Origin of the sequence: Kribbella sp. (assembly GCF_035687465.1) — a bacterium.
GTDB lineage: Bacteria > Actinomycetota > Actinomycetes > Propionibacteriales > Kribbellaceae > Kribbella.
In genome coordinates this window covers 1-48,694 of sequence record NZ_DASRXP010000506.1, presented here as the reverse complement: position 1 = coordinate 48,694, position 48,694 = coordinate 1, and the positions used below count along the sequence as shown (strand labels likewise).

Sequence of the window (48,694 nt, the reverse complement as noted above, 5' to 3'; positions counted from 1 at the left end):
GATCCCCTTGACCGTCGTCGCCGGCTGGTTCCTCACCCTCTGGTCCATCGGCCCGAACCACCACCGCACCGTCACCACCGTCCGCACGACTCTCCTGTACGCCGGAATCACCACCCTGGTGGCAATCCCGCTCCTGCTCCGCCGGGGCAAAGAAGTCAACCCCACCGTCCTCCCCCGCAACTACCTTCTCGACTGGCTCCTCCTGGAAGCCACAATCCTGCTGACCGGCGCGCTCATCGTCCTGCTCCGCATCCATCTCCCCCTCCGCGGACGAGCTGAGTCCCCCGTAGCGGAGTACGGGTCGCCGGGTTCAGTGGTTGAGGTTGAGGAGGGTGCGGGCCTCGTCGGGGGTCATCGGGGGGCGTTGGGCGAGAGTGGCGAGAGTGGCGGCTCTTTCGACCAGCTCGGCGTTGTGAGTGACGGGCCGGCCCTTGGCGAGGGTGAGAGTGTCCTCCATACCGACCCGGAGGTGGCCGCCCCGGGAGAGGGCGGCGAGTGCCACGGGGAGAGTGGTCCGGCCGACACCGGTGGCTGACCACGAGGTCACTGCGTCGGGGAGACCGTTGACTGCGGCAACCAGTGCGTCCGTAGTACCGGGCATGCCGCCGGGGACGCCCATCACCAGGTCGCAGTGGACCTTGCCGCCGTACGGCAGGCCGAACTTGTCGAGCAGCCGGTGCAGTGCGGCGACGTGGCCGAGATCGAACAGCTCGAACTCGGGGACGATCTCGCGTTCCTGGGTCAGTCGGTAGAGCTCGGTCACGAACGGCCAGGGGTTCATGAAGACGTCATCGCCGAAGTTGACCGTGCCCAGCGTGAGCGAGCAGGAGTCCGGCGCTGCGTCCAGGACCCGGAGCCGGTGCTCGACCCGGTCGGTCACGGCGCCGCCGGTAGACAGCTGCACTATCAGGGCTGTGTTCTCGCGGATCGCGGTCACGGTCTCGGTCAGCCGGCCGAGGTCCAGCGTCGGCCGGTGCTCGGCGTCGCGGATGTGGATGTGGATCATCGCGGCCCCGGCGGACTCGCAGCGCTTGGCGGTCTCCACCAGCTCCTCGAGCGTGGTGGGCAGCGCCGGACAGTCCGCCTTCGCGGTCTCGGCGCCGGTGGGTGCAACGGTGATCAACGTCGACATCATGGAACGAATCGTGCCAGATCCCCACCCGAAACGGGAGATTCCCCCGTCATCACACCTGACAGCCGGATAATTTCCGGCCCCAGCCAGGCGTGGCCGGGTGGTTGGCAGGATGGAGGCATGAGAGCTGTAGTGCAGCGGGTCAGTCGGGCGTCGGTGACGGTCGAGGAGGAGGTCGTCGGGGCGATCGAGGAGCCGGGACTGGTAGTGCTGCTCGGGGTCACGCATGACGACACCGAGGAGAAGGCCGCGGCGCTGGCAGCGAAGATCTGGACGCTGCGGATCCTCCGTGACGAGCGATCGTGTGCCGACGAGCAGGCACCGATCCTCGCGATCAGCCAGTTCACCCTGTACGCCGACACTCGCAAGGGCCGGCGTCCCTCCTGGAACGCCGCCGCCCCCGGTCCCGTTTCGGAACCCTTGTACGACGCGTTCTGCGCCGCCCTGGAAGCGCTCGGAGCCAAGGTGGAACGTGGTCGCTTCGGCGCCACGATGGAAGTTGCCCTGGTCAACGACGGCCCGGTCACGCTGATCCTCGACACCTGACAGGGATCGACCAAAAGACCGAACCCCCGGCCCGGATCTTGGGGATCCGGATCGGGGGTCCGATCGAGTGACCTGCCTGAATCGGTGAGGTTCGACTCAGTTAGGGAGGGTGTGGGCTGGATCAGCCGATCACACCGGCGGCCGAGTGGCCAACGACGACCTTGGTGTTCAGGCTGTAGACATCGATCACCAGGGCGTTCACGGAGATGTAGCGGCTCTGACGCATGACCTGGTTGAAGGTCAGCTTGGCGATACCGGGGATCTCCAGGGTGGTGTTCGGCTTGTTCGGAACGTCGTAGACCTTGTTCCCGACCTTGACCGAGACCACGTTCGAGGACGACGTCACGCCGACCTTGCCGTCCTTGGTCTTCCATGCCGACGCCGAGGACTCGATGGCGCCGATGGACAGGTTGCCGACCTTCACGCCGGCGACGTGCGAGGTGAACTCGACCGCGGCCTTGTCCTTGCTCACGTCACCGTACTTGGTGGTGTAGACCGCACCGACGTACGCGACCTTCGGGATGCTCAGCTCGCCGACGGCGACACGCTCGGTCTTGCCCTGCGTGCCCTGGCAGGTGGCCTGGTACGAGGTCGGACCAGACTTGGCCAGGTTGTTCACGTTCGCCTGGGTGCCGTACGCGTCACCGACGACCATCGCGATGGCCGGGTTGGTGATCTCCGCGCGGACCTTCAGCACGACGACGTCGACGCCCTCGGGGATGTACTGGTTCTTCACGTTCGCGTGCAGCACGATCGCCTGCGCGTAGGAGTAGATGCCCGACGCGGTCTTGTGGGCGCCGACGCGGTTCAGCACGAGGTAGCCGATGCCCGGGACCGCAAGCTTGGTGCCCGGCTTGATGTCCAGCAGACCCGGGACCGCGACGCCACCGACCTTCACGGCCGCGTAGGTGTTGCTGGCGGAGTAGCCCAGCTTGCCGTTCTTGTACCACGACGTGGTCGTGGCCTTCACGCCCGTGATCGACAGCAGCGAGCCGAGCTTGACGTCGGCGGCCGTCGCGGTGCTGGTGACGCCGTTGCCGCGCTTGTCGTTGAACGCGTGCGTGTCGGTCGTCACGCTCTTCGCGAGCGCGACCTTGTTCACGTTCGCGGTGGCCAGGTCGTTCTTCGACTTCCGGCTCGGGTCCGTGGTGCAGCCGATGTGGCTGATGACCTGGGGACCGCTGCCCGCGATGCCGGCCTGGACGTCGGTGCCGAACGAGTAGCCGCTATAGCCAAAAACCGGCGCGGCGGACGCCGAACCCGAGGTCAGCGCGATCGTCGAAGCTACGCCGACAACCGCCGCAACTCCGACGGCAGCGAGCTTCTTGTATCCGATGCGGGGTCTCATGACCCCTCCTCCCTGAGTGATGACGTGACCCGATGTTGCGGGCCAGGACACAGACACAACTCAGGCGGTCGCAGTAGGTAACGAGAAAGGTGCGCTCCGAGATCAAACCGTTACACAAGTCGTCCGGTCGAGAAAATCGAGATCTTGCACTGATGTCCTGGTTGTGCGATTGAGAACACCGACTATCTGACCGGACAACGAAAACCCCTTGTCCTGAAGGCCCGAGGCATCCGCTTGACTGGTCCCATGGGTGACACCTGCGAGATCTGCGGGCGACCGGCCGTCGACAGCTTCAGCCTGCTCTGGCGCTTCGGCGAAAGGCCCGATGACATCGGGGAGGCGCTCCAGTACGTCGGCGAGCGGACGGCCGGGTTCTGCGCGGAGCACGAAGTCGCGGTCAGGGCGCGCCTGAGGGATGACGGCTGGCTGGCCCTTCGGTCCCAGCCTCTGCAGAACCAGAACTTCCTGACCCCGCAGGAGGAACGGGAGCGAGCGGCCCGGGAGAAGCAGGCCGAGTTGGACCGGCAGGAACGCCAGGCCGCCGTGGAGGCAGCGCGGCAGGCCTGGGAGGCGGGCCGGCCGGAACGGGAACGGGAGGACGAGGTCCGGTACCAACGCGCCCTGACGGAGTACAAGCGCCGCTTTGAGCGTGGCCTGACCAAGCGCACCCGGATCGCGGCGGCGCGCCGACTGAGCGAGCACACTGATCAGCGCGATCCGGCTGAGGCGGCTCGGGCGTACGAGTACATCCTGGCCAACCGTCCACCCGAGCAGCGCGACCAGCTCTTCGAACTCGGGACCCGGCTCCGTGTCGTCGGCAGCCTCGAGGCAGCCGAGCAGGTCTTCAGAAAGCTGCGGGACGAGGACCACGGGGACGAGGAGAGTCTGTTCGGGCTGATTCACGTGCTGCGCAAGCTGGATCGTGGTGATGAGGCTGACGCGTTGGTGCGGTGGCACGAGCGTCTGCTGGCGTTGCGGGACCTGCTGGGGCAGGCCGTGATCCGGGCGAAGCAGTACCACGTCGGTGGCCGGGTGGAGAGGATCGCGCCCGCAGTACTGGATCTGCTCGAGCCGGACGAGGAGGCGAGCCGGGCGAGTTGGTCGATGTCGTTGCCGATTGCTCGCGGAATCGGTTATGCCGTGCTCACCGATCGCCGGCTGCTGGTCGTGCAGGACTACGAGTACCTCGACTCCGGCGTACAGCGTGGCCGGGCTGCTGAGCACGCGAGCTTCGCACTGGACAGCGAGCTTGCCCAGCAACAGTTTCCGACGAGATAGGCCGAAGGGCCCGGACGCGCAAGGTCCGAGCCCTTCGGTGTTTCAACGAGCGTCCGACGCAGAAGGCTACGACTGGACGGAGACGGCCACCTCGGCCACCTCGCCGTACTGCGCTACGACCTGGCGGTCGACCGGCTCGGCCTTCGGGGCCAGCGTGCGCAGCGTCCAGGTGCCCGGCGCCGCGAAGAACCGGAAGTGCCCGGTCGCCGAGGTCGGCACCTCGGCCGTGAACTCACCAGTCGAGTCGAGCAGCCGCACGTAGGCGCCGCTGACCGGCTCCTCGCCGCGGAGTACCTGGCCCTGGATCACGGCTTCCTTGTCGATGTCGACGCCCTTGAGGTCCAGGCCGCCCTTCTTCGCTCCGCACATGTCAGGCCTTCCCGGGCTCGTCGCCGAGGGCAACGGGTACGCCGACCAGCGAGCCCCACTCGGTCCACGAACCGTCGTAGTTCTTGACGTTCTCCTGGCCGAGGATCTCGTGCAGCACGAACCAGGTGTGCGCCGAACGCTCACCGATCCGGCAGTACGCGATGGTGTCCTTGCCGAAGTCGACGCCCGCGTCGGCGTACAGGGTCTTCAGCTCGTCGTCGGCACGGAAGGTGCCGTCGTCGTTGGCCGCCTTGCTCCACGGGATGTTCGACGCGGTCGGGATGTGACCCGCGCGCTGCGCCTGCTCCTGCGGCAGGTGGGCCGGGGCCAGCAGCCGGCCGGCGTACTCGTCGGGGCTGCGGACGTCGACCAGGTTCTTCACGCCGATGGCCTCGCCGACCTCGTCGCGGAAGGCGCGGATGGTCAGGTCCGGCGCCTTGGCCTTGTACTCCGTGGCCTCGCGCTTGACCACCTCGTCGGTCAGCTCGCGGCTGTCCAGCTCCCAGCGCTTGCGGCCGCCGTCGAGCAGGCGGACGTCACCGTGCCCGTAGAGCTTGAAGTACCAGTACGCGTAGGCGGCGAACCAGTTGTTGTTGCCGCCGTAGAGGACGACGGTGTCGTCGTTCTTCACGCCGCGCTCGGACAGCAGCGCGGAGAACTGCTCCTGGTTGACGAAGTCGCGCCGTACCTGGTCCTGGAGGTCGTCCTTCCAGTCCAGCTTGATCGCACCGGCGATGTGGCCGGCGTCGTACGCCGAGACGTCTTCGTCGACCTCGATCAGGACGACGTCGGCGTCGTTCTTGTGCTCCTCGACCCAGTCGGCCGAGACGAGAGCGGATTCCCTGCTCATGGTTGCTGCTCCTCAGTTGGTAGTAGCGGTGGTTGGCGTACGAATGCGTTGGATCAGCAAATAGGCCTCGCAACCGAGGCACAGCCCGACGGCCGCGTTCACGAACGCGGCGACCAGGGCGAAACCGGTGGCCACCACGCCGAGCACCTCGGCGCCGGTCAGGTAGCCGATCAGGCCGACGACGGCGAAGACCAGGCCGACCAGCTGGGCGAACCGCGGCGGCGCCGCGTCCTCAAGCTCCTTCGGCGGACCTAGCCTGGGCCGGATCACCCGCTTGAAGAACTGCCCGTACGGCGAGGCCTGGACGCCGAACGCCACCGAGATCGCGAAGACGACGGCCTGGATCGCGAGCGGCCACGGGCTGTTCAGGACCAGGGTCAACGCGAGCACGACCGTGGTCACCACCGCGGCGAACCGGAGTCCGCGCGGGTCGACCTGGGGCTGTGTTGCCGTCGGATTGGACATGACGACTCTCCCGGAAGGAGTTGGAGATCGAGCAGAACCGCCCTCATCAGCGGGAGGCGACGTACTGGGAACCGTGCTCAGCGACCGGTTCCGGAGCGCTCTGGACGCCGCCTGGTCAGTGGGTACGACACAGGGACGAGCGCATGCGGCAGTTGTCCACTGCCCTGCGCTTGGTCAGCCATGTCGTGTACTCCACGCCACCGAGAGTACGGAAGCCACCCACACCCCGCGAGCCTGTGTCCCATTGACCGAGACAACTGATCAGGATGTGGACATTCAGGGGCGGTGCTGCTGGGGTCCGAGGACGACGTTGGTGGCGGCGACCTTGTCGTGCAGGGCCTGCTTCTTGTCGTCCCAGAGGGGCCAGAGGTAGTCCAGCAGGCCGATCAGACTGATGAGGCTGCCGACCAGCGGCACCGCGCCTAACAACGAGAGCCCGGTGACCAGGCCGTAGCGCTTGGCGACCGCGAGCGGAGGCGGCGGTCCGGCGACGTCGCGCAGCCGGACGCTGATGCCGACGATCTTCTTACCTGGGGTCGAACCACTCCTGGTGAGGAAGAAGTACTCGTAGGCGAAGCCGACCACCAAGGCGATCAGGGTCGCGGGAATCATCCACTTGTAGAGCTCCGCCGGCAGCGTGGTGTCGAAGCCGGTCGTCTCCCCCGCGGAGGCGCGGTCGAAGATCTCCCGCTCGTAGTCGATGAACGCGCCGAGGTACTGGTACCAGAAGTAGCCGGTGAGCGGCAGGCTCGCGATCAGCACGATCAACCCGTCCAGGAACCGCGCGCCGACCCGCTTCCACCACCCGGCCAACGGCACACCGTCCGGTGTGGACGGCACCGTCGGCCCGTACCCGAAACCCTGCCCCTGGTACGGCGGAGGGCCCTCTCGCGGGCGCCGGTAGTCCGTCCAGAACCCACCATCCCAGTACCGCTGCTGCATCGGGTCCTGCGGATCGTCGTACCAGCCGGCCGGGAAGCTCATCGCCAAAGCATCACGTACGCGAGGCGCAACCGCCCACCCAGGTCCTGATCCGGCCAGCTCAGTGCACCTGGTGATCGACCGCCGCGCCGATCGCGGCGATGACGTCAGCCTTCCGGGGCTGACCGCTCGCCCGCGTCACGATCTCACCGGTGGCATCCAGCACCAGCACAGTCGGCGTCCGCATGATCCCCAGCCGCCGGACCAACTCGAGGTGGGCCTCGGCATCCAGCTCGAGATGCCGCACCCCTTCGACCATGCCCTCGACCTCGACCAAGATCCGCCGCGTCGCCCGGCACGGTGCACAGAAGGCCGATGAGAACTGCAGCAGCGTCGCCCGCTCCCCGAGCTGCCCGCCGATGTCTTCCGCGGTCAGCCGCTCCGCGTTCGCCCCAGCCGCAGCTGAAGTGGTCTCCTCCTGCACAGCTCCACTCCTGATCGCGCGAGTCCCGCGGAATCGTCCGTCGACCCGGACCTTGAGCACGCTGAGCAGCACGCCCACAGCGACTGCGCAGGCGAGCACGACGATCCCCAGAGTCATGACATCCAGCGTACGTCCGCCCCGCCGGCACTCAAACGCTCGTTCACCCTTCGGACGGAAGGCACAAAGGTGAAATCCGGCTGACCGCTTCCCCTCAATGCGAAGAATTCGGCACCCAGTAGTCGCGTAATTCAACCCACTGAAAGACAAACTTTCTGCTTATCGAGTCGCTACTGTCAGTACAACCCGGCGATTCTTCTGCCGGTTGGCCGCGGACGTATTGGGGACGGCCGGCGCGGTCTCGCCGAAGCCCTTGGTGGTGATCAGGGCGGCCTTGAAACCCTCGGTCCGGATCAGCCAACTGGCGACCGCCTGGGCCCGGCGCTCGGAGAGGCGGAGACCGTACGTCGCGTCGCCGCGATCGTCGGTATGACCCTCGACCCGGATGCGCGCGTTCGGCGAAGCGGCCTTGATCTTCAGTGCGATCGCATGCAGCGCCTTGGCCGCGTCCGGGCGGATCACGGCCTGGTCGGTGTCGAACAACACGTCTCCGGGTGCGACGTACGAGACCTTGCCCTCGCCGGTGAACACGTCGACCTTGTCCTGACCCGGCAGCTTGCGCGACTCCAGCCGGGCCGGGTCCACGTCCACGTCGGGCAGCCGGACCGGCGCGACTTTGACGGTCTCCACCTTGACCCCTTGCTCGCTGCTGCCGGGACGTGCCGCGCCGTTGCGAGCAACGCCACGCCGTACAACGCCCTTGCGGGTAACGGTCGGCAGGACACCGTTGGTCTCGGCCTGACAGATCTGTGGGGAGGTCACTGCGGGCGCGTCCACCCCGGGCACGGTGACAGCGGCGTAGACCTTGTCGGATCCATCCAGGCGGCTCTCGGGAATCGTGACGTCGGGGATCGCGGCCGCCGTGATCCGGATCGCTCCGAGGCAGCCGCCCGGGGCGTCGTACTGGACCACGCAGCCCGCGTCGATCGTCTGGGCGGGGATGGTGAATCCCTCGACGAGAGTCTTCTGGTCGCCGTCCACTACCGGCGCGACCACGACCTCGGGAACGGCGACATCCGGCAGTTCGCGAACAGTACGGCCGGCCGCGGGGACGCACTCCGGATCGGCACTGGGCGTAGCGGTGGGAGTCGGCACCGTGCTCGGAGTTGCCGTCGGCACCGGACTGCTCGAGGTCGCCGAGGATGGAGCGGTAGTCGCCTTTTCACTGTCGGAACAGGAAATCAATGCACCGGCGAGGAGCGTCGCCAGTAAACACCGGCTCACCGCGCGTGACCTTTGCCTCATGCGCTCAGTGTCGCACACGCGGAACATTAGAAAGGCCGCAGGGAAATGTATTCGCAACCTGCGTTGCACGGCGATTAATGTTGTATGAACGATCCCGCAATAGGCAGCGCAGGACTGACTCCGGCCGCTACTTTCATGCTGGCCGTACCGCCGTCGACAAAGACCGCGAACGGTTGTGGGGATACCGGTCGGCAGGAGGCCCGACCGGTTGGCGTCACCCGGTCCTGGGGTGGTCCGGGTGAATTCGACCGCGTTTCGCGGTGGGGGGATCAATGAGTGTGTTTGGTATTCCCATGAGCCGGTTCAGTCTCGGCGACATCTGGGGGTGGCTTTCGAACATCAGCTTTTCCACGGATGACCTGTCGCAGTGGCGATCGCTCGTGCCGCTGGCGCTGGCGGGGATCGTGGTGTGGGCGTTGTGGGTCTACCGCTTCGTGCTGTCCCGGCTGGCCCGGCCGATCGTGAACGACTACACCGCCACCACGTCGGTGGTGGTGCCGTCGTACCACGAGGACCCGGACATCCTGATGCGCTGCCTGGAGAGCTGGCGCGAGCAGGATCCGGACGAGATCCTGATCGTGCTCGACCTCGCGGACACCGAGGCGTACGAGCGGCTGGTCGCGCTGGACGACCCACGGATCCAGGCGATCCTGTTCAAGCACGCGGGCAAGCGGTCCGCGCTCGGGGTCGGGATCCGCGCCGCGACCTCCGACATCCTGGTGATGACCGACTCGGACACCAGCTGGGAACCCGGCCTGCTGAAGGCGGTGCAGCATCCGTTCAAGGACCCGACGGTAGGGGCGGTCAGCACCCAGCAGAACGTGCACGAGCGGACCAGCAGCGTCTGGCGCCGGATCGCGGACTGGCTGGTGAATCTGCGGTACTACGACTACGTCCCCGCGATGGGCCGGGCCGGCGCGGTCGCCTGCGTCTCCGGCCGGACCGGCGCCTACCGCCGCAGCGTGGTGCTGCCGGTACTGGACAACCTCGAGAACGAGTTCTTTCTCGGCCGGCGCTGTGTCTCCGGTGACGACGGCCGGCTGACCTGGCTGGTCCTTGCCTCCGGCTACAAGACCGTGCACCAGTCCTCGGCGAAGGCGCTGTCGATGTTCCCGGCAACGTTCCGGGCCTTCGCCAAGCAGCGGATCCGGTGGAGCCGCAACTCCTACCGCTGCTACCTGACCGCGGTCTGGAAGGGCTGGTTGTGGCGGGTCCCGCTGGTCACCAAGGTCACCGTGCTGCAGATCCTGCTCACGCCGGTGACGATGGGCATCACCATCGGCTACATGATCTTCAGCCGGCTCGACCTGACCTGGCAGAGCATCAGCCTGGCCGCCGCCTGGCTGATGATCGCCCGCGGTATCCGGGGCATCTCGCACCTGCGCAGGCATCCGGCCGAGATCCTGCTGCTGCCGCTCGTCACGCTGACGGTGATCCTGATCGCCTTGCCGATCAAGCTGTACGCGTTCGTGACGATGAACAAGCAGGGCTGGCTGACCCGTTCGGCCGACACCATCGGCGGCGAGGGTCAGGACGCCGCGTCGCTGCGCCGGCCACACACCCAGCCTCAGGTCCAGGCCCACGTCCAGCCCCAGCTCCAGCCGCAACCGCGGGCGCAGCACCTTCGGACGCCGGACCGGCAGTCGGAGACAGTCTCGTGAGCACTCGCAGGATCGCTCGCAAAGTCGTCGCCGTGGCCGTGCTCGGTGTGTCCGGCCTCGCGTTGATGCAGTCCGCCGCCTCGGGGACCCCAGCCGCCTCTCCTTCACCGACGCCCAAACCGAGCGCCGCGAAGCCCGGCGCGACCACGCCGAAACCAGCCACGCCGACGCCAGAGCCGCCGGACGCGACGCAACCGGCGGTGCCAGGATCCACACCTGCTCCCGAGGACAAGGCGATCGACCGGCTGCCGTATCCCGGTGACCCGGAGGCCGAGGCCGCCTATGTCGCGGACGAGGACCGCCGCCTGGTCGAGGTCCGGACGGTCGACTCGCTGGCGCGGTGGAGCAAGACCTCGCTGAACTCGCCGTACCGGATCGCCACCGGGTCGGCGTACACGCTGGTGCTGACGCCGCGGCGGGAGGTGTACACGGTCAAGGACCTGCTCGGGCTGGCGCCGCAGACGTTCATCCGGCAGCCGGACGGCGGGTACCTGCTGTCCGAGCACATCGTGGTCCAGTCCGGCGCGACGCTGAACCTGTCGTCCTCGGGTGGCCTCCGGCTTCGGCTGGCCAGCGATCCCGACGGCTTCATCTCGATCGTGAACTACGGCGGCACGCTGAACGTGCAGGGCGCCCAGGGCAAGCCGGTCAAGATCACCAGCTGGAACCGCGACACCAACAGTCCGGACACGCTGACCAACGACGGCCGCGCGTACGTCCGCTCACTCGGTGGCACAGTGCGTTTCCGGTACACCGAACTCTCGGACCTGGGGTTCTGGAGCGGCCGCACCGGCGGGTTGTCCCTGACCGGCACGGACCGGCCGAACAGCGGTGAGCTCGACGAACTCGGTGAGACGATGCGCGTCGGTAAGCGGGCCACGCAGGAACGGAAGGCCGAAGAGGCAGCGGAGGCGAAGAAGCCGACCGGGGTGTCGCTGGGCGGCGCCGGCAAGTCCACCCTCAGCCAGATCCTGCCGGCCGGAGCCCTGCCGTTGCCCGAGGTGAGCATCGCCGATCCGGAGTACAGCTACGTCTCCGCGCTGATTCAGAACACGGTGATCAAGCGGGACGCCTTCGGCCTGTTCGCGGCGAGCGCCAACGGTCTCGACATCCGCGACAGCAGCTTCGACGACAACCTCGTCGACGGGCTGGTGATGCACCGCTACGTCACCAACGCGGTGGTGGACTCCAGTACCGCGAACGGCAACGCGGGCGACGGCATCGTGTTGTCCAGGGCAACGACAGGCATCGTCCTGTCGGAGATCGAGGCCAAGGACAACCACCGCAACGGACTCACCATGTCCGGCCTGCCCCTGGCGGACGGCCCGAGCGCGACCGGCTCGAGCCTGACCAGCTACGGCAACAACACCGTGTCGAACAGCAAGCTCGTGAACAACGCCCGGTACGGCGTCGAGGTGATCGGCGGCACCAACGTCGGTGTCAACGCGAACGACTTCCAGGGCAACGACATGGGCATCGTGGTACGAGGTGGCGCCGCCGATGTCTCCGTGGTCGGCAACCGGGTCACCGAACCCGGACGGCAGGGCATCGCGGTTCGTGACGGCGTGCACACGTCCACGGTCTCGGGGAACATCGTCACCGGTGGCACCACCAGCGTCTACGTCCGGGACTCGGCCGCCAATGTGGAGCGCAACACGCTCTCCGACGCCGACTCGCACGCGGTTTCGCTGGTCGGCAGTGTGAGCGAGGCCAAGGTCAGCGAGAACACCATCAGCGGCCGCGGTCCGAGTGCCATCGACACCAAGCGGGCCGCGGACGTGAACATGCGGCGGTGGGACAACGACGACGGTCACTGGCACGACACCACTCCGTTCGTGGTCACGTTGAAGCGGTTCCTGCAGCCGTTGACCGCGATGTGGCTGCTGCTGGCCGCGCTGCTGGTCTTCACCGCGGCACGCGGTAGCCGGAGGATCCGGCGGATCGTCCACCCTTACGCTGACAAAGCACCGGTCAGCGATGGTGCGCCGGTGCCTGCGACAGCCGTTCCTGTGTCAGCCGATCCCCAGGGAGCCCGATGACAAGGCGTGAGTTGATCATCGCCGGGGCGTCCGCTGTCGCGGTGCTGCTGGTCGGGGGCGGAGTGGTCGCGCTGGCGTGGCCGGATTCGTCTCCTTCGACCAACACCTCCGCGGATCCCTCGATCCCGACGGTGCCGCCGGCGCCCACCATTCCCACCATCACGGACAGTTCCCCGGAGCCGTCCAGCTCGGACTCCCCAACGGACTCACCTTCTGAGGACGAAGAGGGCGATTCCAAGAAGAAGCCTGAAGACGCGCCGCTCCTAGCGAACGCGCCGGCACCGGGCCAGGGTCAGCTGCCGAACTCGTCAGCCGTCAACTGCCCGGGTGCCAGTGCTGAGGTGTCCGATGCCAACGGTTTGAGCGAGGCGCTCAAGGACGCGAAGCCTGGTAGCAGCATCGCCCTGGCCGACGGCCGGTACGCCGGGAAGTTCGTGGCCGAGGTCTCCGGTACCGCGGAGCAGCCGATCTACCTTTGCGGCGGCGCGGGCGCAGTACTGGATGGAGAGAACGTGCGGGGTGGCTACGTCCTGCACCTGAAGAAAGCGAAGTACTGGCGACTCGTCGGGTTCACCGTGACGAACGGCCAGAAGGGCGTGATGGCGGACACCACCGTCGGCTCGGTGATCCAGGGGCTGACCGTGCACGACGTCGGCGACGAGGCGATCCACCTGCGCTCCAACAGCACGGACAACGTCGTCCTGCAGAACACCATCAGCAAGACGGGCCTGCGCCGGGACAAGTTCGGCGAGGGCGTCTACATCGGTACTGCGGTCAGCAACTGGTGCACCACGAACGACTGCAAGCCGGACCGCAGCGACCGCAACGTGGTCAAGGGCAACAAGATCTCGCAGACCACGTCCGAGGCGGTCGACATCAAGGAAGGCACCACCGGGGGTGTGCTGGAGGGAAACACCTTCGACGGTTCGGCGCTGAAAGGCGCGGACTCCTGGGTGGATGTCAAGGGCAACAACTGGTTGATCAAGGGCAACACCGGCACGAAATCGACCTTGGACGGCTTCCAGACCCATCAGATCCTGAAGGGCTGGGGCGACCACAACCTGTTCACCGGCAACGTCGCGGACGTCGACGGACCCGGACTCGGCTTCGCACTGCGCCCGGCCGAGGCGAACACAGTTGCCTGCGACAACAAGGCCGAGCGCGCCGCCCAAGGTCTGAGCAACGTCCCCTGTCACTGAAAGTTTCCAGCTTTTCCTTCACCTGAACTCATTTGGGGGGTTCTCCATGTCCGAAAAACCACGTCTCACCGTTCTCGGCACCGGGTATCTCGGTGCCACCCACGCGATCTGCATGGCCGTTCTCGGCTACGAAGTCCTGGGGATCGACACCGACGAGGCCAAGGTTGCCGCGCTCGCTGACGGCCGCGTTCCCTTCTACGAACCCGGCTTGCCCGAGATGCTGCGGAAGGCGCTCGACTCGGGGCGGCTCCGCTTCAGCACCGACATCGCGGAGGCCGCCGCCTTCGGTGACATCCACTTCGTCTGCGTCGGAACGCCCCAGGCCAAGGGATCACCCGCCGCCGATCTCACGTACGTCGACCAGGTGGTCTCGACGCTCGCGGTTCACTTGACCCGGCGTTGCCTGGTGGTCGGCAAGTCCACAGTCCCTGTCGGTACTGCGGATCGCCTGACCGAGATGCTCCACACGCTGTCGCCGGCCGGCACCGAGGTCGAGCTGGCGTGGAATCCCGAGTTCCTGCGCGAAGGATTCGCCGTCGAGGACACCATGCGTCCGGACCGGCTGGTCTTCGGGGTCTCGTCACCGTGGGCGCTCTCGCAGCTGGAGTCGGCCTTCGCTCCGTTGCTGGAGGCATCCGTTCCGGTGGTGGTGACGGATCTGCCGACGGCCGAGCTGGTCAAGGTAGCCGCGAACTCCTTCCTGGCAACGAAGATCTCCTTCATCAACGCGATGGCCGAGGTTTGCGAGAGCACCGGGGCCGACGTACAGCAACTGGCCGAGTCGCTGTCCTACGACCCGCGGATCGGCGGGCGGTTCCTGCGGCCGGGGCTCGGATTCGGTGGCGGGTGTCTGCCAAAGGACATCCGGGCATTCATCCACCGGGCGGAGGAGCTCGGGGTCGGGCAGGCGGTGTCGTTCCTGCGTGAGGTGGACGCGATCAACCAGCGGCGCCGGCAGCGGACGGTCGACCTGATCCGTTCGCAGGCGGGTGGGTCGCTGGCCGGCGTGACTGTTTGCGCACTGGGCGCCGCCTTCAAGCCGGACTCGGACGACATCCGGGACGCTCCGGCGCTGGATGTCGCCCGGCTCCTCGTGGCGGAAGGCGCGATCGTGCGCGTCTACGACCCGCAGGCGATGGAGAACGCCCGGCGCGCCTACCCCGACCTGCACTACGCGCCCAGCGTCGCCGAGGCGGCCGAGGGAGCCCACGTCGTCGCTCTCCTGACCGAGTGGGACCAGTTCCGCGAGCTCGACCCGAACTGGCTGGGCGAGATCGTCGCGGTCCGGGCGATCGTCGACGGCCGCCATGCCCTCGACCCGACCACCTGGCGCACCGCTGCCTGGGACTACCGGGCACTGGGCCGCGCCGCCTGAGACCCCCACTTTGTGCACGGCCTGGCCGGCCCCCCACCACACCCGGCCACCCGTGCACAAAGTGGGCCTAGGCCGTAGGTCAGTCGGCCGGGCGGTTACGGAGGCGTTTCGTCTCGCCGCGGCGCTTCTTCTCGTCGAGGCGGCGCCGTACGGCGTTCTTGCTGGGCCGGGTAGGGCGTCTTTGCCGGGGTGGTGCCGCGATCCCCTCCCGGATCAACGCCGCCAGCCGGGTCCGTGCCGCCTCGCGGTTGCGCCACTGTGAACGGTGCTCGGAGGCCGTCACGGTCAGTACCCCGTCCACCAGACGCGAGCTCAGCCGCTCGAGGGCACGGGCTTTCAGTACTTCGTTCAGCGCGGTGGTCGCCGCCAGATCGAAGCTGAGCTCGACCCGGCTGTCGGTGGTGTTCACGGACTGCCCGCCGGGCCCGCTGGACCGCGAAAACCGCCAGCCAAGCTCTGCTTCCGGAATCACCACTCCGGCCCGCACCATCAGCCCACTGTCCATGACCCCATTCAATCCGATCCCGCGGCCACCCGCGCTGCCCCTTCCCGGTGGTTACGCTGCTGGCGTGCAGGAACCAACGGGGAAAGTTGATCGGGAGGAATTGCCCGAGCTGCAGGACATCAAGGTGCGCGGGCGGTCGCTACGGACCTGGGTCATCAGCGCGGGTGTCGTGCTGCTCGTGATCTCGGCCGCGTTCGGCGGGCTGGAGAAGGCGGCCGACGAGACTCCACAGGTCGGGGCGGGTACGGCGATCGACGCCGGGCAGTTCGAGGTGACGATCGAGCGGGTGGTGGTCGTGACGGATCTGAAGCCACTGTTCACTCCGGACGACGGTGGCGTCCTGCTCGCCGTGGTGACCACGATGAAGCTGACCGATGACACCGGCGTCACCCCGCCGAGAGACCTGATCCGGCTGATCGACGTACCGGGGGTGAAGGCGACCGAGGCAGCGCTCGGGACGACCAACCAGCGTGACCAGACCCCGAATCCGGTACTGACGCCCGATCGGGGCGAGATCGTCGCCTACGTCTGGAAGCTGCCCAAGGCCACGGATCTCCCCAAGGAGGTCAAGCTGACCGTGCAGGGCTACAAGCACGTGGACGAGTCGGTGCTGGACCACTACGAGAAGTGGAACACGGACAAGATCGCCGCGGAGAGCACTGTCACGGTCAAGGACAACACGAAATGACCGCCCGCAAACTGGTGAACGTCGTCCTGGTCGCCGTGGTGCTCGTCGCGATCGTCGGCCTCTACCGGCTGACGCCGACGCGGAAGGACATCCAGCAGCCGGTCGCGGTCAAGGGCGTCATCGGCAAGCCCGTGAAGACTCCGCGGTTCGAGCTGACCGTCGAGGGAGTACAGCTCAGCAAGAAGTTGCGGGTGCCGCGGACCACGCCCGATCGCGACACCCTGAGCGATTTCGTCGTGGTCAGCGCGGTCGTCAAGGCGACCCGCGAACCGATCCACCTGCAGAAGGTGGAGATCCGGACCTCCGACGGCATCACCTATCTCGGGGCCAACCGCAGCGGCCTGAAGCAGGTGGATCTGACCGGGTTCGAGTTCGCGCCGGACATCCCTGCCCGTGGGTCCTTCGTGGTCGAGATGCCGGCCGATCAGTTGCCCGGGGCAATTTTGCTGGTGACGGAGAGGTCGATCTTCACCGCCTTGGAGCCGCAGGCAACGGTCCCGCTCGGGGTCGAGAAGGACCAGTTGGATGCCCTGCGCAAGGACGTGGCGATCTTCACGACCGCGAGTGACCTGTGATCGGCGCGCGCCGGGCCAAGCGCGGCTGGTTCCGGAGGAACTCCATTGCCCTGGCCACCCTGGTGATCACCATCCCGCTGGCGGGCTGGTGGACCACTCGGAGCGACTACAAGTCCTGGTACGACGGCGAACCCCGTGACCCCGTGATCGTCGCCGCAGCCGGTACGGCGTACGCGGACGCCACCTGGTACGCCGCGAGCGTCGAGGTGGATCCCGATCCCAAGCCGAAGTCCCAGCCCGAAACCCTGCCGCCGGGGACGACCCGTGTCCGCGTGTACCTCCGGCTCCAGGTGGACGACCTGGCCAAGGTGGAATCGCTGGGAGGCTGCCTCGTCCACGTCCGGGCGCCGGACGGGCGGATCTGGGACGAGTCGATCCTCGAGGACGATTTCCAGGACCGGCCGACCGGTTGCACCGGCGGCTACGACGACAAGCTCCAGACCTGGCGGGATCCCCGGATCGCGCCGTACTACCTCAAGCCGCAGGCGAAGAAGCCCTTCGAGACGGTCGCGGTCTTCGTCGTACCGACCGGCGTCGCGGCCACCGTCCAGCCGACCATCACCTGGGCTACGAGACTGCCTCAGTATCTGGCATTCCCGAGGTAGCCGCGGTCAGGTCGGTGACGCCCTTGTCCTCCCCTTCGTCCGGTGGCGCCTGTACTGCGCGCGTCCGGGTCCGCAGGTAGCCCGCGAGACCACCGATCATCCGGTCGTACGCCGCCGCCAGCAGGCTCACCTGGAGCATGATCTTCAGGCCGTTCGTGACCAGGTCCAGCGGCTCGTCGATCACCTGCCAGAACTGCAGCGAATGCGGCCCGAGCACGTAGTCGCGCAGTACGATCCACACTTCGCTGGCCAGGTAGGTCACCACCGCCCAGGCCAGGAAGTAGCCGAGCAGCGGGCGGAGGCCGGACCGCACGACGAGGCGGAAGGCGTCCATCACCGGCCGCCAGCGGTCCCGCCAGTCGGACACCATCGAGTTGCCGGCCACCCGGACGAGCCGCGGCGTCCGCTCCCAGCGACGGGTGATCCGGTCGAACCGCCAGCGCGGCTGGACCTTGTCCGCCTTGTGCACGGCCCGCCCGTAGATCACCGCGGTCATCGTGATCCACATCAGCGGCAGCACGGCCGCGGTCCACAGATCACCGATGCCGGCGGCAAGGAACCCGGTGACGTCGTCCCAGATCTCGCGGACCTGCGCCACACCGAGCACGTGGTCCAGCAGCCAGATGTAGCCGTCGTGGACCCAGACCCACGCCTGGCGCTCCTGCAGCCAGCCCTTCGGCGAGGGCAGGTAGGAGGTCGCCTGGTAGGCGACCACGAAGAGCCACAGGGCTTCCAGGTAGGTCACGAAGAGCCGCCGCACCGGCCCGCCTGCGGAACCCTTCCGCTTCTTGAAGATCAACCGCAGCAGGTACGCCGTGACGCCGAGGCCGATGAACAACCACGTCGAGAGCGACTGGAGTCCCGCCGAGGCCGCAGCGACTGTGCCTCCGGTGAGCACGGTGGCGCCGATCTCGTTGACCCTGTGGACGGCCAGGTCGTACTCGTAGGAGTACGCCTCCGCCTGGAGGAACTTGTAGGCCGCGTAGAACGCCAGGAACGGCAGTAGGGCGGTGGCGACTGCGTCGATCGGGCGGTGTTCTTTGCCCGGCTCCACCCCGTCGGGGGCCAGTACGCCCTCGGCGACTGCCCGGCGGTGGAACGGCAGCTCGCTCCGCAGCACGAGGAACATCGTGACGTACATGGCCAGGGAGATGACTACCAGCAGCGCGAGGACCGCGATGCCGGCCGCCGCCACCTTCGCGCCCGCCTGGACTGCGATCCACTGGGCCCCGCGGTGGGCCAGCTCGGCGATCAGGAAAACGGCGAGCAGGCGCGGCCAGGCCCGGCCGAACAACGCCCCCGCACGACCCACCGTAGTGAGCAAGGTCCCCGAATCCTGTGCCACAAGCGCTGAATCTACCCCCGGACAGGCGCACTACCGCTGGTCCAGCGCGCGGTGTTCCGGGGGCGTGCCGCGGCGGTCAGCCGCTGCTGTCAACCGCTGGTGTCAGCCGCCGGCGAAGGGAGGGAGGGCGTCTACCTGGGCGCCGTCGCTGAGCGGGGCGGTGAGGTCGACGCGCTCGCCGTCCAGCAGGAACGAGCAGATGCCGAGGACCCGGCCCAGCTCAGGGCGACCGACGGAGACGGTGTCGACCAACTCCTTGACCGAGTCGGCCTGCGCGGTCGCGGTGGACTCACCCGCCGCGGCGCGCGCGGCGGCGAAGTACCGGATGGTTACTTCCGCCATATGGGAGATGCCTCACCTTTCGATTAAGTCTTGGAGTATTATGTCAGCTTGCTGTTGCAAACCAGTGTCTCGGGCCCCCGGCAATGACGCCGCTGGGGCCTGACGTGCTTCAGGACCGGATCACTCCTGGGAGATCCGACTAGCCGCACAAGGAGACAGCGTGAGTACGTTGCTGCTGCTGACGAACGCGCTGCAGGCCTCTACAGAGGTCCTGCCGTCGCTTGCCCTGCTGCCCCACCAGATCCGGATCCTGCCCGCCGAGGTTGCCGCGCTTGTCGACGCGCCCGATGCCGACGCGGTGCTGCTGGACGCCCGACGGGACCTGGTCTCGGTCCGCGGGGTGTCCCGGCTGATCCGCACCACCGGCGTCGACGTCCCGCTGATCCTGGTGGTCACCGAGGGCGGACTGACCGCGGTGAACGCGGACTGGGGCGCGGACGATGTACTGCTCGACACGGCCGGCCCGGCTGAGATCGAGGCCCGGCTCCGGCTGGTGATCGGCCGTCTCGCGGCCGCCCGGAACGAGGACCCCGACACCACGCTGATCCGCAGCGGTGACGTGGTGATCGACGAAGCCTCGTACACGGCGAAGCTGAACGGACGGGCGCTCGACCTCACCTATAAGGAGTTCGAGCTGTTCAAGTTCCTCGCACAGCACCCCGGCCGCGTGTTCACGCGCGAGCAGTTGCTGCAGGAGGTCTGGGGCTACGACTACTTCGGCGGCACCCGGACGGTGGACGTCCATGTCAGGCGCCTGCGGGCCAAGCTCGGCCCGGAGCACGAGTCCCTGATCGGCACCGTCCGCAACGTCGGCTACCGCTTCGTCATCCCGCCCAGCACCCAACGCGAAACCGCCGACGTCACCGTCTGACCGCCCCCGAGACCAGCAGACCTGCCACCCTGGCGGGGCGGTGGATCACGTGACTCAGCCGGAGGTGCGAGGACCGGCCTAGGCCGGAATCCGGCCTTGGACCAGACCGCGTTCTTCCTGCTACCTTGCGTATTCGGTCTTTTCACGGAAGGTGACCGATGGCGCACGCTCCGACTTCGCACCGTCGCGGTGCCCGTGCTTCGCACCGCAGCGATCGCTCCGACGGACCGATCCAAATAACCACCTGGCTCGGCCTGACCTTCGCCCTACTCCTTGGCCTGGTCCTGGTCAGCCGCGACCACGTCGGCGTCCACGCCGCCGGGGTCACCCTGCTGATCATGCTCGTGCCGCTCACGGTCGCCGTGTACGGCAGCGCCCTCCGCCGGGGGCTCGGCTCAGGCCGGGCAGCCATCTCGACAGCGATCGCGCTGACCGTCGTCGTCCTCAAGTTCCTGATCTGAACCCCGCCGGCACGCGGGTTGTCCGCGAGGGAACAACCCGGGCGCGCGGCGTACCGCAGTACGGGTCAGGAACCGGTGCTGATCCGGTCCGTCGGACCAGGGGTGTACGGGTCGTGCGCTGCCAGGTACTTGGCGAAGGCATCGATGTCGAGACCGCCGAAGAACTTGTCCGTCCCGGTGGTGAAGGCCGGGAAGCCGTCACCGCCGTCGGCGAGGAAGTTGTTCGTGACGACCCGGTACGACGTACCGTCCACCAGCGGCTGACCCGCGATCTTGATGGAGCCTGCCACCACCTTCGACCCCGCGGCGGCCGCCGGGTTCCAGGTGTAGGTGATCCCCGCGACCTGGAGCACCTTGAACTTCGGTGCCTCCGGCCCGTTCAGCCCGGAGAACTGCTGCTCCAGCAGGGCCTTGATCTGGGTACCGGTCAGGTCCAGCGACACCATGAAGTTGTTGAACGGCTGCACGGTGAACGCCTGGCCGAAGGTGACCGCCCCGCCGGTCGAGGCCAGATCAGCCCGGATCCCGCCCGGATTCATGAACGCCGCCACCGGGGTCTTCCCGTTGGTCACCGTGGTCGTGTCCGCGAGCTGGGCGTCGGCGATCAGGTTGCCCAGCGGCGACTCCAGTGAGTCGTCCGTCGTCCGCGGCACCGTCGGCGTGGTGATGTGACCGATCACCTTGCTCTCGATCGGGGCCACCAGGGTCTGGTACTTGCCGATCAGCTTGGTCAGCTGCTCGTCCTTCGGCACGTCCTGGGTGACGATCCGGTTGTTCGCGAGCGTGTTCAACCGGTCCACGTCGTGGGTGGTGTTGTTGATGCTCAACCGCACCTCGGTGACGAGCTTGCCGAAGGAGGCCGCGCTGGTGACGAGCCGCGGCTTGCCGGCCGGGTCGTTGATCGAGCAGTTGTACGCCGTGTGGGTGTGGCCCGAGATGATCGCGTCGATCGCGGGGTCGAGGTTCTTGGCGATGTCGGTGACCGGTCCGGAGATGCCCGGGCAGCTGTTGTACGCCTTCGGGTCGACCGGGAAACCGCCCTCGTGCAGCAGCACCACGATCGACTCGATGCCCTGCTTCTTCAGCTTCGGCACCAGCTTGTTCGCCGTCTCCACCTCGTCGGTGAAGCTCAGCCCGGCGACCCCGGCCTTGGTCACGATGTTCGGGGTGTCCTCGAGCGTCATACCGATGAAGGCGACCTTCTGACCGTTCTTGAACTTCTTCACCGTGTACGGGTCGAACAGCGTCTTCTGGGTGTTCTCGTAGAAGACGTTCGCCGACAGGTAGTCGAAGTCGGCGCCCTTGAACTTGTTCTTCTTGTCCGGGCAGGAGTTCTGGTTGTTCTGCCCGTCGCCGTCGTTCAGGCAGCCGCCGTTCTGCATCCGGAGCAGCTCGTGCCAGCCCTCGTCGAACTCGTGGTTGCCGACCGACGCGGCATCCAGGCCCATCTCGTTCATCGCCTCGATGGTGGGCTCGTCGTGGAACGCGGCGGACAGCAGCGGCGAGGCCCCGATCAGGTCGCCCGCCGCCACAGTGGCGGTCTCCTGGCCCTGTGCCTTGGCGGACGCTCGCAGTTGCTCGAGATGAGTCGCGAGGTACTCCGCGCCGCCGGCAGGCGTGCCGTTCACGTTGCCGCTCGAGCTGGTCGCGCTGTTCGGCAGCAGGTTGCCGTGGAAGTCGTTGATCGCGAGCAGCTGGATCTGGGTGTGCGTCGGCTTCGGTTTCGGCGACGCCGCCTGGGTCACGGTTCCCCCCGTGGCCAAGCCGAGCACCACAGCGGCCCCGGCGGCCAGCAGGCCAACGGCCCGCGGTCCCCTGAACCACGCTTTGTCTCGTCCTGTGAAGGCCATTTCTTTCTCCGTCTTCGATGGTCCGCCGCGCTCCTCGTTGGACGCGACCCGCGAAAATTACCCCGACATTGCCTGCCTCTCCAAGGACCTGAGCATGAACTTCTCCTGCACCCACCTACCGTTAGGGCGTGACCCTCGAAGCAGTGCCCTCACCGTTGCCCTCGGCCACGGCCGCCGCCGTCACCGAACTCGCTCGCTCGGCCGCTCAGAGCGACGGCGTGAACCCGCTGTCGGAGCACACCCTGCTCCACCTCGACGGCGAACACCCCGGCGACGTCCACGTCCTCGCGTACGCCGGTGAGCCCGGCACGCTAGAGGTCTCCGGCATCCAGAGCGCCGGCAATCTGATCGGCTACGCCGCCCTGGGACCGGATGGCTCGGCTGAGCTGGTCGTATCCCCCGCAGCCCGCCGCCACGGAACCGGTACTGCGCTACTCCGGATGCTGATGGACCACGGCGGCTCGCGGCTCCGGGTGTGGGCGCATGGACGGCTACCGGGCACTGACGAACTCGCGGCACGACTCGGGCTCGAGGTAGCACGCGAGCTGTACTTCCTCCGCCGGGAATCCGCCCCCCTCCCGTCGGAACCAGCCTGGCCGGACGGAATCGAAGTACGGACATTTGTGCCAGGCCAGGACGAGGCCGCTTGGCTCGAGGTGAACGCGCGCGCCTTCGCCCATCACCCGGAGCAGGGCAGTTGGGATGCCGCGGACCTGGCAGACAGACTCGAGCAGCCTTGGTTCGATCCGGCCGGCTTCTTCCTGGCAGTGGACAGCTCAGGCAAGCTCGCCGGCTTCCACTGGACCAAGGTTGAGGACGGCGTAGGCGAGGTCTACGTGGTCGGCGTCGACCCATCCCACCAAGGGTCCGGCCTGGGCAAGGCCCTGACCCTCCACGGCATCCGCCACCTCCAGGACGACCGAGGAGTCCCAGCAGTCGTCCTGTACGTCGACGGCACCAACACCGCAGCCAGATCCCTCTACACCAAGCTCGGCTTCACCACAGCCGCCCTAGACGTCCAATTCGCCCCCACAGGCACCGTCTGACCCGCCCTGATTTCGGCCAGCCGGCCCATGTAACGCCGCCTCCCAGAACCCTGCGACCGGTGTCACACAGAAATCATCCGCTCACATCGCGTCATAAATCCCCCACTCCCACGTCCCACCAATAACCAGGAGCCGTCCGAGCCTCTCACCCCCCAGCCGGGCGGCTCCTGGCCCCCAACCGACTTATCCACAGGCACCCCGTCACACCCCGCAGCGAGCCCCTTCACCCAGTTACGATCGAGGCCAACTACGGAGGGCTGACACTCGTGACGTACCGCAACAGGCTGACGATCCTTACCCTTGCCTGCCTGACCACCACCCTCCTCGCCGCATGCAGCTCAACCAGCCCCGAGGCCGGCCGCCCCAACACCGCCCCGCCCACGACGGCCCCCACCGCGGTCCCTACATCCACCACTCCCCCCAATTCATCGACCCCGCCGTCCGTGGCGCCAGATCGTCCGTCTACGGCCAATGGACTGACCCTCGCAGCGGCGGAGGTCTTCGTGAGGTACTACAGCGACCTCATGAACTACGCATCCAGCAGCGGCGACGGAGCTGCGATGCTCAGGGCGAGCGACGCTGGCTGCGAGAACTGCAAGGCCTACGCAGACTTCGTCAAAATATCCAACGCAGCGAATGGCCTCCTGACAGGCGACTATCGCGAGCACATTACGGATGTCTCCGAACTTGTCCGGGGCCAGAGCGGCAAGGTCGGTGGCTCCGCGAGCGTCAAAGTCGGGGCTTACATCAGCCGCGAGACGCCCTCGGCCACGCCGATCGTGAGCGAGGCGACGAACTACAAACGCGAGTTCGCTTTGTCACCGCAGGGTGGTAACTGGGTGATGTATGAAATGAAACTTGTAGAACAATGACTAGCGCCAAGCGTCTCATTGGAATGCTTTCATTGATTGGTACGGCACCCTGCCTGGCAACCGGTCCAGTAGCCGCGAGCGCGCAGGCACCAACCGTCTGGCACACCTCAGCAGCAGGCACTAATAGCCAAGAGGTAGGTCCAACCGCTCCGCCGCCGACTAAGGCGAAGAAAACAAAGGATGGAACGCAAGTGCAGTCGGAGCGCAAGATCACCGGCCGCGTCGACGAAGGCAGGCCCGCGAAGTCCCCTAAAAAGGCGGCGGCAAGTGACAGCAAGCCGAAGAAGCAACCCAGGTCTCTAGCCCGGCCGCCGGCGCGTGGCGATATCAGACTCAACGTCGGGCTCTGTGGGCAGATGGGACCTGAGGGGAATATGCCAGGTCCCCTCAGATGCGAGATGGAGTTGGTTGATACGCCGGATCCGACGGTGCCGCCTGAGGTGGTGCAGCCGCCGCGGCCGCAGGATGTGACGTGGGAAGAGGTTTTGACTGAGTCCAAGAATGTGGCGTTTCCGCCGCGGCGCGTGATGGTGCAGCCTGCAGAGCGGACGCTGGTCAATCTCGACACGATTGTGTACACAACCGAGAGCGGGATATCGACGGATGTCGTTACGCTGTTGGGGTTTCCGGTCGAGGTTGAGGCGACACCGATCAGTTACACCTGGAACTTCGGCGACGGTGGTCCGAAACTCATCACGACCACGCCGGGGAAGCCGCATCCTGCCAAAGAGATCACGCATAAGTACCTGAAGCGCGCCTCAGTCAATCTCACGCTGACGACCAACTACGCAGCCCGCTTCAACGTCGCCGGCACCGGCTGGCAGTACGTCGCCGGGACCGTCCCGATCACTGGCCCCGCCACCGCGCTGCTCGTGCGGGAGGCCGTACCAGTGTTGGTGGATCCGCCTAACTGAGTTAGCGGAGGGGTAGGTGGGTGGTTATTGTCGCGCCGCCTAGTGGGAGGCCGTTTTGGGCTGTGGTGGTGCCGTTGTGGGCTGTTGTTATTGCTCGGACTATTGCCAGACCCAGGCCGGCTCCGGAGGTGCCGGGGGTTCGGGCGGCGTCGCCTCGGACGAAGCGTTCGAAGGCTGAGTCGAGTACTTGGGGTGGGATGCCGGGGCCGTCGTCGGCGATCTCGAGGGTGGCTGTTGTCGTGGTGTGGGTGACTTCTATGCGGGCCGTTCTCGCGCCGGCTGTGGCGCTGTTGTTCAGAAGGTTCGCGAGGACCTGACGGAGTCGGTCGGCGTCTCCTTGGACGGTGGTGGGCTCGCCGGTGACCTCGATCTGCAGGCCTAGGACGGGTCCCAGGCGGCGGGACTCGGCGATTGCGAGGTCCAGGAGGTCGACGGGTTCGCGGCGGACGATCAGGGAGCCGGCTCGTTCGCGGGCGAGGAGCAGTAGGTCGTCCGCGAGTCGGGACAGGCGCTCGGCCTCGCTGAGGGCGGCGACCAGTGAGCGTTCTACCTCGGCCGGTTCTGCGAGTGCTGACAGGGCGAGTTCGATCTCGCCCCGGAGTACTGCGACGGGGGTGCGGAGTTCGTGGCTGGCGTCGTCGACGAAGGCGCGTTCGCGGGCGAAGGCGACTCGGAGCCGGCCGAGCATGTCGTCGAGTGTGCGAGCCAGTCGCGCGACCTCGTCGTCACCTGGGATGGCGGGAAGTCGGCGATCCGTCTCGACGGAGGAGATCGCAGCCGCCTCGCGCGTGAGGATGTCGACCGGCCGGAGCGCCGCCCGGACCACCAGCCGGCCTGCCAGGGCGAGGAGGCCGACAAGCACGGGAGCGGCGAGGAGCAGGATGACCAGTAGGCGTTCACGTGCGGCTTCCAGCGGTTTCGCGGATACACCGACCGCCAGAATCTGCCCCGACTCCAGTTGCACCGACATGCGCCGTACCGACGTCGAGTGGGCGTCGATCGACACCGACCGGGTGATGGGAGCGTCGCGCTGGAGCTCTGTGACTTCGGCGGTCGTGAGCAGTCGGCCGCCGCCGAGGGATGGTGAACTTGCGACCACTGCGCCGTCGGCCGTGTAGAGCTGCGCGAGTGGGTCGCGGGCGACTGCGCCGGTGTCGCCGGCGCGCAGGGCAGCCGAGATGTCGCCGCCGCGGATGGAGAGGTCCTGGTCGAGTGCTGAGGTGAGCTGGCTGGCCAGGGCGAGGTAGAGCAGCACTAGGCAGAGGCCCAGTCCGAGGGCCGAGCCGACGACGAACACGAAGGTCACGCGGGCGCGGAGCGAGCGCGGTAGCAGTCGCATCGTGCGCACCTCCGTCGTCGCAGCCCCTGAGGGCGATTGTCCGTGCGTGGATGCTCGATCACATTGCAGCTCGCTGTAATACCTCAGATCGCAGGCCGGACGGCTTTCAGCGTGTTCTCATGTGGTTGGGGTGAGGCTGGGAGGCGTGAGTAAGCACCAGTCGCAGCCTCCTTCTTCGGCCCAGCATCGGCTCGGGCTGGTGGGTCTTCGACGGGCCGAAGGCTGGGAGTTGCACCCTGGTGTGCGGTCGGCCGACGGCCGGGACCGGGCGGCTGACCTGGCCCGCGACGTACTGGGATCGTGGACTTTCGCGGTGGTAGCGGCCGCCCTGGTTGTGGCGAGCGTCGTGATGTCGGTACGCCGGGACCACGCGGCCGGTGCGGCTTCCTTGCTGAATGTGGTGGTGTCCGGCCTGGTCCTGCTGGAACTGTCCGTCGTACTGATGACTGCTCGCCGGTCCGACGAGATGGCGGGCGAAGTGGCTCTCTTCGAGCTCGAGTCGGACCGGCGTTCCGCCGCTGCGGTCGAGGATCTCCGGGATGAGGTCGAACGGCTGCGAGGCGATCTGGCACGACTCACCGCCCGCCTGCAGACCTCTGCCCGCCCGATCGACGAGACGCGCCAGACCGACGAGACGCGCGGGTGAGAAGAGTGGCGGCAGCAGGAAGTACAGGTTCCCGGTAGCACCGAGGACGGGTGCTGAACTCGAACCTACGCTCGCAGATATGCGGTTGCTCGTAGTGGAAGACGATCCCGGGATGGCCGATCTGCTGGCCCGTAGCCTGCAGCGCGAGGGCTATGCGGTGGACAGCGCGACCACCGGCGAGGACGCGCTGTGGAGCGCCAGCGAGAACGAGTACGACGGGGTAGTGCTCGACGCGATGATCCCTCCGCCGGACGGATTCGAGGTCTGCCGACGGCTGCGGGCGGAAGGACGGTGGGTGCCGGTGCTCATGCTCACCGCGCGGGACGCCGTACAGGATCGGGTGCGGGGCCTGGACGCCGGCGCTGACGACTACCTGGTGAAACCGTTCGCTCTGGCGGAGTTGCTCGCCCGGGTTCGTTCGCTCACCCGGCGGGGCCCACTCGAACGTCCCACCGTCCTGCAGGTCGGCGATCTGACGCTGGATCCCGCGTCACGCGCCGTCCAGCGCGGAAGGGTCGAGGTCGACCTCTCGCCGAAGGAGTTCGCCCTGCTCCACGAACTCATGCGCAGGCCGGGCGAGGCGCTCAGCCGCACCCATCTGATCGACCACGTCTGGGACTTCGCGTACGACGGTGGGTCGAACGTGGTCGAGGTCTACATCCGCTACCTCCGGCAGAAGGTCGATCGCCCCTTCGGCCGCGAGACCATCCGCACGGTCCGCGGCGCCGGCTACCGGCTCGACCCCGAGCACTGAACACCGACCCCGGCGGGTCAAATGCCGGGAGAAGAACGCTGCCGAAGGAGCGACGATGCGGGCGCTGACCGTCCGACCTGGCGTGAAGGACTCGTTGAGCATCAGGGAGGTGCCGGAGCCACCGCCCGCGGAAGGCACGGTGCTGGTCAGAGCGCTGGCGCTTGGCCTGTGCGGCACCGACTCCGAGATCATCAACGGCGAGTACGGCGAGGCGCCGCCGGGCGAGGACTTCCTCGTACTCGGCCACGAGAACCTGGGCACCGTCGAGGAGGCTCCGCCGGGCAGCGGACTGTCTGTCGGTGATCTGGTGGTCGGGATCGTGCGCCGGCCCGACCCCGAGCCCTGCGCCGCCTGCGCGGTCGGCGAATGGGACATGTGCCGCAACGGCCGCTACACCGAGCACGGGATCAAGGGTTTGCACGGATTCGCCCGCGAACGGTGGCGAGCTGAGCCGGACGCCGTCGTACGGGTGGATGCCTCGCTCGGACGGCTGGGAGTCCTGCTCGAACCGGCCACCATCCTCGCGAAGGCCTGGGAGCAGATCGAGCGGATCGGGCACCGAGCGTTCTGGCAACCACAGGTGGTCGCCGTCACTGGCGCCGGCCCGGTGGGTCTGCTCGCGGCCCTGCTGGGTGTCCAGCGCGGCCTGACCGTGCACGTGTTCGATCGCGTCACGGACGGACCGAAGCCAGACCTTGTCCGCTCGTTGGGTGCGACCTATCACCACGACTCGGTACCGGACTCCGGGCTCAAGGCCGATGTAGTGATCGAATGCACCGGGGTGCCGGACGTCGTGGTCGACGTGGCGAGGAACCACGCGTCCGACGCGATCGTGTGCCTGACCGGTGTATCGGGCGTCGGTACGCCGCTGCCGGTTGACGTCGGCGCGCTCAACCGGGACGCGGTACTCGGCAACGAGGTCATCTTCGGGACCGTCAACGCGAACCGGCGACACTACGAGCAAGGCACCCAGGCACTCGCCACCGCCGACGGTCAGTGGTTGAGCCGGTTGATCACCCGCACCGTTCCGCTCGACCGCTACCGCGAGGCGTTCACCCGGCAGCCGGACGACGTCAAGGTCACGCTCGACCTCGAGCCGACCCACCAATGACCCAAGCGAGAACTCAGCCGGGGAGCCAGCCGACCCGGCCGATCAGGTACGTCGCGCCGACGAGCGCCACGATGTCGATCAGCGCATGCGCAACGACGAGTGGCATCACCCGGCCCCAGCGCCGGTAGAGGAAGACGAACAGCACCCCCATCACCACGTTGCCGGCGAAACCGCCTAGCCCCTGATAGAGGTGATACGAGCCGCGGAGGAGTGCGCTGGCCGCAGTACTGCGGCGGTTGGACCACCCCAGTTGCCCAAGGCGACGGGTGAAATAGCCGAGCACGATGACTTCTTCCAGTACTGCGTTCTGCACCGCGACCGCGACCAGGATCGGGATGCGCCACCAGGTATCCGGGAGCTGCGCGGGATCGACCGTGAGATTGATGCCGACGGCAACCGCCGCGAGGTAGAAGGCCAGACCTGCTCCGCCGACGCACGCGGCCACCGCCGTACCGCGCAGCAGGTCGCGTTGGCGGTCGCTGAGGTCGAACCCCAAGGTCCGCAGGGATTCGCCGCCTCGCGCCAAGAAGTGCGCGACCAGGACCACCGGTACCAAAGCCGTCGCGATCCCGAAGACCTGCCAGGCGAGGTCCAGCCAGGGACGGCCCGGAGCAGCCGAGCCGACGATCACCGTCGTCTGATCGCTGAGCCCCTTGTGCGAGGTCAGCGAACCGGTGAAGGAGATCAATGCCGAGACCCCGGAAGCGCCGAGCGACAGCGCTAGAACCAGCCACACCTCCCCCACCCAGACGCGGCGCCCGGTTGCCGCGGACGATGCGGCTGGCCGGGCACCAGAGTCGGGGGCGGGCACTGGCACTAGGCGGCCTTGGGCGGGATGACCACGACGGGGCACGGCACCCGGAACACCAGTTGCGGCGCGAGCAGGCTGGCCTTCGCCCGGCTCAGGTCGCTGGGACGCGGCGGGTCGAGGACGAGCAGATCAGCATGCTCGACAGCAGCCAGTACGACCTGCAGCGTCGACCCGTGCACCGCGGCGCGAGTGGCGTCGTTCCCGGCCCCGAGGGCGTCATCAACCATCCGGGCAAGTCTGGCATCGGCATCGGCCTGGGGGTCGGCCGGGCTCAGGCTCGGAGCCAGCGGCGGTCGCGCGCCGGGAGCGGCGGGCGGCCGCGCCGGGCGCCAAGCCATCACCGCGTGCACCCGCGCCTTGCGGAGTCGCGCCTCGGCGGCGGCCCATCTCAGCGCCTCCCGCGAACCCGTCGCCGGGTCGATCGCGACCACGATCAATTCACTCATGACGTCACCTCCGACGGGCCGGACTGCTCACCAGGGACGCCCCGGGCCACAGCGGACAGCGGTCTGGCGATGTCCTCGAGCGACTTGCGTTCGGCGTCCACTCCGAAGAACCAGGCGATCAGGCCGCCCGCGATCATGATCACCGCTCCGATCACATAACCCCAGGTCAGCGGGGTCTTGTCGGTCCCCGAGCCGATCAGCCGACCGAACAGCCACGGCGCCACCACACCGCCGGCGCCCTGCGAGATGGCGAAGAAGAACGAGATCGCCTGGCCGCGCAGTTCCAGCGGGAAGATCTCGCTGACGGTCAGGTAGGCGGACGACGCACCGGCAGAGGCGAGGAAGAAGATCACACACCACAGCGCGGTCTGGGTCGTCGCATTCAGCAGGCCGGCGTGGAAGAGCGCTGCCGAGCCGAGCAGCAACACCCCCGACACTCCGTAGGTGAACAGGATCATCTTGCGCCGGCCGATCGTGTCGAACAGGTGCCCGATGAGCAGTGGCCCGAGCAGATTGCCCAGCGCGAACGGGAAGAAGTAGTAACTCGTGTGAGCCTTCGGTACGCCGTAGAAGTGCTGGAGCACCAAGGCGTAGGTGAAGAAGATCGCGTTGTAGAGGAACGCCTGCGTCACCATCATCGAGAACCCGAGGAACGATCTCGACGGGTAGTCCCCGAAGAACACCTTCGCCATCCGCAGGTAGGAAACGCTGACGACGGGTGTGACCTCGAGCGCCTTGCTCTCGGGAACCGGCGTCAGCTTGACCCCTTGAGCCTCTGCCCGCTGCTCGATCGCCGTGACCGTTCGCTCCGCTTCCTCCTCCCGCCCGTGCGTCATCAGCCAGCGCGGGCTCTCCGGGATCGTCCGGCGCAGGAAGATGATGATCAGACCGATCACCGGTCCGATGAAGAAGCCGATCCGCCAGCCCAGGTCGACCGGGACGTGGTCGGACAGCAGGTAGAGGTTGGCCGCCGCGCCGAACGCCGCGCCACCCCAGTACGTCCCGTTCACCGCGATGTCGACCCGACCGCGGTAGCGCGACGGGATCAGTTCGTCGATGGCCGAGTTGATCGCCGTGTACTCGCCGCCGATCCCCATCCCGGCGATGAACCGGAAGATCAGCAGGAACCACAGGCTGAACGACAGACCGCCGATCCCACTCGCCACCAGGTAGACGCCCAGCGTGACGATGAAGAGCTTCCGGCGCCCGAGCCGGTCGGTGATGCGCCCGAAGAACAACGCGCCCACGACCTCGCCCGCCAGATATACCGAGCCGACGGCGCCGACCTGCGCGGCGGACAAGCCCAGCGTGCTCTGGTAACCCGCCTGCGACACGATCTGGATCTCCAGGCCGTCGAGCACCCAGGAGACGCCGAGTCCGACGACCACGAGCCAGTGGAATCTGGTCCACGGCAACCGATCCAGCCGGGCCGGCACCAGACTGCGGACCGGGCCGAGTTCCTTCGCAGAAGTCATGGCACTCATCGGAAACTCCTCTCACCACGCCTGCTCTCCGAGCCTGAACCGCCGATCATGAGAAGGCTGTGAGAACGTCACGGCGCAGCGGCTGGGTCCTGTGGCTCGGGGTAGCCGAACGGTGCGATACCGGCCTGCAACGTGACCGGGGCAGCGTTCTCGAAGGTCAACGTGACCGGGAAGTACTGTCCAACCGTCACTGCTTGCTGCAGGCCTTCGAGAACGATCTCGGTGGTCGACTCGAGATCGACGAATCCTCCGGCCGGCAAGGAGATCGCGGAGACACGATGTCCGTCCTGCTCCAGCTGGACGTTGGCAGCGAGCGTCGTGGAGACCCCGACGAGAGCATCCGGGGTCGTCGCGGACTGGTTCGTGATCGCCAACCGGAGCGGCGTACTGGCTCCGGCTGTGTCGCCCTGGGGGCCGTCGATCCAGATGTCGCTGACGGTGACCTGGCCCGAATCGGCGTCGACACCGCCGCTCGGCAGGTCCTGGTACGGATCACCCACACTGCAGCCCGTCACCACGCCCACCGCAAGCAGGGCCGGCAACCATTTGATGGCCTTGCGGCCTAGCCGGGTCCTAGTCATCTCAAGCTCCTCGTTCCGATTTGCGACCGTTGGTATCAACGGTGACAAGGAGCTGATGAGAAATCCGTGAAAGCCGATCAGCCCGGATTCAAGGTGTTCTTGACGGCGGTGGCGATGCGGAGTTGGGCGGCTCGGGTTTCGCCGCCGAGGGCGAGGATGCTGGCGAAGCCGTGCATCATGCCGGGCTCGCAAACGAGCTCGACCGGTACGCCGGCCTTCGCCAGCCGTTCGGCGTATTCGTTGCCCTCGTCCCGCAACGGGTCGAAGCCACCAGTCACCACGTACGCCGGCGCGACACCGCTCAGGTCCTCGGTGAAGATCGGCGAGATGAGCGGATCCGACCGCACCGACGGATTCGGGGTGTAGTGGTCGCGGTACCAGTTGATGTCTTCCTCGGTCAGGAAGAACCCTTCACCGAACAGATCACGACTCGGGCGGCGTCCGACGAGATCCACTGCCGGATAGATCAGCACCTGGAGCGCCGGTGCCGGCAGGCCCCGGAGTACACACTGCTGGGCGACGACGGCGGACAGGTTGCCGCCTGCGCTGTCGCCGCCGACCCCGACCAGGGACGGGTCGACGCCGAGATCCTCGGCGTGCTCCACGGCCCAGGAGAAGGCGGCGATGGCGTCCTCGGCCGCGACCGGCGCCTCGGCCTCCGGAGCCAGCCGGTAGTCGACGGAGAGGATGCGGACGCCGGCCTCGTTGGCCAGGTCCCGGCAGTACGCGTCGTGGCTGTCGAGATCGCCGACGACCCAGCCGCCACCGTGGAAGAACACCAGCAGCCCGCGCCCCGCAGTACGGGGAACGTAGAGGCGGGCGCCCAGTTGGCCGTCACCGCCACGGACTGTGAGCTCCGTCACGCGTTGGACCTCGCGCGGGTGGCCGGAGACAAGGCGGGACAGCGACACCAGGTTGGCCCGGGCTGTCTCGACCGAGTGCTTCCCGCGGCCGGGCAGCAACTTCTCCACCCGGAGCAGCAACTGCAGGTCGGGGTCCAGGACGTTGCCGTCGATCTGGATGGGGGCTCCGGACAGCCTGCGCCGGACGGCCGGAGGCAGCGCTGTCAGCGGCTTCAGGGCATTGCCCTGTACTGCGCTGAGCGCGCTCCGCAGCAGCGAGTCGACTCGTTGATCCACAAAGAGTGACGCTAGCAACAAAGTCTCACGCGCCGGGCGGGCTATCTATCGTTCACGTCGGGATGGGATGCTGGGTGGCGTGGCTGGAGACTTGTTGGCGTCGCACAACCGGGAGTACGACGTCGAGCCCCCGTATGACATCGCGGAGGCCGGCGATCTCCCGCCCGACCGCTTCTCGGACCGGGAGCTGAGCTGGCTGGCTTTCAACCAGCGGGTGCTCGAGCTGGCCGAGAACGACACGGTCCCCCTGCTGGAGCGGGCCAAGTTCCTGGCGATCTTCGCGAGCAACCTGGACGAGTTCTACATGGTCCGGATCGCCGGGCTGAAGCGGCGGATCGCGGCCGGGGTGGCCGTGCGCGCCGCGAGTGGGCTGCTGCCGCGCGAGGTCCTGGACCGGAGCCTGACCCGCAGCCGTGAGCTGATGGACCGGCAGGCCGAGACCTGGCGCAAGGAGATCCTGCCGGCGCTGGTCCAAGAAGGTATCGACATCCTGCGCTGGGACGAGCTGGAGCAGTCCGAGCGCGACGAGATGACCCGTTTCTTCAGGGATCGGGTGTTCCCGGTACTGACCCCGCTGGCGGTCGACCCGTCGCACCCGTTTCCGTACATCTCCGGCCTCTCGCTGAACCTGGCGGTCGTCGTCCGCAACCCCGATACCGGTGGTGAGCACTTCGCCCGGGTGAAGGTGCCGCCACTGCTGCCGCGGTTCGTGCAGGTCGCCGAGGGACGGTTCGTCCCGCTCGAGGACGTCATCGCCACCCACCTGGGCCAGCTCTTCCCGGGCATGGAGGTCACCCAGCACCACACCTTCCGGGTCACCCGCAACGAGGACCTCGAGGTCGAGGAGGACGACGCGGAGAACCTGCTCGTCGCGCTCGAGAAGGAACTGCTGCGGCGCCGGTTCGGCCCGCCGGTCCGGCTCGAGGTGGAGGAGTCGATCGACCCGCAGGTGAAGGCGTTGCTGCTGTCCGAGCTCGGGGTCACCGAGGCCGAGGTGTTCGAGCTGCCCGGCCCGCTGGATCTGCGCGGCCTCTTCACGATCGCCGCGCTGGACCGGGCCGAGCTGAAGTACCCCGGCTTCGTGCCGTCGACCCACCCGCACCTGGCCGAGGTGGAGACCGCGAACCCGGCGGACCTGTTCTACGCGCTCAAGCAGCGCGACGTGCTGGTGCACCACCCGTACGACTCGTTCTCCACCTCCGTGCAGCGGTTCATCGAGCAGGCCGCGGCCGATCCGCACGTGCTGGCGATCAAGCAGACGCTGTACCGGACCTCGGGTGACTCACCGATCGTGGACGCCCTGATCGACGCCGCCGAGTCGGGCAAGCAAGTGCTGGTGCTGGTGGAGATCCAGGCCCGCTTCGACGAGCAGGCGAACATCAAGTGGGCCCGCCAGCTGGAGCACGCCGGGTGCCACGTCGTGTACGGCGTGATCGGCCTGAAGACGCACTGCAAGCTGTCTCTGGTGGTTCGTGAGGAGCCGGACGGGCTGCGCCGCTACGTGCACATAGGAACCGGGAATTACCACCCGAAGACGGCCCGGCTGTACGAGGACCTTGGCCTGCTGACGTCCGACCGGGTGGTCACCGAGGACGTCGCCCACCTGTTCAACCACCTGTCCGGGTTCGCCCGGAGCAGTGGCTACCGCCGGATCCTGGTCGCACCCCAGTCCGTCCGCCGGGGGCTGCTCGAGCGGATCGAGCGGGAGGTCCAGCACCATCTCGCGGGCCGGCCGGCACGGGTCGGGATCAAGGTGAACAGCCTGGTCGACGAGGCCCTCTCGGACGCGTTGTACCGCGCTTCCCAGGCCGGCGTACCGGTCGAGCTGTGGATCCGCGGGATCTGCACGATCCGGCCCGGCGTACCGGGGTTGTCCGAGAACATCCGGGTCCGCAGCATCCTGGGCCGGTTCCTCGAACACAGCCGGGTCTTCTGGTTCGAGAACGGCGGTGAGCCCGAGGTGTGGATCGGCTCGGCCGACCTGATGCACCGCAACCTGGACCGCCGGGTCGAGGTCCTGGTCCAGCTGAAGGAGAAGGACCACATCGCTGAGCTGAGGGAGTTGTTCGAGCTCGCCTTCGACGAGCGGACCGGCTCCTGGTGGCTGCAGCCCGACGACACCTGGCAGGCCAGGCTGACCGGCGAGGACGGCGAGCCGCTGCGCGATCTGCAGGAAACCCTGATCGCCACCCGGGGCCGCCGCAGACAAGCGGAGCCCATTACCTAAGGTTGATTTTGTGAGCAACCCGGCGACTGTCATCGCCGCGGGTGGTGCAGTGTGGCGAGAGAGCCGCGGCAGTCGGCAGGTCCTGCTGGTGCACCGCCCCCGGTACGACGACTGGTCCCTTCCCAAAGGCAAGCTGACTCCGAACGAGCACGTCCTGGTCGCCGCCCGGCGGGAGATCGAGGAGGAGACCGGCCAGCAGGTGGTGCTCGGGCCGCCGTTGGGCGTGCAGCGCTACGACGTCCGCAGGAACGGCGGCACCACGCCGAAACTCGTGCACTACTGGGCGGCCGAGCTGGCCGGCCAGGAGCAGGAGTTCGAGCCGAACGACGAGGTCGACCAGCTCGAGTGGCTCCCGGTGGACAAGGCGAAGAAGAGGCTCAGCTATCCGCGGGACGTCGACATCCTGAACGGCCTGGACGCGGTGATCCCGGTGGTGTCCACGGTGGTCCTGGTCCGTCACGCCGAGGCGATAAAACGCAAGGACTGGAACGGCAAGGACACCGCCCGGCCGTTGACCTCCCAGGGGACCGCGTCCGCTCAGCGGTTGACCGGCGTACTGGCTGCCCTGGGCGTCGACAAGATCATCAGCAGCGACGCTGAACGCTGTGTGAGCACTATCACGCCGTACGCCGCGTCGGTGGGCCTGCCGATCGAGCTGCATCCGGAGATCTCGGAGCGCGGGTACGGGGCGGACCCTTCGGCGCTGGAAGGGATCGCGAACGACGCGTGGAAGCCCGGCAACATCACGGCGATCTGCTCTCACCGGCCGGTCCTGCCCGCGCTGTCGAAGGCCCTCGGTCTCAAGGTCGGCAAGTTCTCCCCCGGCGCCTTCCTGGTCGCCCACCGGCTGGCCGACGGCCGGACCATCCGCGAACGCTTCAGCGCCCCCTGACCACCACCAGCAGCACACCGCCTTAACTCTTGGCAAAGAGATCATCACGGTCGGGGCGGCCTCCGAGTCAGCTGGGTGGCTGCGGGTATGTTCCTATCAACCGGCGCCCCACCGGGTGCCCGGGCCACGGAGAGGTTCGGGGCCGCACCATGACGACGATGCGAGAACTCACTCTGATCGGGATCCGGATGGAGTCGCCCGACCGGGCGCCCGTGATGATGCTGCGCGAGACCGAGGGCTACCGCTATCTGCCGATCTCGATCGGCTCGGTCGAGGCGACCGCGATCGCCTACGAGGAACAGGGCCTGCGCCCGTCCCGGCCGTTGACGCACGACCTGATGCGGGACCTGATCGAGGCCTTCGGCGTCACCGTCGTGGCGGTCGAGATCGTCGAACTCCGCGACGCCGTCTTCTACGCGGAACTGGTACTGGGCAACGGCGCCCGGGTCTCGGCCCGGCCGAGCGACTCGGTCGCCCTCGCGGTCAGACTCGGTACGCCGATCCGCTGCACCGAACAGGTCCTGCGGGAAGCCGGCGTGGCCACTCCGGAGGAGGAGCAGGCCGAGCTCGAACGCTTCCGGCAGTTCCTCGACGGCGTCGCCCCGGAGGACTTCTCCAGTTGATACCGGACCGTGACCAACAGCCGCTTGAATTCACTCAGGGTCACCGCCACTAACTCAGTTCACCTGCTGGCCTTCTAGTGGCACGCCGGACGTCGCGATTGCTACCGGAATCGTTCACCGCTCGTTCATCCGCGACGGCCCACCCGGTCACCTGGTCTCCCTACCGTCTGTGGCAGTTCACACAAGTCTGAATTCTTGCAGAAGGGCAACACTCTCGTGTCCGTCAACCGCTTGCTCCGCGTCGGCTCCGTCGCCGTGGTATCCCTCGGCGTCCTCGCCTTGAGCGCCTGTGGCAGTGACCCCGAGCCGTCCGGCTCCTCCAGTCCGTCGGGCTCGTCCTCGAGCTCCACCGGCGCGGCCGAGTGCCCGCAGGGCACCCTGAACGCCGAAGGCTCCTCGGCACAGAAGAACGCCATCGAGGAAGTCATCAGCAAGTACAACGAGGACTGCGCCGACGTCACGGTGAACTACAACCCGACCGGTTCCGGTGCGGGTATCAAGCAGTTCAACGCGAGCCAGGTGGACTTCGCCGGTTCTGACTCCGCACTGAAGACCGTGGGCGCCGACGGCGCCGTCAGCGAGGCCGACGCGGCCGCGAAGCGTTGCGCCGGCAACCCCGCGCTCAACCTTCCGATGGTCATCGGCCCGGTCGCCATCGCCTACAACGTCGACGGCCTGAGCAAGCTGATCCTGGACGGCCCGACGGCCGCGAAGATCTTCCAGGGCACCGTCAAGACCTGGAACGCGCCGGAGATCGCCAAGCTGAACCCGGGCGTCACGCTCCCCTCGGCCCAGATCGCGGTCTTCTTCCGTTCGGACGAGTCCGGCACCACCGAGAACTTCAGCAACTACCTGGCCGCGGCCGGTGGCGGCGCTTGGACCGGCAAGCCGGCCAAGAAGTGGACCGGCACGGGCGCCGGCAAGGAGAAGTCCGCCGGTGTCGCCGAAGGCGTGAAGAGCACCAAGAACTCGATCACCTACGTCGAGTGGAGCTACGCGGTCGACAACAAGCTGGGCGTCGCCCAGGTCGACACGGGCGCCGGCCCGGTCGAGCTGTCCGCCGACTCCGCCGGTAAGGCGCTCGCCGCGGCCAAGCCGGCCGGTACCGGTAGCGACCTGGCCCTGAAGCTGGACTACGCGACCAAGGCCCCGGGTGCCTACCCGATCATCCTGGTCACCTACGAGGTTGCCTGCAGCAAGGGTCTGCCGGCCGAGAAGACCGCGCTGGTCAAGAGCTTCCTGAGCTACTTCGCCAGCACCGCTGGTCAGGCCTCGCTGACCGAGCTGAACTACGCGCCGCTGCCGGAGGAGACCCGGACCAAGGTCGACGCCGCCATCCAGGCGATCAGCTGATCGCAGTACGTCGATGATGCGAGCCCCGGCCGTTCCCACCTGGCCGGGGCTTCGCCTCGTGACAGCCCCTGAAAACCTGGTGAGCATCGTGACCCCCGAAGTCCCCGGCGCTTGGAGCAGCACCCATGAGTAGTACAGACGGCACGGCCCCGCCCGACCGGCCGGCAGACAAGAAGATGGATCTGGGACCGGTCGGCCACCTCGGCGACCGGTTGTTCGCGGCCCTGGCCCGCGGGTCCGGTGGGCTCGTGGTCCTGATCGTCGCGTTCGTGGGCATCTTCCTGCTGGCGCTGGCGATCCCGGCACTGGCCAAGGACCAGAGCAACTTCCTCTTCTCGCGGATCTGGGAGCCCGGGGGCGACAACCCGCGGTTCGGTATCGCCGCACTGTTCTATACGACGATGATCAGCTCGATCATCGCGATGGCGATCGCGGTGCCGATCGCGGTCGGGGTCGCCCTGTTCACCACGTACTACGCGCCGAAGCGGCTGGCCTCGCCGGTCTCGCACGCGATCGACCTGCTGGCCGCCGTCCCGTCGATCATCTACGGCCTCTGGGCGATCATCTTCTTCGCCCCGATCCTGCGTCCGGTGATCAACGGCCTGTCCGACGCACTCGGCTGGATCCCGCTCTTCGAGAAGCCCCCCACCGACAACGTCGGGGTCGTGTTCACCGCGTCCGTCGTGCTGGCGATCATGATCCTGCCGGTGGTCACCGCGATCAGCCGGGAGATCTTCGCGCAGACCCCGACCACGCACCGCGAAGGTGCGCTCGCGCTCGGCGCCACCCGGTGGGAGATGATCCGGATGGCGGTCCTGCCGTACGGCCGCTCCGGTGTGGTCAGCGCCTCGATGCTCGGCCTCGGCCGGGCGCTCGGTGAGACCGTCGCCGTGCTGATCATCCTGTCGGTCCCGAACGGCAACGACCCGTGGGACCCGTCCATCTTCGCCGGCGGTGAGACCTTCGCCTCGAAGATCGCCAACAACGCCGCCGAGTTCGACACGCCGGAGAAGACCGGCGCCTACATCGCCGCGGGTCTGGTGCTGTTCGTGGTGACCTTCCTGGTCAACTCGGCCGCCCGCCTGATCGTCGCCCGCAGCGGCCCCGGCAACAAGCGCCCGCGCAAGGTTCGTAGCGACAAGAACGGCGCCGACAAGGCCGCGCAGACCGAAGGAGCCGCCTCGTGACCACTCTCGCTGCGAACAAGCCGGCGTACGACGGGACGACGCTCGACCTGACCGGCAAGTCCGGCGGCCGGGCGTTCAGGAACACCCTGGCCACCGTGCTGATCATCCTCTGCTTCCTGATCGCCCTGGTGCCGCTGCTGTGGATCCTCTGGACCGTCATCAGCAAGGGCTACAACCTGCTGCTGGACGGCAGTTGGTGGTCCGAGTCCCAGCGGGGCATCACCGTACGGCGGGTCGGCGGCGGCGCGTACCACGCCATCATGGGCACCCTGATCATGTCGCTGATCTGCGCCGTGATCGCGGTCCCGATCGCCATCTTCGGCGCGGTCTACCTGGTCGAGTACGGCAAGGGCACCAGGGCCGCCAAGGTGGTCAGCTTCATGATCGACATCCTCACCGGTGTCCCGTCGATCGTCGCCGCGCTGTTCATCTACGCCGTCTGGATCACCATCCTCGGCCTCAACCGGGTCGGGTTCGCGGTATCACTGGCCTTGGTCTTGTTGATGTTGCCAGTCGTACTGCGCTCCACGGAGGAGATGCTGAAACTGGTGCCAGACGAGTTACGCGAGGCGTCGTACGCGCTCGGGGTGCCGAAGTGGAAGACGATCCTCAAGGTCGTCGTACCGACCGCGTTCGGCGGCATCGTCACCGGCGTGATGCTCGGTCTGGCCCGGGTGATGGGTGAGACCGCTCCACTGCTGATCCTGGTCGGCTACTCCAAGAACATCAACCTGAATCCGTTCGACGGGTTCATGGGCGCGCTGCCGACGATGATCAACCAGGACCGCACGGAACTGGCGCTGCAACCGGCCGCGGACCGGGTCTGGGCGGCGGCTCTGACGCTGATCCTGCTGGTCATGCTGCTCAACATCCTGGCCCGCCTGGTGGCGCGGTTCAGTACCATCAAGTCCAAATAGTCGAGAGGTTCTGAGTCGATATGGCGAAGCGCATCGAGGTCAGCGGCCTCAACGTCTACTACGGAGATTTCAAGGCCGTCGAGGATGTGTCGATGACGATCGAGCCCCGCTCGGTCACCGCGTTCATCGGTCCGTCCGGCTGCGGCAAGTCCACCTACCTGCGCACCCTGAACCGGATGCACGAGGTACTCCCCGGCGCCCGGGTCGAGGGCAAGGTCGTGCTCGACGAGCAGGACCTGTACGCGCCGGGCATCGACCCGGTGGCGGTCCGCCGGGTGGTCGGCATGGTGTTCCAGCGGCCGAACCCGTTCCCGACCATGTCGATCTTCGACAACGTCGCGTCCGGGCTGAAGCTGAACGGCGTCAAGGACAAGAAGAAGCTGACCGAGGTGGTCGAGCGGTCCCTGCACGGCGCGAACCTGTGGAACGAGGTGAAGGACCGCCTCGAGAAGCCGGGCGCCGGCCTGTCCGGTGGCCAGCAGCAACGACTTTGTATCGCGCGGGCGATCGCGGTCGAGCCGGAGGTGATCCTGATGGACGAGCCCTGCTCGGCCCTGGACCCGATCTCGACGCTGGCGATCGAGGACCTGATCGAGAAGCTGAAGGACAAGTTCACCGTCGTCATCGTCACCCACAACATGCAGCAGGCGGCCCGGGTCTCGGACCAGACCGCCTTCTTCAACCTGGCGGCGACCGGCAAGCCCGGCCGGCTGATCGAGATGGGCGCGACCAAGCAGATCTTCTCGAACCCGACCGAGAAGGCCACCGAGGACTACATCACCGGCCGCTTCGGCTAAACCGGCTCCGCCGGTCGCTTACGTCCGAAGAACCGAGGGTCCTGCCCTACGGTTCTTCGGACGTTGTCGTTGTCTAGAAGAGGTTTCGCAGTACTCCGTACAGCGCCATCGCCGCCAGGAATGCCATCGGTACGACGCGTTGCAGGCGGGCACTCGGTCTTGGCCGGGGCAACCGGAACCAGCGCAGCCGCTCCAACGTCCATGCGAGCAGCATGTATCCGACCAGCAGCGCCACCACGGGCAGAACCACGAACATCGGTGGGTTGAACGACCACGCCCGCTCCACATCCCCTTGCAGCAAAGCCGCGGCCATCCGCGTCGTACCGCAGAACGGGCAGTTCAGTCCTGTCAGGGCGTGGAACGGGCAAGGCAGTCCGATCCGCCCACCCGACAATCCGTTGACCACGGCAAGCACCGCGCCACCCGCCAGGGTGCCCGCAAGACCGACCACCCTACGGTCCAACGGCTCCGGCATGGCATCGCCGTGGTGGATGGCTCTAGGGTGTGCCGGATGCATGGGATCTACGGTAAACCTTTGCGCTGACCGTGATCCGGACTCCCCGGAGCGGTGCGTGGCCGGTGAGCCTCGAACTCGTTAGCCTGCAATGACTCCTCAACAAGATCAGAAGGGACCGTCGTGAGCACTCCGACGCCACCACCGGGTTTCGACCCGAACGACCCGAACCAGCCGGGCGAACCCGACCAGACGCCTGACCAGCCGGGGCCGTACGGTCAGCCGGGGCAGTACGGACAGCCTCCCCAGGACGGCCAGCCTGGCGCGTACCCCGGTCAGCCGGGCCAGCCGGGTCAGTACGGACAGCAGCCGGGTCAACCCGGCCAGTACGGTCAGCCCGGCGCCTACCCGGGTCAGCCCGCTCAGCCGGGCCAGTACGGGCAGCCGGGACAACCTGGTCAGCCTGGTCAGCCGCAGCCCGGCCAGTACGGGCAGCAGCCTGGGCAGTACGGTCAGCCGGGCGCGTACCCGGGACAGCCGGGCCAGCCTGGTCAGCCCGGCCAGTACGGTCAGCCGGGCCAGCAGCCCGGGCAGTACGGGCAGCCGGCTCCGGGGCAGCCCGGTGGCTCCTACGGACAGCAGCCCGGCCAGTACGGCGCGACGCCGTATGGTCAGCAGCCGTATGGCGGCTACGGGTACGGCGCACCAACGGGTGGAAGCCTGGCGACCTGGCCGGTCCGGGTCGGCGCCTACCTGATCGACGCCATCATCGTCGTGATCCCGACCGCCATCGGCAGCACGCTGAGTGGCAATGAGATCGGTGTGGTGTATTGGATTTTCTTCTTGATCGCCATCGGCCTCTGGGTCTACAACCGGTTCGTCCAGCAGGGCCAGACCGGCCAGAGCTGGGGCAAGAAGGCCGTCGGTCTGAAGCTGGTCGGCGCGGACACCGGTGAGCCCATCGGCCCGGGAAGGGCGTTCCTGCGCGACATCACGCACATCCTGGACGGCCTGCCGTGCTACCTGGGCTACTTGTGGCCGCTGTGGGACGAGAAGAAGCAGACCTTCGCGGACAAGATCAACAACACCTACGTCATCAAGCTCTGACCCAGCTGATCGGTCAGATCGGACGCCGTGGCCTGGTCAGGCCACGGCGTCCTGCGTTAGCCCCCGGACTGGCCATACTCATCCGAAGTGATTCCTGAGCGCCCAGAAAGGACGACCGTGAGCACCCCTCCTTACGGCCCGAACGACCGCCCGCAGGACCGACCTCCCGTCCCGGGCCAGCAACCCCCGTACCCAGGCGGTGGCAACCCCGGCGGTCCCGGTGGACCCGGTGGCGGGTACCCGGGGCAGCCCGGGCAGCCGGGCCAACCGCCGTACCCGGGTCAGCCTGGTCAGTACCCCGGGCAGCCGCAGTACCCGGCTCAGCCCACGCAACCGGTCTACCCGGGGCAGCCCGGTCAGTACGGCGGCCAGCAGCAGTACAACCCGGCCCAGCCGGGCTACAACCCCTACGCGCAGACCGGCGGCTTCGGCTTCAACTACGCCCCACCCGGTCAACTCGCGGGCTGGGGCTCCAGGGTCGGCGCTTCGCTGCTCGACTCGCTGATCGCGGTGATCCCGGTCTTCGTCGGCCTGATCGCCGCGGTCGCCATCTCCGGTGACATGGAGGAGATGAGCGGCGGTGGTTCGGCAGCCCTGACGATCGGCTATCTGGCTTGTTTCGCGGTCCAGATCTGGAACCGGGTCTTCAAGCAGGGACGGACCGGCCAGTCGATCGGCAAGAAGGTGGTCGGCCTCAAGGTGGTCAGGGCTGACAACGGTGAGCTGATCGGGATGGGCAGCAACTTCGGCCGCGAGGTCTGCGCGCTCATCTTCAACAACATCTGCTTCCTGAACCTGCTCTGGCCGCTGTGGGACGACAAGCACCAGACCTGGCACGACAAGGTCGTCTCCGACATCGTCATCAAGCTCTGAGCTGTCCCTGCTCCGCTGGCGGCAGGCGCCGTCAGCGGGACAGCAGGCCGGCGCAGGTGATCGACCACAGCACGCTGGTGAAGGTGCCGATGATGAACCGCTCCGCCACCGCCTGCGGCGTCACCGAGGCCGGCTGATCGGGGCTGCGTAGCTCCGGGTACCGGGCCAGGCCCTTGATCGCCAGGATGATCGCGAGCCCCTCGGGCCAGCCCGTCACCACGGACGCGTAGATGGCGGCTCGCTCGAGAGCACCGATCAGCGCGCCACCCCGCAGTACCTCGCCTGCCTGCTGGGTCGACTGCGACCTGGTGTTGCCACGGTCCACCAACGCCAGCACGGACGTCGTCAGTGGACCGCCACCCGCCACGGCCAGGCCGCCGGCGACAAGCAGCAACGAATTCCACCAGCCCTCACCCCAGCCGGTGACTCCGTCTCCCGTCAGCACGATCAGCCCCACGGCGACCAAGCAGGCGAGAGTGAGCCCGCTCAACACGATCCCCAGGACCGACCCGGACGAAGGCAGCCAGGCCAGTACTGCCAACACCAGCCCGGCCGCGGTCAACGACAGGACAAGTGCCGTCATGCAGCCTCTCCCTGGTCAAGCAGCTCGGCCGCAAGCACGCGCCCTCGCTGCTCCTCGGCGAACCCGGCCGCCTGGGCCCGTTGCGTCACCGCTGACTGACTGATGCCGAGCTTCACACCGATCTCCCGCCGGGTCAGACCTTCCGCCAGGAGATCCGCCACCGCCCAGCCGCGCTCGCTACGCCGTCGCAGTACTGACGCCATTAACCAGAGGACAGTCTCCACCTGGTCGGCGGCGTTCGCATTCGCGCCGACCACGTTCACGTGGTGCGGACTCGACTTGGCCCGGTTGACCGCTTCCCGCGCGAACAGGAACGCTTCGCCGCTCCCCGCCCTGGTACTGCGGGGCAGTGGCCGGTCGACCTCCCCGACGCCGAGGCCGACGTACCAACTGTCCGCACGGAGCAGGTGGACGATCACATCGATGGTCGCGCGTGCCTCCGACAGCACACCCTGCACCTCATCGCCGGCCGTCCGCTCGAACTTGCGGAGCAATCCGGTCCGGCGGGGCCGCCTGTTCAGCGTAGTCAGTAGCTCGGGTACGAGATCGGTCATGCTCCGACTGCCTCGCTGATCTACCGTGAGAACGAAGACCACCGCCCTGCACCTCCTTCCCAACGCATGATTAAGGCTACAGTCTTATTCACGTAGAGTGAAGGAAATAACCTGAATCGGTTCACCCGATCACCCACCGTGATCGCCCCGCGGGCCCACCGATTCCTCAATTCTCCGCTGGAAACCAGGGTTCTCGCGGCCCGACTCACCGACCACCCTCACTCCGCGTCAGGAATTTCCCGCCCTCCCCACCTGCCTTGGCTCCGCCGTACGCCGTCGACGGCCGGACGCGACGCCTTCCCGGGCGTAGGTGCCTGTGGCATCGTGATGGCCGTGCCCGCCTCGGGGGCGGCGCGAGGCACACCTGGGCAGGGGGAACATCGCCATGCGAGGGAAGCCGATAGTCCTGGCGACGGCCGTCATCGTGGCCGTCGCAGCAGCAGTGACACCGTCCGCCACCGGCGCGAAGCCACAGGCGGCACCCGACAAGGGAACGACGGACAGGTACGTCGTCATCATGGCCGCGGATCCAGTGGTCAGCTACGACGGGGACGTGCGGGGGCTTCCCGCGACGAAGCCCGCGAAGGGCAAGAAGGTCGACCATCGCGCCGCGCCGGTCCAGCGGTACGTCGACTATCTCGAGAACCAGCACACGACCGCCCTGCGGGATGCGGGTGTCCCCCGCAGCGACGTCACCGCGGAGTACTCCTTTGCCCTGAACGGATTCGCGGCCAAGCTGACCCGCGGTGAGGCCGATGTGATCGCCCACCAGGACGGCGTGGTCGCCGTGCTGAAGGACCAGATGCAGCAACCACAGACCGACAGTTCGCCGCAGTTCCTCGGGCTGACCGACAAAGGTGGAGCGTACGACCGTGGCGTCACCGGCAAGGGGGTCGTCGCGGGCATCATCGACACCGGGATCTGGCCGGAGCACCCATCGTTCGCCGACAACGGGACCTACCCTGCCCCGCCCGCAGGGTTCGCCGTACCGTGCGAACTCGGCAACCCCGGTTACAACCCTGATGACAAACCTTTCACCTGCAACAACAAACTGCTCGGCGCCCGCGACATGCGGACGACCTACAACGACGTCATCGGCCCTGAGCTCTACGACTCCGCGCGTGACGCCGAGGGGCACGGCACCCACACCGCCAGCACGGCAGCCGGCAACAGCGGCGTCAAGGCTGAGATCTTCGACATCTCCCGCGGCAAGGTCAGCGGGATCGCGCCGCGCGCCCAGGTGATCGCCTACAAGGTCTGCGGTGACCAGGGGTGCTTCGATTCCGACACCGCTGCCGCGATCAACCAGGCCGTCGCGGACGGCGTGGACGTGATCAACTACTCGATCGGTGGCGGGGCCGGCCTGATCGGTGCGGACGAGCTCGCCTTCCTGTTCGCCGCTAACGCCGGGGTCTTCGTCGCGACGTCGGCCGGCAACTCGGGACCGGGCGCCGGGACCATCGGGGGTCCGTCCTCCGCACCGTGGGTGACATCGGTCGCCGCCTCGACCCAGGACCGGGTCTTCCAGGGATCGGTTGTCCTGGGCAACGGCCGGCGGTACTCCGGCCCGTCGGTGACACCGGGAACCGGCACGCTCCGGTTCGTCGACGCCGCCGCCGCGGGCAACGAACTGTGTCTCCTCGACCAGCAGTTCACGGCCAGCGTGGCGGGCGCCATCGTGCTCTGCAAGCGAGGGTCGAACGCCCGCGTCGACAAGAGCCACGCGGTGTTGAATGCCGGTGGTGCGGGCATGGTTCTCTACGACCTGAGCAACAACGTCACGCTGCTCAGCGACAACCACTGGGTACCGTCGGTGCACATCAACAACTCCGACGGGCTCGCAGTCAAGGCCTACCTGACCGCGGCAGGCTCCTCGGCCAAGGCCCGGATCACCGCCGGCGAGAAGAAGAACGGCCAAGGCAATTTGATGGCGGACTTCTCATCCCGTGGCCCCAACCCCGCGGCGCTGGACATCATCAAGCCCGACATCACCGCGCCGGGCGTCCGGATCCTGGCCGGCAACTCACCCGCTCCAGGGATCGTTGCGGCGTCCGATCCGAGCGGCGAGCTCTTCCAGGCGATCGCGGGTACGTCGATGTCGAGTCCGCACATGGCCGGCATCTACGCACTGATCAAGCAGGCCCATCCGGACTGGTCCGCGGCGATGGCCAAGTCTGCGGCGATGACGACCGCCCGGCAGAACGTTCTGAAGGAGAACAAGTCGACGAAGGCCGATCCGTTCGACTTCGGCGCCGGTCACGTCAAGCCAGGCGGAAAGATCAAGCAGGGCTCGATGTTCGAGCCAGGCCTGGTGTACGACGCGGGAATCAACGACTACTTCGCATTCCTCTGCGGAACCGCGCCCGAGATCTTCGCGAACCCGACGGCGACCTGCGGCAGCTTGCAGCAGGCGGGGTTCTCGCTCGATCCGAGCGACCTGAACTACCCGTCGATCGGAGTCGCGCAGGTCGCGGGCACCCAGACCGTGACGCGCAAGGTGACCAGTGTCGCCAAGGACAATTCGAAGGTCACCTACAAGCCGAAGGTCGTTGCCCCGGCGGGGTTCAAGGTCACCGTCTCGCCGAGCAGCATCACGTTGCGCCGCGGCCAGTCGGCGACGTACAAGGTGACGATCACCAACAACGGCAGCGCTCCGTTGGGCCAGTGGCGGTTCGGTTCGCTGACCTGGGAGAGCAGGGACGGGTACGAGGTGCGTAGCCCGATCGCGGTCGCTGCCAGCGCATTCGATGCCCCGGCCCAGGTCGACGGCAGCGGCACTTCAGGGACGGCGAGCTTCCCGGTGAAGTTCGGTTACACCGGCCCGTACGACGCCGAGGCGCACGGCCTGGTCGCGCGCACCGACGTCCCGGGCTCGGTCGGCCAGGATCCGGATCAGACCTTCGACCCGACCAACCCGGCCGGTACTACGGCGCACCAGTTCACGGTCAGCGGGTCGACGTACCTGCGGTGGCGGCTGACGCATCCCACCGCGGCTGTGGATCTGGATGTGTATCTCTACAACTCGGCCGGCCAACTGATTGCCTCCAGCACCAACGGCGGCACCGACGAGCTGATCGAGCTGAGACTGCCGGCGAACGATACGTACACGCTGTACGTGCACGGCTGGCAGACGCTCAACGTGACCCAGAACTACACACTGGGCTTCTGGAACGTGCCGTCCAGCACCGGTGGTTCGCTGGCGATCACGAGTGAGCCGGCAGATGCGGTGATCGGTCAGACCGGCACGGTCGGCGTCTCCTGGAGCGGCTTGGCCGCCGGCCAGGAGTACTTCGGCGCGGTAGCGCACAACCGCGACACCACCTCGCTGGGGATCACGCTCGTCCACGTCACCACCGGCTAACCGCAACACGTTCAGCGGGGAGGCACCGCCTCCCCGCTGACTGCGGATCCCCTTGCGTCCGAAGAGGTGGGGGGCCAGCCCCACGATCAATCGGACGCAAGCTAGTTAGCTTGCGCTAGCCAGTGGGGGTTGGGGGTTGGTGCAGAGGAAGGGGGTTCGGCGGCCGCCTGAGTGGTAGCTGTACTGCTTGCCGGCGGCTTCGAGCACGATGCGGCTGCCGTTGGTGAGGACCTGGGTGTAGCGCATCCCCGGCTGTGGACAGCCGAGGCTGCCGTCCGACCAGGTCACCTCCTCGGCGCTGACCAGCGTCACCTCGCCCACGCCGATCCCCAGTCGGCCGGCCAGGTCGGTC

Annotated in this window: 50 protein-coding genes; 27 read left to right on the top strand and 23 right to left on the bottom strand. The window is 67.4% G+C overall.

Annotated features, from left to right (window positions below):
• Positions 1-256, bottom strand: a 256-nt coding sequence (locus tag VFG33_RS27115; RefSeq protein ID WP_325055789.1) for a hypothetical protein, incomplete at its 3' end; no start/stop codon positions are given.
• Between the two features lie 54 nt (positions 257-310).
• Positions 311-1,135, bottom strand: a complete 825-nt coding sequence (locus VFG33_RS27110; protein ID WP_325055788.1) for a beta-keto acid cleavage family enzyme — start codon at positions 1,133-1,135, stop codon at positions 311-313.
• A 117-nt stretch (positions 1,136-1,252) separates the two neighbouring features.
• On the opposite strand from VFG33_RS27110, the gene dtd reads away from it, so the two are divergent.
• A complete protein-coding gene (gene dtd / locus VFG33_RS27105; RefSeq protein ID WP_325055787.1) occupies positions 1,253-1,678 on the top strand; it encodes a D-aminoacyl-tRNA deacylase in 426 nt (141 codons plus the stop codon).
• A gap of 121 nt (positions 1,679-1,799) precedes the next feature.
• Here dtd and VFG33_RS27100 read toward each other — a convergent pair whose 3' ends face one another.
• Positions 1,800-3,026 (bottom strand): choice-of-anchor P domain-containing protein, encoded by a 1,227-nt coding sequence (locus VFG33_RS27100; RefSeq protein ID WP_325055786.1) that lies wholly within the window; start codon positions 3,024-3,026, stop codon positions 1,800-1,802.
• A gap of 246 nt (positions 3,027-3,272) precedes the next feature.
• Between VFG33_RS27100 and VFG33_RS27095 the strand changes: the two genes are divergently transcribed.
• A complete protein-coding gene (locus VFG33_RS27095) occupies positions 3,273-4,304 on the top strand; it encodes a tetratricopeptide repeat protein (RefSeq protein WP_325055785.1) in 1,032 nt (343 codons plus the stop codon).
• A gap of 66 nt (positions 4,305-4,370) precedes the next feature.
• Here the strand turns inward: VFG33_RS27095 and VFG33_RS27090 are convergent, their stop codons facing one another.
• From VFG33_RS27090 to VFG33_RS27065, 6 genes are all read right to left on the bottom strand, one after another.
• Positions 4,371-4,673 (bottom strand): DUF1416 domain-containing protein, encoded by a 303-nt coding sequence (locus VFG33_RS27090; RefSeq protein WP_325055784.1) that lies wholly within the window; start codon positions 4,671-4,673, stop codon positions 4,371-4,373.
• A 1-nt stretch (position 4,674) separates the two neighbouring features.
• Positions 4,675-5,523, bottom strand: coding sequence for a sulfurtransferase (locus VFG33_RS27085; protein ID WP_325055783.1), 849 nt, complete (start codon positions 5,521-5,523; stop codon positions 4,675-4,677).
• A gap of 12 nt (positions 5,524-5,535) precedes the next feature.
• The gene (locus tag VFG33_RS27080; RefSeq protein ID WP_325055782.1) at positions 5,536-5,988 is read right to left on the bottom strand and encodes a DUF4395 domain-containing protein; all 453 of its coding nucleotides are present in this window, start codon (positions 5,986-5,988) and stop codon (positions 5,536-5,538) included.
• 276 nt (positions 5,989-6,264) lie between these two features.
• A complete protein-coding gene (locus tag VFG33_RS27075; RefSeq protein ID WP_325055781.1) occupies positions 6,265-6,972 on the bottom strand; it encodes an RDD family protein in 708 nt (235 codons plus the stop codon).
• A gap of 58 nt (positions 6,973-7,030) precedes the next feature.
• Positions 7,031-7,510 (bottom strand): TlpA family protein disulfide reductase, encoded by a 480-nt coding sequence (locus tag VFG33_RS27070; RefSeq protein ID WP_325055780.1) that lies wholly within the window; start codon positions 7,508-7,510, stop codon positions 7,031-7,033.
• A 159-nt stretch (positions 7,511-7,669) separates the two neighbouring features.
• Complete coding sequence (locus tag VFG33_RS27065) at positions 7,670-8,629, bottom strand: OmpA family protein (RefSeq protein WP_325055779.1); 960 nt, start codon at positions 8,627-8,629, stop codon at positions 7,670-7,672.
• 419 nt (positions 8,630-9,048) lie between these two features.
• On the opposite strand from VFG33_RS27065, the gene VFG33_RS27060 reads away from it, so the two are divergent.
• From VFG33_RS27060 to VFG33_RS27045, 4 genes are read left to right on the top strand one after another with little or no spacing between them, the layout of a single operon-like run.
• A complete protein-coding gene (locus VFG33_RS27060) occupies positions 9,049-10,416 on the top strand; it encodes a glycosyltransferase (protein ID WP_325055778.1) in 1,368 nt (455 codons plus the stop codon).
• Positions 10,413-12,455, top strand: a complete 2,043-nt coding sequence (locus VFG33_RS27055; protein ID WP_325055777.1) for a right-handed parallel beta-helix repeat-containing protein — start codon at positions 10,413-10,415, stop codon at positions 12,453-12,455. The genes VFG33_RS27060 and VFG33_RS27055 overlap by 4 nt, the downstream gene beginning before the upstream one ends.
• Positions 12,452-13,654 (top strand): right-handed parallel beta-helix repeat-containing protein, encoded by a 1,203-nt coding sequence (locus VFG33_RS27050; RefSeq protein ID WP_325055776.1) that lies wholly within the window; start codon positions 12,452-12,454, stop codon positions 13,652-13,654. Before VFG33_RS27055 ends, VFG33_RS27050 begins: the two co-directional genes overlap by 4 nt.
• Before the next feature lie 46 nt (positions 13,655-13,700).
• Entirely contained in the window at positions 13,701-15,029 is a 1,329-nt protein-coding gene (locus VFG33_RS27045; RefSeq protein WP_325055775.1) for a UDP-glucose dehydrogenase family protein, read from the top strand.
• A gap of 79 nt (positions 15,030-15,108) precedes the next feature.
• On the opposite strand, the gene arfB is transcribed toward VFG33_RS27045, so the two are convergent.
• Positions 15,109-15,534: an alternative ribosome rescue aminoacyl-tRNA hydrolase ArfB gene (gene arfB / locus VFG33_RS27040; protein ID WP_325055774.1), complete on the bottom strand. Its 426-nt coding sequence runs from the start codon at positions 15,532-15,534 to the stop codon at positions 15,109-15,111.
• Between the two features lie 64 nt (positions 15,535-15,598).
• Here arfB and VFG33_RS27035 point away from each other — a divergent pair, with 64 nt between their 5' ends.
• The 3 genes from VFG33_RS27035 to VFG33_RS27025 are packed head-to-tail and all read left to right on the top strand — an operon-like array spanning position 15,599 to position 17,402.
• Entirely contained in the window at positions 15,599-16,222 is a 624-nt protein-coding gene (locus VFG33_RS27035; RefSeq protein WP_325055773.1) for a hypothetical protein, read from the top strand.
• Positions 16,219-16,797, top strand: coding sequence for a hypothetical protein (locus tag VFG33_RS27030; RefSeq protein ID WP_325055772.1), 579 nt, complete (start codon positions 16,219-16,221; stop codon positions 16,795-16,797). Before VFG33_RS27035 ends, VFG33_RS27030 begins: the two co-directional genes overlap by 4 nt.
• A complete protein-coding gene (locus VFG33_RS27025) occupies positions 16,794-17,402 on the top strand; it encodes a hypothetical protein (RefSeq protein WP_325055771.1) in 609 nt (202 codons plus the stop codon). The genes VFG33_RS27030 and VFG33_RS27025 overlap by 4 nt, the downstream gene beginning before the upstream one ends.
• Here the strand turns inward: VFG33_RS27025 and VFG33_RS27020 are convergent.
• Positions 17,365-18,726 (bottom strand): hypothetical protein, encoded by a 1,362-nt coding sequence (locus VFG33_RS27020; RefSeq protein WP_325055770.1) that lies wholly within the window; start codon positions 18,724-18,726, stop codon positions 17,365-17,367. The genes VFG33_RS27025 and VFG33_RS27020 overlap by 38 nt on opposite strands.
• A 123-nt stretch (positions 18,727-18,849) precedes the next feature.
• Entirely contained in the window at positions 18,850-19,089 is a 240-nt protein-coding gene (locus tag VFG33_RS27015; RefSeq protein ID WP_325055769.1) for a MoaD/ThiS family protein, read from the bottom strand.
• 160 nt (positions 19,090-19,249) lie between these two features.
• On the opposite strand from VFG33_RS27015, the gene VFG33_RS27010 reads away from it, so the two are divergent.
• Together VFG33_RS27010 and VFG33_RS27005 are read left to right on the top strand one after the other, a co-directional pair.
• On the top strand, positions 19,250-19,960 hold the full coding sequence (locus tag VFG33_RS27010) for a winged helix-turn-helix domain-containing protein (RefSeq protein ID WP_325055768.1): 711 nt from the start codon (positions 19,250-19,252) through the stop codon (positions 19,958-19,960).
• Between the two features lie 158 nt (positions 19,961-20,118).
• Positions 20,119-20,421 carry a hypothetical protein gene (locus VFG33_RS27005; RefSeq protein ID WP_325055767.1) on the top strand — a complete coding sequence of 101 codons (303 nt, stop codon included), beginning with the start codon at positions 20,119-20,121 and terminating at the stop codon, positions 20,419-20,421.
• 65 nt (positions 20,422-20,486) lie between these two features.
• Here the strand turns inward: VFG33_RS27005 and VFG33_RS27000 are convergent, their stop codons facing one another.
• Complete coding sequence (locus VFG33_RS27000) at positions 20,487-22,271, bottom strand: bifunctional metallophosphatase/5'-nucleotidase (RefSeq protein ID WP_325055766.1); 1,785 nt, start codon at positions 22,269-22,271, stop codon at positions 20,487-20,489.
• 128 nt (positions 22,272-22,399) lie between these two features.
• On the opposite strand from VFG33_RS27000, the gene mshD reads away from it, so the two are divergent.
• From mshD to VFG33_RS26985, 3 genes are all read left to right on the top strand, one after another.
• Positions 22,400-23,317, top strand: a complete 918-nt coding sequence (mshD, locus tag VFG33_RS26995; protein WP_325055765.1) for a mycothiol synthase — start codon at positions 22,400-22,402, stop codon at positions 23,315-23,317.
• Between the two features lie 266 nt (positions 23,318-23,583).
• Positions 23,584-24,189, top strand: coding sequence for a DUF6318 family protein (locus VFG33_RS26990; protein ID WP_325055764.1), 606 nt, complete (start codon positions 23,584-23,586; stop codon positions 24,187-24,189).
• A gap of 191 nt (positions 24,190-24,380) precedes the next feature.
• On the top strand, positions 24,381-25,103 hold the full coding sequence (locus tag VFG33_RS26985; protein WP_325055763.1) for a PKD domain-containing protein: 723 nt from the start codon (positions 24,381-24,383) through the stop codon (positions 25,101-25,103).
• Position 25,104: 1 nt separating this feature from the next.
• Here VFG33_RS26985 and VFG33_RS26980 read toward each other — a convergent pair whose 3' ends face one another.
• Positions 25,105-26,442: a sensor histidine kinase gene (locus VFG33_RS26980; protein ID WP_325055762.1), complete on the bottom strand. Its 1,338-nt coding sequence runs from the start codon at positions 26,440-26,442 to the stop codon at positions 25,105-25,107.
• A 145-nt stretch (positions 26,443-26,587) separates the two neighbouring features.
• On the opposite strand from VFG33_RS26980, the gene VFG33_RS26975 reads away from it, so the two are divergent.
• The 3 genes from VFG33_RS26975 to VFG33_RS26965 all read left to right on the top strand — a co-directional run bounded on the left by VFG33_RS26975 (position 26,588) and on the right by VFG33_RS26965 (position 28,953).
• Positions 26,588-27,088 (top strand): hypothetical protein, encoded by a 501-nt coding sequence (locus VFG33_RS26975; RefSeq protein WP_325055761.1) that lies wholly within the window; start codon positions 26,588-26,590, stop codon positions 27,086-27,088.
• A gap of 79 nt (positions 27,089-27,167) precedes the next feature.
• On the top strand, positions 27,168-27,842 hold the full coding sequence (locus tag VFG33_RS26970) for a response regulator transcription factor (RefSeq protein WP_325055760.1): 675 nt from the start codon (positions 27,168-27,170) through the stop codon (positions 27,840-27,842).
• A 55-nt stretch (positions 27,843-27,897) separates the two neighbouring features.
• On the top strand, positions 27,898-28,953 hold the full coding sequence (locus VFG33_RS26965) for a glucose 1-dehydrogenase (RefSeq protein ID WP_325055759.1): 1,056 nt from the start codon (positions 27,898-27,900) through the stop codon (positions 28,951-28,953).
• Between the two features lie 13 nt (positions 28,954-28,966).
• Here VFG33_RS26965 and VFG33_RS26960 read toward each other — a convergent pair whose 3' ends face one another.
• The 5 genes from VFG33_RS26960 to VFG33_RS26940 form a co-directional block, all read right to left on the bottom strand.
• Positions 28,967-29,689 carry a CPBP family intramembrane glutamic endopeptidase gene (locus tag VFG33_RS26960; RefSeq protein ID WP_325055758.1) on the bottom strand — a complete coding sequence of 241 codons (723 nt, stop codon included), beginning with the start codon at positions 29,687-29,689 and terminating at the stop codon, positions 28,967-28,969.
• Positions 29,690-29,769: 80 nt separating this feature from the next.
• A complete protein-coding gene (locus VFG33_RS26955; protein ID WP_325055757.1) occupies positions 29,770-30,210 on the bottom strand; it encodes a universal stress protein in 441 nt (146 codons plus the stop codon).
• Positions 30,207-31,694 carry an MFS transporter gene (locus VFG33_RS26950; RefSeq protein WP_414672984.1) on the bottom strand — a complete coding sequence of 496 codons (1,488 nt, stop codon included), beginning with the start codon at positions 31,692-31,694 and terminating at the stop codon, positions 30,207-30,209. Before VFG33_RS26950 ends, VFG33_RS26955 begins: the two co-directional genes overlap by 4 nt.
• Positions 31,695-31,762: 68 nt before the next feature.
• On the bottom strand, positions 31,763-32,275 hold the full coding sequence (locus VFG33_RS26945; RefSeq protein WP_325055756.1) for a copper chaperone PCu(A)C: 513 nt from the start codon (positions 32,273-32,275) through the stop codon (positions 31,763-31,765).
• A gap of 77 nt (positions 32,276-32,352) precedes the next feature.
• A complete protein-coding gene (locus VFG33_RS26940; RefSeq protein ID WP_325055755.1) occupies positions 32,353-33,414 on the bottom strand; it encodes an alpha/beta hydrolase in 1,062 nt (353 codons plus the stop codon).
• Between the two features lie 67 nt (positions 33,415-33,481).
• Between VFG33_RS26940 and VFG33_RS26935 the strand changes: the two genes are divergently transcribed.
• From VFG33_RS26935 to pstB, 7 genes are all read left to right on the top strand, one after another.
• Positions 33,482-35,641 carry an RNA degradosome polyphosphate kinase gene (locus tag VFG33_RS26935; protein WP_325055754.1) on the top strand — a complete coding sequence of 720 codons (2,160 nt, stop codon included), beginning with the start codon at positions 33,482-33,484 and terminating at the stop codon, positions 35,639-35,641.
• Between the two features lie 10 nt (positions 35,642-35,651).
• Entirely contained in the window at positions 35,652-36,533 is an 882-nt protein-coding gene (locus VFG33_RS26930; RefSeq protein WP_325055753.1) for an NUDIX hydrolase, read from the top strand.
• 149 nt (positions 36,534-36,682) lie between these two features.
• Complete coding sequence (locus tag VFG33_RS26925; RefSeq protein WP_524538152.1) at positions 36,683-37,156, top strand: bifunctional nuclease family protein; 474 nt, start codon at positions 36,683-36,685, stop codon at positions 37,154-37,156.
• A gap of 216 nt (positions 37,157-37,372) precedes the next feature.
• Positions 37,373-38,509: a phosphate ABC transporter substrate-binding protein PstS gene (gene pstS / locus VFG33_RS26920; protein WP_325055790.1), complete on the top strand. Its 1,137-nt coding sequence runs from the start codon at positions 37,373-37,375 to the stop codon at positions 38,507-38,509.
• 125 nt (positions 38,510-38,634) lie between these two features.
• The gene (gene pstC / locus VFG33_RS26915; protein WP_325055751.1) at positions 38,635-39,696 is read left to right on the top strand and encodes a phosphate ABC transporter permease subunit PstC; all 1,062 of its coding nucleotides are present in this window, start codon (positions 38,635-38,637) and stop codon (positions 39,694-39,696) included.
• Positions 39,693-40,613, top strand: a complete 921-nt coding sequence (pstA, locus tag VFG33_RS26910; RefSeq protein ID WP_325055750.1) for a phosphate ABC transporter permease PstA — start codon at positions 39,693-39,695, stop codon at positions 40,611-40,613. Before pstC ends, pstA begins: the two co-directional genes overlap by 4 nt.
• A 20-nt stretch (positions 40,614-40,633) precedes the next feature.
• Positions 40,634-41,410 carry a phosphate ABC transporter ATP-binding protein PstB gene (gene pstB, locus VFG33_RS26905; RefSeq protein WP_325055749.1) on the top strand — a complete coding sequence of 259 codons (777 nt, stop codon included), beginning with the start codon at positions 40,634-40,636 and terminating at the stop codon, positions 41,408-41,410.
• A gap of 73 nt (positions 41,411-41,483) precedes the next feature.
• On the opposite strand, the gene VFG33_RS26900 is transcribed toward pstB, so the two are convergent.
• The gene (locus tag VFG33_RS26900) at positions 41,484-41,927 is read right to left on the bottom strand and encodes a DUF2752 domain-containing protein (RefSeq protein ID WP_325055748.1); all 444 of its coding nucleotides are present in this window, start codon (positions 41,925-41,927) and stop codon (positions 41,484-41,486) included.
• 120 nt (positions 41,928-42,047) lie between these two features.
• Between VFG33_RS26900 and VFG33_RS26895 the strand changes: the two genes are divergently transcribed.
• Positions 42,048-42,971, top strand: coding sequence for an RDD family protein (locus VFG33_RS26895; RefSeq protein WP_325055747.1), 924 nt, complete (start codon positions 42,048-42,050; stop codon positions 42,969-42,971).
• Between the two features lie 117 nt (positions 42,972-43,088).
• Positions 43,089-43,844: an RDD family protein gene (locus VFG33_RS26890; protein ID WP_325055746.1), complete on the top strand. Its 756-nt coding sequence runs from the start codon at positions 43,089-43,091 to the stop codon at positions 43,842-43,844.
• 31 nt (positions 43,845-43,875) lie between these two features.
• Here the strand turns inward: VFG33_RS26890 and VFG33_RS26885 are convergent, their stop codons facing one another.
• Positions 43,876-44,427 (bottom strand): hypothetical protein, encoded by a 552-nt coding sequence (locus tag VFG33_RS26885; RefSeq protein WP_325055745.1) that lies wholly within the window; start codon positions 44,425-44,427, stop codon positions 43,876-43,878.
• Positions 44,424-44,981, bottom strand: a complete 558-nt coding sequence (locus VFG33_RS26880; protein ID WP_325055744.1) for a helix-turn-helix domain-containing protein — start codon at positions 44,979-44,981, stop codon at positions 44,424-44,426. The genes VFG33_RS26885 and VFG33_RS26880 overlap by 4 nt, the downstream gene beginning before the upstream one ends.
• A 385-nt stretch (positions 44,982-45,366) precedes the next feature.
• On the opposite strand from VFG33_RS26880, the gene VFG33_RS26875 reads away from it, so the two are divergent.
• Positions 45,367-48,342: a S8 family serine peptidase gene (locus tag VFG33_RS26875; RefSeq protein ID WP_325055743.1), complete on the top strand. Its 2,976-nt coding sequence runs from the start codon at positions 45,367-45,369 to the stop codon at positions 48,340-48,342.
• A gap of 105 nt (positions 48,343-48,447) precedes the next feature.
• Here VFG33_RS26875 and VFG33_RS26870 read toward each other — a convergent pair.
• On the bottom strand, positions 48,448-48,694 hold a 247-nt coding region (locus VFG33_RS26870), incomplete at its 5' end, for a DUF8738 domain-containing protein (protein ID WP_325055742.1).

Coding starts and splice junctions, on each gene's coding strand:
- VFG33_RS27110 (WP_325055788.1), bottom strand. CDS start 1,135: ATGATGTCGACGTTGATCACCGTTGCACCCACCGGCGCCGAGACCGCG.
- dtd (WP_325055787.1), top strand. CDS start 1,253: ATGAGAGCTGTAGTGCAGCGGGTCAGTCGGGCGTCGGTGACGGTCGAG.
- VFG33_RS27100 (WP_325055786.1), bottom strand. CDS start 3,026: ATGAGACCCCGCATCGGATACAAGAAGCTCGCTGCCGTCGGAGTTGCG.
- VFG33_RS27095 (WP_325055785.1), top strand. CDS start 3,273: ATGGGTGACACCTGCGAGATCTGCGGGCGACCGGCCGTCGACAGCTTC.
- VFG33_RS27090 (WP_325055784.1), bottom strand. CDS start 4,673: ATGTGCGGAGCGAAGAAGGGCGGCCTGGACCTCAAGGGCGTCGACATC.
- VFG33_RS27085 (WP_325055783.1), bottom strand. CDS start 5,523: ATGAGCAGGGAATCCGCTCTCGTCTCGGCCGACTGGGTCGAGGAGCAC.
- VFG33_RS27080 (WP_325055782.1), bottom strand. CDS start 5,988: ATGTCCAATCCGACGGCAACACAGCCCCAGGTCGACCCGCGCGGACTC.
- VFG33_RS27075 (WP_325055781.1), bottom strand. CDS start 6,972: ATGAGCTTCCCGGCCGGCTGGTACGACGATCCGCAGGACCCGATGCAG.
- VFG33_RS27070 (WP_325055780.1), bottom strand. CDS start 7,510: ATGACTCTGGGGATCGTCGTGCTCGCCTGCGCAGTCGCTGTGGGCGTG.
- VFG33_RS27060 (WP_325055778.1), top strand. CDS start 9,049: ATGAGCCGGTTCAGTCTCGGCGACATCTGGGGGTGGCTTTCGAACATC.
- VFG33_RS27050 (WP_325055776.1), top strand. CDS start 12,452: ATGACAAGGCGTGAGTTGATCATCGCCGGGGCGTCCGCTGTCGCGGTG.
- VFG33_RS27045 (WP_325055775.1), top strand. CDS start 13,701: ATGTCCGAAAAACCACGTCTCACCGTTCTCGGCACCGGGTATCTCGGT.
- arfB (WP_325055774.1), bottom strand. CDS start 15,534: ATGGACAGTGGGCTGATGGTGCGGGCCGGAGTGGTGATTCCGGAAGCA.
- VFG33_RS27030 (WP_325055772.1), top strand. CDS start 16,219: ATGACCGCCCGCAAACTGGTGAACGTCGTCCTGGTCGCCGTGGTGCTC.
- VFG33_RS27015 (WP_325055769.1), bottom strand. CDS start 19,089: ATGGCGGAAGTAACCATCCGGTACTTCGCCGCCGCGCGCGCCGCGGCG.
- VFG33_RS27005 (WP_325055767.1), top strand. CDS start 20,119: ATGGCGCACGCTCCGACTTCGCACCGTCGCGGTGCCCGTGCTTCGCAC.
- VFG33_RS27000 (WP_325055766.1), bottom strand. CDS start 22,271: ATGGCCTTCACAGGACGAGACAAAGCGTGGTTCAGGGGACCGCGGGCC.
- VFG33_RS26980 (WP_325055762.1), bottom strand. CDS start 26,442: ATGCGACTGCTACCGCGCTCGCTCCGCGCCCGCGTGACCTTCGTGTTC.
- VFG33_RS26970 (WP_325055760.1), top strand. CDS start 27,168: ATGCGGTTGCTCGTAGTGGAAGACGATCCCGGGATGGCCGATCTGCTG.
- VFG33_RS26965 (WP_325055759.1), top strand. CDS start 27,898: ATGCGGGCGCTGACCGTCCGACCTGGCGTGAAGGACTCGTTGAGCATC.
- VFG33_RS26955 (WP_325055757.1), bottom strand. CDS start 30,210: ATGAGTGAATTGATCGTGGTCGCGATCGACCCGGCGACGGGTTCGCGG.
- VFG33_RS26950 (WP_414672984.1), bottom strand. CDS start 31,694: ATGAGTGCCATGACTTCTGCGAAGGAACTCGGCCCGGTCCGCAGTCTG.
- VFG33_RS26945 (WP_325055756.1), bottom strand. CDS start 32,275: ATGACTAGGACCCGGCTAGGCCGCAAGGCCATCAAATGGTTGCCGGCC.
- VFG33_RS26935 (WP_325055754.1), top strand. CDS start 33,482: ATGCTGGGTGGCGTGGCTGGAGACTTGTTGGCGTCGCACAACCGGGAG.
- VFG33_RS26925 (WP_524538152.1), top strand. CDS start 36,683: ATGACGACGATGCGAGAACTCACTCTGATCGGGATCCGGATGGAGTCG.
- pstC (WP_325055751.1), top strand. CDS start 38,635: ATGAGTAGTACAGACGGCACGGCCCCGCCCGACCGGCCGGCAGACAAG.
- pstB (WP_325055749.1), top strand. CDS start 40,634: ATGGCGAAGCGCATCGAGGTCAGCGGCCTCAACGTCTACTACGGAGAT.
- VFG33_RS26900 (WP_325055748.1), bottom strand. CDS start 41,927: ATGCATCCGGCACACCCTAGAGCCATCCACCACGGCGATGCCATGCCG.
- VFG33_RS26885 (WP_325055745.1), bottom strand. CDS start 44,427: ATGACGGCACTTGTCCTGTCGTTGACCGCGGCCGGGCTGGTGTTGGCA.
- VFG33_RS26880 (WP_325055744.1), bottom strand. CDS start 44,981: ATGACCGATCTCGTACCCGAGCTACTGACTACGCTGAACAGGCGGCCC.
- VFG33_RS26875 (WP_325055743.1), top strand. CDS start 45,367: ATGCGAGGGAAGCCGATAGTCCTGGCGACGGCCGTCATCGTGGCCGTC.